Annotated in this window: 51 protein-coding genes and 9 tRNA genes (2 of these 60 cut by a window edge); 14 read left to right on the plus strand and 46 right to left on the minus strand. The window is 39.0% G+C overall.

The genetic code is table 11. The features are described 5' to 3' along the window. The 3 genes in view from phsA to phsC are tightly spaced (at most 14 nt apart) and all read left to right on the plus strand, a layout consistent with a single transcriptional unit that may run on beyond the window. Positions 1 to 1,825: the 3' portion of a thiosulfate reductase PhsA gene (gene phsA / locus AACV00_RS10810; protein WP_004248412.1), read on the plus strand. Its footprint begins 455 nt before the window's first position; 1,825 of the gene's 2,280 nt are visible here — the last part of the coding sequence; its start codon lies off the left edge, out of view; its stop codon occupies positions 1,823 to 1,825. Between the two features lie 14 nt (positions 1,826 to 1,839). After that, positions 1,840 to 2,418, plus strand: coding sequence for a 4Fe-4S dicluster domain-containing protein (locus AACV00_RS10815; protein ID WP_004243779.1), 579 nt, complete (start codon positions 1,840 to 1,842; stop codon positions 2,416 to 2,418). Next, on the plus strand, positions 2,415 to 3,182 hold the full coding sequence (phsC, locus tag AACV00_RS10820) for a thiosulfate reductase cytochrome B subunit (RefSeq protein ID WP_004248413.1): 768 nt from the start codon (positions 2,415 to 2,417) through the stop codon (positions 3,180 to 3,182). The genes AACV00_RS10815 and phsC overlap by 4 nt, the downstream gene beginning before the upstream one ends. A gap of 570 nt (positions 3,183 to 3,752) precedes the next feature. On the opposite strand, the gene AACV00_RS10825 is transcribed toward phsC, so the two are convergent. From AACV00_RS10825 to AACV00_RS10860, 8 genes are all read right to left on the minus strand, one after another. Next, positions 3,753 to 4,055, minus strand: coding sequence for a helix-turn-helix domain-containing protein (locus tag AACV00_RS10825; RefSeq protein ID WP_004243781.1), 303 nt, complete (start codon positions 4,053 to 4,055; stop codon positions 3,753 to 3,755). A 2,011-nt stretch (positions 4,056 to 6,066) separates the two neighbouring features. Further along, positions 6,067 to 6,142 (minus strand) — tRNA-Val (locus AACV00_RS10830). 14 nt (positions 6,143 to 6,156) lie between these two features. Further along, positions 6,157 to 6,232 (minus strand) — tRNA-Lys (locus AACV00_RS10835). 40 nt (positions 6,233 to 6,272) lie between these two features. Then, positions 6,273 to 6,348, minus strand: a tRNA-Lys gene (locus tag AACV00_RS10840). 38 nt (positions 6,349 to 6,386) lie between these two features. Next, positions 6,387 to 6,462: transfer RNA gene (locus AACV00_RS10845), tRNA-Lys, on the minus strand. Between the two features lie 41 nt (positions 6,463 to 6,503). Next, positions 6,504 to 6,579: transfer RNA gene (locus AACV00_RS10850), tRNA-Val, on the minus strand. A gap of 43 nt (positions 6,580 to 6,622) precedes the next feature. After that, positions 6,623 to 6,698, minus strand: a tRNA-Val gene (locus AACV00_RS10855). Between the two features lie 39 nt (positions 6,699 to 6,737). Then, positions 6,738 to 6,813 (minus strand) — tRNA-Val (locus AACV00_RS10860). A gap of 348 nt (positions 6,814 to 7,161) precedes the next feature. Between AACV00_RS10860 and gltX the strand changes: the two genes are divergently transcribed. The 3 genes from gltX (at position 7,162) to AACV00_RS10875 (ending at position 8,916) form a co-directional block, all read left to right on the plus strand. Beyond that, positions 7,162 to 8,580 (plus strand): glutamate--tRNA ligase, encoded by a 1,419-nt coding sequence (gene gltX, locus AACV00_RS10865; protein ID WP_004243784.1) that lies wholly within the window; start codon positions 7,162 to 7,164, stop codon positions 8,578 to 8,580. A gap of 158 nt (positions 8,581 to 8,738) precedes the next feature. Then, positions 8,739 to 8,814: transfer RNA gene (locus AACV00_RS10870), tRNA-Ala, on the plus strand. 26 nt (positions 8,815 to 8,840) lie between these two features. Beyond that, positions 8,841 to 8,916: transfer RNA gene (locus tag AACV00_RS10875), tRNA-Ala, on the plus strand. 94 nt (positions 8,917 to 9,010) lie between these two features. On the opposite strand, the gene AACV00_RS10880 is transcribed toward AACV00_RS10875, so the two are convergent. Further along, on the minus strand, positions 9,011 to 9,763 hold the full coding sequence (locus AACV00_RS10880) for an SDR family NAD(P)-dependent oxidoreductase (protein ID WP_012368117.1): 753 nt from the start codon (positions 9,761 to 9,763) through the stop codon (positions 9,011 to 9,013). A gap of 156 nt (positions 9,764 to 9,919) precedes the next feature. On the opposite strand from AACV00_RS10880, the gene AACV00_RS10885 reads away from it, so the two are divergent. Continuing rightward, positions 9,920 to 10,360: a MarR family winged helix-turn-helix transcriptional regulator gene (locus AACV00_RS10885; RefSeq protein ID WP_004248417.1), complete on the plus strand. Its 441-nt coding sequence runs from the start codon at positions 9,920 to 9,922 to the stop codon at positions 10,358 to 10,360. On the opposite strand, the gene AACV00_RS10890 is transcribed toward AACV00_RS10885, so the two are convergent. From AACV00_RS10890 to zipA, 4 genes are all read right to left on the minus strand, one after another. Further along, a complete protein-coding gene (locus AACV00_RS10890; protein WP_004243788.1) occupies positions 10,357 to 10,578 on the minus strand; it encodes a DUF3820 family protein in 222 nt (73 codons plus the stop codon). The two genes, AACV00_RS10885 and AACV00_RS10890, sit on opposite strands and share 4 nt — an antisense overlap. Before the next feature lie 163 nt (positions 10,579 to 10,741). Continuing rightward, complete coding sequence (locus AACV00_RS10895) at positions 10,742 to 11,926, minus strand: NupC/NupG family nucleoside CNT transporter (RefSeq protein ID WP_004248418.1); 1,185 nt, start codon at positions 11,924 to 11,926, stop codon at positions 10,742 to 10,744. A gap of 228 nt (positions 11,927 to 12,154) precedes the next feature. After that, the gene (gene ligA / locus AACV00_RS10900; protein ID WP_004248419.1) at positions 12,155 to 14,182 is read right to left on the minus strand and encodes an NAD-dependent DNA ligase LigA; all 2,028 of its coding nucleotides are present in this window, start codon (positions 14,180 to 14,182) and stop codon (positions 12,155 to 12,157) included. Between the two features lie 174 nt (positions 14,183 to 14,356). Beyond that, the gene (zipA, locus tag AACV00_RS10905; RefSeq protein ID WP_004248420.1) at positions 14,357 to 15,412 is read right to left on the minus strand and encodes a cell division protein ZipA; all 1,056 of its coding nucleotides are present in this window, start codon (positions 15,410 to 15,412) and stop codon (positions 14,357 to 14,359) included. 222 nt (positions 15,413 to 15,634) lie between these two features. Here zipA and cysZ point away from each other — a divergent pair, with 222 nt between their 5' ends. The 5 genes from cysZ to crr all read left to right on the plus strand — a co-directional run bounded on the left by cysZ (position 15,635) and on the right by crr (position 20,525). Continuing rightward, a complete protein-coding gene (gene cysZ, locus AACV00_RS10910) occupies positions 15,635 to 16,405 on the plus strand; it encodes a sulfate transporter CysZ (protein WP_004248421.1) in 771 nt (256 codons plus the stop codon). A 148-nt stretch (positions 16,406 to 16,553) separates the two neighbouring features. Then, the gene (gene cysK / locus AACV00_RS10915) at positions 16,554 to 17,507 is read left to right on the plus strand and encodes a cysteine synthase A (RefSeq protein WP_004248422.1); all 954 of its coding nucleotides are present in this window, start codon (positions 16,554 to 16,556) and stop codon (positions 17,505 to 17,507) included. Between the two features lie 330 nt (positions 17,508 to 17,837). Further along, entirely contained in the window at positions 17,838 to 18,095 is a 258-nt protein-coding gene (ptsH, locus tag AACV00_RS10920) for a phosphocarrier protein Hpr (RefSeq protein ID WP_004243798.1), read from the plus strand. A gap of 143 nt (positions 18,096 to 18,238) precedes the next feature. Then, complete coding sequence (gene ptsI, locus AACV00_RS10925; protein ID WP_004243799.1) at positions 18,239 to 19,966, plus strand: phosphoenolpyruvate-protein phosphotransferase PtsI; 1,728 nt, start codon at positions 18,239 to 18,241, stop codon at positions 19,964 to 19,966. 49 nt (positions 19,967 to 20,015) lie between these two features. Beyond that, entirely contained in the window at positions 20,016 to 20,525 is a 510-nt protein-coding gene (gene crr / locus AACV00_RS10930; protein WP_004243800.1) for a PTS glucose transporter subunit IIA, read from the plus strand. Positions 20,526 to 20,615: 90 nt separating this feature from the next. Here the strand turns inward: crr and cysM are convergent, their stop codons facing one another. The 8 genes from cysM to AACV00_RS10970 all read right to left on the minus strand — a co-directional run bounded on the left by cysM (position 20,616) and on the right by AACV00_RS10970 (position 28,135). Further along, complete coding sequence (cysM, locus tag AACV00_RS10935) at positions 20,616 to 21,497, minus strand: cysteine synthase CysM (RefSeq protein ID WP_004243801.1); 882 nt, start codon at positions 21,495 to 21,497, stop codon at positions 20,616 to 20,618. 205 nt (positions 21,498 to 21,702) lie between these two features. Further along, the gene (gene cysA, locus AACV00_RS10940; RefSeq protein ID WP_036918699.1) at positions 21,703 to 22,791 is read right to left on the minus strand and encodes a sulfate/thiosulfate ABC transporter ATP-binding protein CysA; all 1,089 of its coding nucleotides are present in this window, start codon (positions 22,789 to 22,791) and stop codon (positions 21,703 to 21,705) included. A gap of 19 nt (positions 22,792 to 22,810) precedes the next feature. Next, positions 22,811 to 23,653: a sulfate/thiosulfate ABC transporter permease CysW gene (gene cysW / locus AACV00_RS10945; RefSeq protein ID WP_004243804.1), complete on the minus strand. Its 843-nt coding sequence runs from the start codon at positions 23,651 to 23,653 to the stop codon at positions 22,811 to 22,813. Continuing rightward, entirely contained in the window at positions 23,653 to 24,486 is an 834-nt protein-coding gene (gene cysT / locus AACV00_RS10950; protein ID WP_036918703.1) for a sulfate/thiosulfate ABC transporter permease CysT, read from the minus strand. Before cysT ends, cysW begins: the two co-directional genes overlap by 1 nt. Further along, positions 24,486 to 25,517, minus strand: a complete 1,032-nt coding sequence (gene cysP, locus AACV00_RS10955; RefSeq protein WP_004248426.1) for a thiosulfate ABC transporter substrate-binding protein CysP — start codon at positions 25,515 to 25,517, stop codon at positions 24,486 to 24,488. The genes cysT and cysP overlap by 1 nt, the downstream gene beginning before the upstream one ends. 251 nt (positions 25,518 to 25,768) lie before the next feature. After that, a complete protein-coding gene (locus tag AACV00_RS10960) occupies positions 25,769 to 26,665 on the minus strand; it encodes a Dyp-type peroxidase (protein ID WP_004243807.1) in 897 nt (298 codons plus the stop codon). Between the two features lie 148 nt (positions 26,666 to 26,813). After that, a complete protein-coding gene (locus AACV00_RS10965) occupies positions 26,814 to 27,404 on the minus strand; it encodes an RpoE-regulated lipoprotein (RefSeq protein WP_004248428.1) in 591 nt (196 codons plus the stop codon). Between the two features lie 293 nt (positions 27,405 to 27,697). After that, entirely contained in the window at positions 27,698 to 28,135 is a 438-nt protein-coding gene (locus AACV00_RS10970; protein WP_004243811.1) for a GNAT family acetyltransferase, read from the minus strand. Between the two features lie 133 nt (positions 28,136 to 28,268). On the opposite strand from AACV00_RS10970, the gene hemF reads away from it, so the two are divergent. Continuing rightward, positions 28,269 to 29,177, plus strand: a complete 909-nt coding sequence (gene hemF, locus AACV00_RS10975) for an oxygen-dependent coproporphyrinogen oxidase (protein ID WP_004248429.1) — start codon at positions 28,269 to 28,271, stop codon at positions 29,175 to 29,177. A gap of 79 nt (positions 29,178 to 29,256) precedes the next feature. Here hemF and AACV00_RS10980 read toward each other — a convergent pair whose 3' ends face one another. From AACV00_RS10980 to trmJ, 23 genes are all read right to left on the minus strand, one after another. Next, on the minus strand, positions 29,257 to 29,616 hold the full coding sequence (locus AACV00_RS10980) for a hypothetical protein (protein WP_004248430.1): 360 nt from the start codon (positions 29,614 to 29,616) through the stop codon (positions 29,257 to 29,259). A 200-nt stretch (positions 29,617 to 29,816) separates the two neighbouring features. Then, on the minus strand, positions 29,817 to 31,307 hold the full coding sequence (gene der, locus AACV00_RS10985; protein WP_004248431.1) for a ribosome biogenesis GTPase Der: 1,491 nt from the start codon (positions 31,305 to 31,307) through the stop codon (positions 29,817 to 29,819). Positions 31,308 to 31,426: 119 nt separating this feature from the next. Further along, positions 31,427 to 32,599, minus strand: a complete 1,173-nt coding sequence (gene bamB, locus AACV00_RS10990; protein ID WP_004243816.1) for an outer membrane protein assembly factor BamB — start codon at positions 32,597 to 32,599, stop codon at positions 31,427 to 31,429. Between the two features lie 14 nt (positions 32,600 to 32,613). Beyond that, positions 32,614 to 33,234: a YfgM family protein gene (locus AACV00_RS10995; RefSeq protein WP_004243818.1), complete on the minus strand. Its 621-nt coding sequence runs from the start codon at positions 33,232 to 33,234 to the stop codon at positions 32,614 to 32,616. Positions 33,235 to 33,244: 10 nt separating this feature from the next. Then, positions 33,245 to 34,528, minus strand: a complete 1,284-nt coding sequence (hisS, locus tag AACV00_RS11000) for a histidine--tRNA ligase (protein ID WP_004243819.1) — start codon at positions 34,526 to 34,528, stop codon at positions 33,245 to 33,247. A 122-nt stretch (positions 34,529 to 34,650) separates the two neighbouring features. Beyond that, positions 34,651 to 35,772 carry a flavodoxin-dependent (E)-4-hydroxy-3-methylbut-2-enyl-diphosphate synthase gene (ispG, locus tag AACV00_RS11005; protein WP_004243820.1) on the minus strand — a complete coding sequence of 374 codons (1,122 nt, stop codon included), beginning with the start codon at positions 35,770 to 35,772 and terminating at the stop codon, positions 34,651 to 34,653. A gap of 47 nt (positions 35,773 to 35,819) precedes the next feature. Continuing rightward, on the minus strand, positions 35,820 to 36,782 hold the full coding sequence (gene rodZ / locus AACV00_RS11010; RefSeq protein WP_004248432.1) for a cytoskeleton protein RodZ: 963 nt from the start codon (positions 36,780 to 36,782) through the stop codon (positions 35,820 to 35,822). Between the two features lie 72 nt (positions 36,783 to 36,854). Next, positions 36,855 to 37,280 (minus strand): lipoprotein, encoded by a 426-nt coding sequence (locus AACV00_RS11015; protein WP_023843598.1) that lies wholly within the window; start codon positions 37,278 to 37,280, stop codon positions 36,855 to 36,857. Positions 37,281 to 37,374: 94 nt separating this feature from the next. Beyond that, complete coding sequence (locus tag AACV00_RS11020; protein ID WP_004243825.1) at positions 37,375 to 38,556, minus strand: bifunctional tRNA (adenosine(37)-C2)-methyltransferase TrmG/ribosomal RNA large subunit methyltransferase RlmN; 1,182 nt, start codon at positions 38,554 to 38,556, stop codon at positions 37,375 to 37,377. Positions 38,557 to 38,697: 141 nt separating this feature from the next. Beyond that, positions 38,698 to 39,123: a nucleoside-diphosphate kinase gene (gene ndk / locus AACV00_RS11025; RefSeq protein WP_004243827.1), complete on the minus strand. Its 426-nt coding sequence runs from the start codon at positions 39,121 to 39,123 to the stop codon at positions 38,698 to 38,700. 235 nt (positions 39,124 to 39,358) lie between these two features. Beyond that, positions 39,359 to 41,680: a peptidoglycan glycosyltransferase PbpC gene (gene pbpC, locus AACV00_RS11030; protein WP_004250636.1), complete on the minus strand. Its 2,322-nt coding sequence runs from the start codon at positions 41,678 to 41,680 to the stop codon at positions 39,359 to 39,361. A 48-nt stretch (positions 41,681 to 41,728) separates the two neighbouring features. Continuing rightward, positions 41,729 to 46,813 (minus strand): alpha-2-macroglobulin family protein, encoded by a 5,085-nt coding sequence (locus AACV00_RS11035; protein ID WP_445260477.1) that lies wholly within the window; start codon positions 46,811 to 46,813, stop codon positions 41,729 to 41,731. A 268-nt stretch (positions 46,814 to 47,081) separates the two neighbouring features. Continuing rightward, a complete protein-coding gene (locus AACV00_RS11040; protein WP_004248435.1) occupies positions 47,082 to 47,507 on the minus strand; it encodes an enhanced serine sensitivity protein SseB C-terminal domain-containing protein in 426 nt (141 codons plus the stop codon). 27 nt (positions 47,508 to 47,534) lie between these two features. Then, positions 47,535 to 48,830 carry an aminopeptidase PepB gene (gene pepB / locus AACV00_RS11045; protein WP_004243837.1) on the minus strand — a complete coding sequence of 432 codons (1,296 nt, stop codon included), beginning with the start codon at positions 48,828 to 48,830 and terminating at the stop codon, positions 47,535 to 47,537. A 280-nt stretch (positions 48,831 to 49,110) separates the two neighbouring features. Beyond that, complete coding sequence (gene iscX, locus AACV00_RS11050) at positions 49,111 to 49,305, minus strand: Fe-S cluster assembly protein IscX (RefSeq protein ID WP_004243841.1); 195 nt, start codon at positions 49,303 to 49,305, stop codon at positions 49,111 to 49,113. Between the two features lie 15 nt (positions 49,306 to 49,320). Next, on the minus strand, positions 49,321 to 49,656 hold the full coding sequence (gene fdx / locus AACV00_RS11055; protein WP_004243842.1) for an ISC system 2Fe-2S type ferredoxin: 336 nt from the start codon (positions 49,654 to 49,656) through the stop codon (positions 49,321 to 49,323). A gap of 2 nt (positions 49,657 to 49,658) precedes the next feature. Next, complete coding sequence (hscA, locus tag AACV00_RS11060; RefSeq protein ID WP_004243843.1) at positions 49,659 to 51,509, minus strand: Fe-S protein assembly chaperone HscA; 1,851 nt, start codon at positions 51,507 to 51,509, stop codon at positions 49,659 to 49,661. Between the two features lie 11 nt (positions 51,510 to 51,520). Then, on the minus strand, positions 51,521 to 52,042 hold the full coding sequence (gene hscB / locus AACV00_RS11065) for a co-chaperone HscB (protein ID WP_004243844.1): 522 nt from the start codon (positions 52,040 to 52,042) through the stop codon (positions 51,521 to 51,523). A 48-nt stretch (positions 52,043 to 52,090) separates the two neighbouring features. Beyond that, complete coding sequence (gene iscA / locus AACV00_RS11070) at positions 52,091 to 52,414, minus strand: iron-sulfur cluster assembly protein IscA (protein ID WP_004243846.1); 324 nt, start codon at positions 52,412 to 52,414, stop codon at positions 52,091 to 52,093. A gap of 90 nt (positions 52,415 to 52,504) precedes the next feature. Next, the gene (gene iscU, locus AACV00_RS11075; RefSeq protein ID WP_004243847.1) at positions 52,505 to 52,891 is read right to left on the minus strand and encodes a Fe-S cluster assembly scaffold IscU; all 387 of its coding nucleotides are present in this window, start codon (positions 52,889 to 52,891) and stop codon (positions 52,505 to 52,507) included. Between the two features lie 24 nt (positions 52,892 to 52,915). Then, positions 52,916 to 54,130 (minus strand): IscS subfamily cysteine desulfurase, encoded by a 1,215-nt coding sequence (locus tag AACV00_RS11080; RefSeq protein WP_004243849.1) that lies wholly within the window; start codon positions 54,128 to 54,130, stop codon positions 52,916 to 52,918. A gap of 67 nt (positions 54,131 to 54,197) precedes the next feature. Next, positions 54,198 to 54,692: a Fe-S cluster assembly transcriptional regulator IscR gene (iscR, locus tag AACV00_RS11085; protein WP_004248437.1), complete on the minus strand. Its 495-nt coding sequence runs from the start codon at positions 54,690 to 54,692 to the stop codon at positions 54,198 to 54,200. Positions 54,693 to 54,821: 129 nt separating this feature from the next. Beyond that, positions 54,822 to 55,550 (minus strand): tRNA (cytosine(32)/uridine(32)-2'-O)-methyltransferase TrmJ, encoded by a 729-nt coding sequence (trmJ, locus tag AACV00_RS11090; RefSeq protein ID WP_004243854.1) that lies wholly within the window; start codon positions 55,548 to 55,550, stop codon positions 54,822 to 54,824. Between the two features lie 124 nt (positions 55,551 to 55,674). Here trmJ and suhB point away from each other — a divergent pair, with 124 nt between their 5' ends. Further along, positions 55,675 to 56,478: an inositol-1-monophosphatase gene (suhB, locus tag AACV00_RS11095; RefSeq protein WP_036918711.1), complete on the plus strand. Its 804-nt coding sequence runs from the start codon at positions 55,675 to 55,677 to the stop codon at positions 56,476 to 56,478. 92 nt (positions 56,479 to 56,570) lie between these two features. Here the strand turns inward: suhB and AACV00_RS11100 are convergent, their stop codons facing one another. Beyond that, entirely contained in the window at positions 56,571 to 57,245 is a 675-nt protein-coding gene (locus tag AACV00_RS11100) for a CerR family C-terminal domain-containing protein (RefSeq protein WP_004248440.1), read from the minus strand. A gap of 25 nt (positions 57,246 to 57,270) precedes the next feature. Next, positions 57,271 to 57,671: the 3' end of a M24 family metallopeptidase gene (locus AACV00_RS11105; RefSeq protein WP_161679885.1), read on the minus strand. 868 nt of this gene lie beyond the right edge of the window; the window shows 401 of its 1,269 coding nt (coding positions 869-1,269); the start codon falls outside the window, past its right edge; it ends in the stop codon at positions 57,271 to 57,273.

Consider the following 57,671-nt stretch of genomic DNA (forward strand, 5'->3'; position numbering starts at 1 on the left):
CTCTCATTTATTTCATTTAGCGGCGGCATTTGGGTCACCAAACACCTTTACGCATGCATCAACTTGTCCTGCGGGCAAAGCCATTGCTGCATCGGTAATGATGGGTGGTGATTTAAAAATGGATCTCGCAAATTCTAAATATATTCTTTCTTTTGGTCATAATCTTTATGAAGGAATTGAAGTTGCAGAAACCTATGAATTAATGACGGCACAAGAGCGTGGTGCAAAATTAGTCAGTTTTGATCCTCGATTGTCTGTTGTTTCCAGTAAAGCAAATGAGTGGTTTGCTATCCGACCAGGTGGCGACTTACCTGTTCTAATGGCCATGTGTCATATTATGGTAAAAGAAAATCTTTATGATAAAGATTTTATAGAAAAATTTACTGTCGGTTTCCCTCAATTAGTGGAAGTATTACAAGATACCACGCCTGAATGGGCACAAGCTCACTCTGATGTTCCCGCAAAAGATATTATTCGCATAACACGCGAAATTGCAGCTAAAGCTCCTCACGCATTAGTCATGCCAGGCCATCGCGCAACCTTTAATAAAGATGAAATTAATATGCGCAGAATGATCTTCACCTTCAACGCCCTACTGGGAAATATTGAACGTGAAGGTGGCATGTATCAAAAGAAAGCTGCTGCAAAATATAATAAATTAGCGGGCATCGACGTTGCGCCTGAATTAGCTAAACCAACCGTTAAAGGAATGCCTAAAATTACGGCAAAACGCGTCGATGCTACAGCGCCTCAATTTAAATATATCAATAAAGGCGGCGGTATTGTTCAATCTATCATTGACTCCACACTCCATGGTGTACCTTACCAAACCAAAGCTTGGATTATGTCACGCCATAATCCATTTCAAACAGTAAGTTGCCGACCTGATCTAGAAAAAACAGCCCAAAAACTCGACTTAATTGTCAGTTGTGATGTGTATTTAAGTGAAAGTGCATCTTATGCAGATTATCTGTTACCAGAAAGCACTTATTTAGAAAGAGATGAAGAGATTTCTGATGTCTCTGGTTTAAATCCAGCTTATGCATTAAGACAGCAAGTTGTCGAACCTATTGGTGATACTAAACCAAGTTGGTTAATTTGGATGGAATTAGGAAAAAAACTGGGATTAGCGAGTTATTTTCCTTGGGAAAACATGGGAGTTCGTCAACTTTATCAAGTTAAAGGGGATGAAAATCTCTATAAAGAGATCCACCAAAAAGGCTATTTATCTTATGGTATTCCGCTACTTTTACGTGAACCATCCTATGTAAAAGCCTTTGTTGCACAATACCCAGATGCTATCAAACATGTTGATAGTAACAATATGATGGAAAAATCTCTTTCTTTTAAATCACCAAGTGGTCTTATTGAGATCTATTCGGAAGAGTTAGAAAGTCTATTAGAGAATTATGGTATTCCTCGTTTCCATAACTTCCCATTAAAACAAAAAGATGAACTCTATTTTATTCAAGGAAAAGTCGCAGTACATACCAATGGCGCGACTCAATATGTACCTTTATTAGCAGAGCTAATGTGGAAAAATCCTGTCTGGTTACATCCTGATACTGCAAAAAGTCATGGAATTAAGCATGGTGATGAGATCATTTTAGAAAATAGCGTAGGCAAAGAGAAAGCCCATGCCTTAATTACCACAGGTATTCGTCCTGACACAGTGTTTGTCTATATGGGTTCAGGCTCTAAGACCGGCGAAAAAACGCCAGCAACCACAAATGGGATCCACTGCAGTAGTTTATTACCTCATGAAATTAGCCCTGTTTCAGGCACTGATGTACATACTTCAGGCGTCAAAATTAGTCTGGCTTAAGGAAAAAAATAACGATGAATAGCAACTCTAAACAATTTGTCATGCTACACGATGAAAAACGTTGCATTGGCTGCCAAGCTTGTACCGTAGCATGTAAAGTCATCAATGATATTCCTGAAGGATACAGCCGACTACAAGTACAAATTCAAGGCCCTCATAATGATGAGGCAGGAGATCCACATTACCAATTTTTCCGAGTTTCCTGTCAACATTGTGAAGATGCGCCTTGCGTTTCTGTCTGCCCTACAGGTGCTTCATTTATTGATGAAAATGGCATTGTACAGGTTAAAAAAGAGCTCTGTATTGGCTGTGATTACTGTGTTGGTGCTTGTCCTTATCACGTTCGATATATCAATCCATTAACACACATTGCTGATAAATGTAATTTCTGTGCTGATACTCGACTAACAGAAGGTGAGTTACCTGCTTGTGTAACGGTATGCCCAACTGATGCATTGGCATTTGGTCGCATTGACTCACCCGAGATCCAAGCTTGGATCAAACAGAAATCCGTTTATCAATACCAATTAGATAATGTCGGAAAACCAAATTTATTCCGCCGTAAAGAGATCCATCAGGGAGATAAAGCATGACAAGTATCTGGGGAGCCGAACTCTATTATACGCCAGATTACTGGCCTGTATGGTTAATTGCAGCAGGTTTGATCATTGTCGCCATGATAGCCATATTGGTGCTACATGGTTTTTTACGTTATGCACTGGCACCTAAGCAAAGTGGTCACTATGAAGAAGAGCGTGTTTACTTATACTCTAAAGCCATTCGTTTTTGGCATTGGGGTAATGCCTTACTGTTCATTCTTCTATTAATCAGTGGATTGTTAGGCCATTTTTCTATCGGTAATGTTCCATCGATGGTACTACTACATAAAATCTGTGGTTTTATTCTCATCGCTTTTTGGATAGGTTTTGTTGTAATTAACCTAACCACAAATAATGGTGTACATTACAAAGTCAGACCGCAAGGATTAATTGGACGCTGTATCAAGCAAGCTCGCTTTTATCTTTATGGTATTATGAAAGGTGAACCACATCCTTTTGCCGCGACTGCAACAGATAAATTTAACCCTCTCCAACAACTTGCTTACTTAGGTGTTATGTTTGGGTTAGTTCCACTACTTCTTATCACAGGAGTACTATGCTTATACCCTGAAGTCCTAGGTTATGGCTATTGGATGTTAAAAGTACACTTTATATTAGGCATCGTTGCACTCATGTTTATTTGTGCGCACTTCTACTTATGTACTTTAGGCGATACCTTTACACAAACATTCCACAGCATGATTGATGGGCATCATCGACATCAAAAACATGGTGAAAGCACAACAACAAAAAATTGATAATTAGCTTTTGATAATTATTAATATCCCCATGCCTGCTTATCGAGCAGGCATTTTTACGTATTGGTATTTTTAGCTAAGATCACTGATACGTAAAAATACAGAATATTCTCCTATTCACTACGATTTTTTTATTTATTATTAACAGAACAAAATTGATATAGCTTAATTTTCTAAAAATTAATCTTTTTATGATGATATTCTACTAAATTAGTATTTTTTTGAACTAGCTAGTTTTTATTTTTACTAAAAATTTTTATATATTAAAAAATATAATTAACCAATCTTTTATATAAAGATTTTTTAGTCATAAATAACAGTAAAAAATAGCGACAAAAAAAATATGTTATAGGTAATGGTCAATATTATTATACTAATGGAATAATTTAGATATTCTTATTACTATTAAAAAATAAAAATGCCCATTAAGGGCATTTTATTTAGATTCAAGGCGTAAATGATAATAAGATAATTCTTATTATTAAATAATTAGATTAACACTCTCATAAGAATCATCTTATTTATCTAATTATTTGTATACTAGCTAACTTTCTAATTAAAAGCTTGCAATCAGAAAATAGAAAGAGCCTTATTGTCGAAATGAGCTGGGATATGTTGTTCATTATTCTCAGGAACATCAACCATACCCCCCATAACATCTTCAAAGAAGTTACCTATATTAATGCCTAACACATCAAGGACTTTAACTAAGCAATCAATGTCGATACGATTAACTCCGCGTTCGTAGCGAAATAATTGCTGTTCACTAATATCGATTTCTTTTGCTAACTGAAATACGGTATAACCTTGAGATTTTCTTAATGATTTTATTTTTTGTCCAACAGCGTAAGCAACTGGATACTTGTTACTCATAATATGTTCTCGCTTTTCACTTTGATTGATATCTAATTTATAATAGTGCGGGCCATCATTAATAATATATGAAAAAATATAATATCATGGGCACCTTTTTTAATTTTATTAAAATAATATTTTGACTTGATAAGAGTATTACAATTCATAACAACACTTATCATATGTAAATAATATACTACGCATTTAAACACTTTCAACCAGTCAAAAAATGACAATAATAACTAACACCTTTACTCTCACTAGTTATTAATACCTAGGAGAAGTCACAAATCCAATATTAATCAATAGGTTATAATATATTAAATATAAATATAGTCTTTTTTTATCTTTAGAATTACTCATGTATTAGATTTATATTCTATCAATGCAATAATTTACGAATAAATATATCAAATTGATAAAAAAATAATCAATAAATTTCAGTCTAATTTATTTAAATTTGTGAATTAACCTCGTTAATAGAACATTTTTTACATTTTTACAAAAAATATTGAGCAATCTCAATAAATTCTAATTAATACAAAATGACACAGATTAAAACCAATAGAAACAATTAGTTACATAATTTTCATAAAGTAATAGAACTCGATCTAATTTTAAACATTTGTTAATTAATTTATATAAGCATAAACACTTAGCGTTAGAGTACTTATTAAATTTAAATAAATTTCCAATTATTATTTACTATAATTTGAATTATAATTTCCTTTATGGATTATTATTTATTTATATTTTTTCTTGTTCTCTTATTAAAGATAATCCAAATAGAAAAAGACCATAAAAAGAAGAATAAATGATAAAAACTATTTTATATCATATGGTTATAATACATTTCTTAATTTATAGAACATCTAATGTTCTACTAAAAACATGCCAGCATAGCTTTTTGCCACCTTCCGCAAACCACATATTTAAACAAAAGAACTTCTTATCAGTTATTGTAACTTAGGGTAAATATTTGCTATATTAAGCTGTTAAATGACCATTTAACAATGATCTCATTTTGTTAAAAATTCAAAATTAGATAATCCTTTAATCCTAAGTGTAAATACTTATTTCTTATAAAGTGTATTTTTGCCTCTCTGCAAACATTAATATTTTTATATAATTTATCTTTCTGCTATATACACAATTTTCTCTTTTTTCGTGTAAAAAAGGAATTTCCCCCTTTAAGACAACATCTAAACAAATGAAAATGTCGTTTATTGGCATAGATCATTTTCTTTTGAATTCATAAGGATAGCGATTTGATAAAAATCAATAATTAAAATAAACGTTTAAAATCAACAAATTAATATAAAAATTTTGTTCAAAAAATAGCACCAAAAAAAACGATATTTCAGAAAAAACACATAATAATTTTTAATTAAAAAGATAATTTGGTTACAAACCACATAAAAATATTAAGGGTGTTTACTGTAAAGGATAATTTTGAATTATTTTTATTTTAACCCATATAAAAACCATAATACGTATAATTAACTAATAATAAAAAAATACTTTTTTTTAAAATTAATTTAAAAATCTTATCTATATCAAGGCGATAAAAAATGAATATCCTTGACGTTGCTATTTTTAAACTATCTTATAAGCAATTAAATAACCTATGTACACTCAATAAAAGTATCATCTTAGCTATTTCTCTCAGTAATTTTGCTAATCCTTTTAAATAATCATTTCATCATCAATCTTTTTAACACTACTAGTAGGGTAAATAAGTCGGTAATCAACCCCTGATAGCACAAAAATAATTCAGACCGATAAATAGGAGAACAGAACAGGGATCACAGCTCGATATAAAACCACCAAGTAGACAGACAGATAGATAGATAGATAGATAGATAGATAGATAGATAATATAGATAAGATAGATAGGTCGATGTAGTCTAGTAACAGACCTGAATACAAAATGAGTGCTATGATAAGGATAAGGATAAGGATAAGGATAAGGATAAGGATAAGGATAAGGAATAATAAAGGAATTTTTATCGAATGATATAAAAAGAAGTGGTGGGCGGTATTGGGCTCGAACCAACGACCTCCTCCTTGTAAGGGAGATGCTCTACCAACTGAGCTAACCGCCCGCTTAATTATTAAATGGTGGGTCGTGGGCGACTCGAACGCCCGACCAATTGATTAAAAGTCAACTGCTCTACCGACTGAGCTAACGACCCATTTAATAATTTTACGTAAAACTTGAGGTAGTATTGTGAATGGTGGGTCGTGGGCGACTCGAACGCCCGACCAATTGATTAAAAGTCAACTGCTCTACCGACTGAGCTAACGACCCGTCACAATGTTCACTACTCTTTGTTGTATATTTAGGAATGGTGGGTCGTGGGCGACTCGAACGCCCGACCAATTGATTAAAAGTCAACTGCTCTACCGACTGAGCTAACGACCCATACCTAACTGTGTGATATTGCGTAAAATAACCGGATGAAGTGGTGGGCGGTATTGGGCTCGAACCAACGACCTCCTCCTTGTAAGGGAGATGCTCTACCAACTGAGCTAACCGCCCACTTCATAATGACTAAATTCTCATTACCACGCTTTAATGTAATTGGTGGGCGGTATTGGGCTCGAACCAACGACCTCCTCCTTGTAAGGGAGATGCTCTACCAACTGAGCTAACCGCCCAATTACATTAAATAATACAACTATCACAACGAATAATAATGGTGGGCGGTATTGGGCTCGAACCAACGACCTCCTCCTTGTAAGGGAGATGCTCTACCAACTGAGCTAACCGCCCGTCGTGATGGGGTGCATTATAGGGATACTGCGCTATGAGTCAACGATTTTTATCGGTTTTTTATCGTAAAAATGATCGTTCGTTTTATTTTTAGTCAAGATGCTTTTTTTAGCACCATAACTGACACAGCAATTAACCAAAATAATCCGTTGTTGTTACTTCGTCAAACAAAAAATAACCTATTTGAAATTTTTCTGCAGGTTAAAAGCTTAATGCCATTGAGGAATTAGCATCCAGTGATAAAATAAAGCAACAATTTCGTTTTTTTGATAATCACGGTTACTTATCTTCTATTTTTGGCTCCTTATATAAGAAAGAATATAAGTAAAACGTACTAAGGCAATCTCAATGAGTAAAATAAAAACCCGTTTTGCACCAAGTCCTACAGGCTATCTACATGTTGGTGGTGCTCGTACTGCACTGTATTCCTGGTTATTTAGCCGTCACAACAAGGGTGAGTTTGTACTGCGTATTGAAGACACCGATTTAGAACGTTCTACTCAACCTGCCATTGATGCAATTATGGACGGTATGAATTGGTTAAATCTAAACTGGGATGAAGGTCCTTACTATCAAACCAAACGCTTTGATCGTTATAATCAAGTTATCGATCAAATGTTAGCAGCTGGTACTGCTTATCGTTGTTATTGTTCTAAAGAACGTTTAGAGAAACTACGTGAAGATCAAATGGCGAAAGGTGAGAAACCTCGCTACGATGGTTGTTGCCGTCACGGTGATCACAACCATACCCCAGATGAACCTCATGTAGTTCGTTTTTTAAATCCTCAAGAAGGATCTGTGATTTTTGATGACAAAATTCGTGGCCCGATTGAGTTTAGTAACCAAGAGCTTGATGACTTAATTATCCGTCGTACTGATGGTTCACCTACCTATAATTTCTGTGTAGTGATTGATGACTGGGATATGGAAATTACACACGTTATTCGTGGTGAAGATCATATCAACAATACCCCACGTCAGATCAATATATTAAAAGCACTTGGTGCTCCAGTACCTGAATATGCACACGTATCCATGATCTTAGGTGATGATGGTAAAAAATTATCTAAACGCTATAACGCAGTAAGTGTAATGCAATATCGTGATGACGGTTATTTACCAGAAGCGTTATTAAACTACTTAGTACGTTTAGGTTGGTCTCATGGCGACCAAGAGATCTTTAGCATCGATGAAATGATTAAAGATTTCACTTTAGAAGCTATTAGTAAATCAGCAAGTGCGTTTAATACTGACAAATTACTTTGGTTAAACCATCACTATATTAATACCTTACCTGCTGAACAAGTAGCCGTACACCTAGATTGGCATATCAAACAACAAAATATTGATACTAGTAATGGCCCATCACTGGTTGAATTGATTAAATTACTCGGCGAGCGTTGCAAAACATTAAAAGAGATGGCGGAAAGTTGTCACTACTTTTATGTCGACTTTGATAGTTTCGAAGAAACCGCGGCGAAAAAACACTTACGTCCTGTCGCTCGTCAACCATTAGAAGTAGTTCGTGATAAATTATCAGCAATTACTGATTGGACAGCGGAAAATGTACATAAAGCAATCCAAGAAACCGCTGAAGAATTAGAAGTTGGTATGGGTAAAGTCGGTATGCCTCTACGTGTTGCTGTCACAGGTGCGGGTCAATCTCCTGCACTAGATGTTACTGTTCATGCTATTGGTAAAGCTCGTAGCATCGCTCGTATTAATAAAGCATTAGATTTTATTACTGACAGAGAAAATCAAGCTTAATTGAGCTGATTATCTTATTTCACAACGAAGAGTCGTCACTTATTTTTAAGCAGCGACTCTTTTTTTGTATTCTTTTTCATCAATCAATAAATAATGTGAGATTAAGTGATTGACAGCATTGTGCTTGTTGCCTATTATCAAGCCCGTTCCAGTATGTTGGGGCTATAGCTCAGCTGGGAGAGCGCTTGCATGGCATGCAAGAGGTCAGCGGTTCGATCCCGCTTAGCTCCACCAATATACTTTTGAACAATCCATTATGTGGGGTTATAGCTCAGTTGGGAGAGCGCTTGCATGGCATGCAAGAGGTCAGCGGTTCGATCCCGCTTAGCTCCACCAGAATCTTAAGATCCTGAAGAGAAATCTTCAGGATTTTTTATTTTCACCAATGTATTCACTTACTTAGTGATTCACACTACCCGCAAAGATAAAACTACTGCGCAGTATATCCCCCATCTACCGCATAAAAAGCGCCTGTTGAAAAACTACTCTCATCTGAAAGTAAAAAAGCCACCATATTAGCCACTTCTTTTCGCGTTGCCATTCTCTTCATCGGATGTGTTGATGCCATCCATTGACGAACTTCATCCGGTAACTGTTGCATTCGCGGTGTGTCTACATACCCAGGCCCTATTGCATTCACACGTATACCTTGCTGTGCAAATTCCAAGGCAGCTGAACGGGTGATCCCTAACACAGCATGTTTGGCTGCAGTATAAGCAGAAATTCCGGCAATACCGACAATACCATTTGTCGAAGATAAATTAACGATACTCCCTCCACCACTTCTTAGTAAGGCCGGAATACCATATTTCAATCCGTAAAATACGCCGTTAATATCGGTATCCATAACCGCTTTCCAATCATCAATATTATAATCAACAATCGATGTATTATGCGGACCTGTAATACCTGCATTATTCACTAATCCATGTAATGCGCCTGTTTGTGCTAATATTGCTTCAAACATGCTTTTAACTTGCTCAGGTGATGTCATATCTGCTTGTAATGCTATGACTTTTTCACCTGTAGGATCGATTGTGTAAGCGGTTTTTTTAACCTGTTCTAATTGTCGTCCACTTATAAAGACTGTTGCACCCGCTTGATATAATCGTTGGGCAACGCCTTCCCCTACTCCTGTTGCAGCCCCAGTCACTAACACCGTTTTGCCTTCAAAATAACTCATATTCACCTCAGTTCACTTAGTTTAAGTAATTAACTTTAGTTAATCATGTTAAATAGGATATTTGATTAACTAAAGTTAATCAATATAAATTTTCTTCAGCTAAAATGAGCTGTTATTATTAACTTCAATTAATTTGATAGAAAAATGTAGGTACTAATGGAGCAACTTGAGCTAGAAAACGCCCTATCGCTTTTACAGTGTACTCTGGTTGCACAACGCACCCGTTATACACCAGAGCAAGTAACTTGGGGACAATATGATATTTTAGAATTATTGCGTTTACGCGGTGATTTAACGCCATCTCAACTTTGTGAAATTTTAGCTATCTCACGCCAAAATTTATCTAAGTTTATGCGAGGATTAAAATCATTAGGTTTTATTGCTCAGGATCGTTCTAAGAAAGATAAACGTGAATTAATTACGCATTTAACAGATGAAGGTAAAGCTTTTTTAGCAAGAGCCGCTTTAGGCCGAAAACAGAACGCACAGAAGCTACAAGCGCAATTAACACCTGCAGAACAAGCTATGTTTATTGAATTGAGTCATAAAGTGATTAACGCACTAATAGCGGATAAGTTACCTACAGAGCCTGATTAACGCGACTGCTTTAATGGTTTTAGTAACCCTTCTAAGCCATCAATTTTAATTGCTAGGGTCATTTCCATTAGTTGCCCTAGCTTTCCTTCAGGGAAGGTGCCTTTCTTGGCAAACCACAATAAATACTCTTCAGGTAAATCCACCAGCATTCGCCCTTTATATTTACCAAATGGCATTTGTGTGTTGGCTATATCAATAAGATGCTGTTTTTCTAGCATGATCTCTATCGCTTTATCGAGAAGGAATGATAAGGATTATAAGGTAATTTAACGATAAAAAAAGCAGTACCGACGGGTACTGCTTGATTTATGTTACATGATAACTAAGTTATCCATCTTACATTGTTATTTATTTCACATGCTATCTGTCTTATCTCAATGATTAAACAAACAGGCCTGTGATAGCAGCAGATAAGAAGCTAACTAGCGTAGAACCAAATAGTAATTTAAGACCAAAACGAGAAACCACATTACCTTGCATTTCGTTCAGACCTTTAATAGCCCCTGCAACAATACCGATAGAAGAGAAGTTAGCAAATGAGACTAAGAAGACAGATAAGATCCCAACAGAGCGTGGTGTTAATTCAGCAGCCAGATCTTGCAAGCTTCCCATCGCGACGAATTCATTAGAGACTAATTTAGTTGCCATCACACTACCTACACGTAATGCATCTTGCTCAGGTATACCAATCACCCATGCTAATGGATAGAAAACATAACCTAAGCAATCTTGGAAACTAATACCGAAAATCATACTAAAGATAGCGTTTACCGCAGCAATTAATGCGATAAAACCAATCAACATTGCCGCAACGATTAAAGCAACTTTGAAACCAGCTAAGATATATTCACCTAACATTTCGAAGAAGCTTTGACCTTCATGCAGATTCCCCATCTGAATATCTTCTTCATTTTCAACAGAATATGGGTTAATCACTGATAGGATAACGAAAGTACTGAACATATTCAGAACCAGTGCAGCAACAACGTATTTAGGATCAAGCATAGTCATATAAGCACCAACAATTGACATTGATACCGTAGACATCGCTGTCGCCGCCATAGTGTACATACGGCGCTGAGACATTTTGCCCAATACATCTTTATAAGCGATAAAGTTCTCAGATTGGCCAAGTACTAAGGAGCTAACCGCATTAAACGATTCTAGTTTCCCCATACCGTTCACTTTGGACAGCACTGTACCGATAATGCGGATCACGAAAGGCAATACTTTGATATGTTGCAAAATACCAATTAATGCAGAAATAAAGATGATGGGACATAATACATTCAAGAAGAAGAATGCTAGACCACCTTTCATCATACCACCGAAGACAAACTCAGTACCTTGTGCGGCATAACCTAATAAGTGATCAAATAGCCCAGCGAAACCACGGACAAAGCCTTCACCAATATCAGAATTGAGGAAGAACCATGCCAATGCGATTTCAATAATTAATAACTGCACAATATAACGCAGACGGATCCCTTTGCGGTTATTACTTGCAATAAATGCTAATGCACCAATAACTGCGAGAGCCAAAACAAAGTGAATGATAGAAGACATGCATGCTCCAAAAATAAAAATAAATCTTGGAGAGCATTTTATGTAACGCGTAACATTACGATGTGATTATTGTCACAATACAGTGAAACCATATACACACTATTTATTAAATAAGATAGGTTGATCACACTTTAGGAGTAACTTAAGTAACACGAAATGTGAATTTAGCTTAAGTTAAAGATGCTACTGAGAACTGCTCTCAATAGCATCTAAGTTTATTGTAAACGATTATTTAGATTGATCAAGCAAGCGGATCATTTCGTCTTCATCAATAACAGTAATACCTAATTCATTTGCTTTGGCTAATTTAGAACCCGCCGCTTCACCAGCAATGACCATATCTGTCTTTTTCGAAACACTACCACTCACTTTTGCACCAAGTGCAACTAATCTATCTTTTGCTTCATCTCGCGTTAATTGAGAAAGAGAGCCTGTCAGCACGACTGTTTTACCAGCAAAAGGATTATCACCTGCTTCATGAGTAGCCACAACCGGTGCCGGCCAAGTAATGCCAATGTCATTAACAAGTTGATCAATCACATTTTTATTATGTTCTTCTTGGAAAAAATTAACCACATGCTTTGCAACAATATCACCCACATCAGGAACTGCCTTTAAGGCTTCAATATTTGCTTCACGTAATGCCTCTAATGAAACAAAATGAGCGGTTAATCCATTGGCCGTTGCTTCTCCTACTTCACGAATACCAAGGGCATAGATAAAACGGGCAAAAGTGGTTGATTTTGCTTTTTCTAATGCATTAAGCAGTTTTTTGGCTGATTTCTCCCCCATACGTTCTAAACCAGATAAGATCTTTTCATCTAAACGGAATAAATCAGCCGGTGTTTTGACATACTCTTTTTCAACCAATTGGTCGATAATTTTATCTCCCATGCCGTCAACATCCATCGCACGACGAGAAACGAAATGTTTAAGCGCCTCTTTACGTTGCGCTGCACAAATTAATCCCCCCGTGCAGCGGGCAACAGCCTCACCTTCTATACGCTCAATATCAGATTGACAAATAGGGCATTGGGTTGGAAAAACAATTTCTTGTGCATTCTCAGGGCGTTTTTCTTCAATCACACTCACAACCTGAGGAATAACATCGCCTGCACGGCGAATAACCACCGTATCACCAATACGTAATCCTAAACGTTCAATTTCATCAGCATTATGAAGTGTGGCATTACTGACTATTACCCCTGCCACTTGTACGGGATCTAAACGAGCGACAGGTGTAATCGCCCCTGTACGCCCCACTTGAAATTCAACATCTTTAATCACCGTCATCTGCTCTTGGGCTTGGAATTTGTAAGCAATCGCCCAACGGGGAGCACGAGACACAAATCCCAACTCTTCTTGTAAAGCTATATCATCTACTTTGATAACCACACCATCAATATCAAAGCCTAGATTAGGGCGAATTTCTGCTACATGATGGTAAAAATCAAGTACAGCTTTAGTTCCGGTACATAATTTAATAGCATCACTAACAGGTAATCCCCATTTTTTAAATTGCTGTAAACGTGCATAATGGCTTGTCGGTAATTCACCGCCTTCAAGCACGCCAACACCATAACAGAAGAAAGTCAAAGGGCGCTTGGCTGTAATACGAGGATCTAACTGACGTAATGAACCCGCTGCTGCATTACGAGGATTAGCAAATACTTTTCCTCCCGTGCGTCGAGCTTCTTCATTTAAATGCTCAAACCCTTTTTCAGTCATAAAGACTTCTCCACGAATTTCAATTCGTGCAGGGATATTATCGCCATATAAACGCAAAGGAATGGCTTTAATGGTTCTGACATTCTCAGTAATATTTTCTCCAGTGGTACCATCACCACGGGTTGCAGCTTGTACTAAGCGACCATTTTCATACAGTAGACTTACCGCAAGTCCATCTAATTTTAATTCACAACAAAAAGTGATCTCTTCATTATTTTTCAGACGTTCACGTAAACGTTTATCAAATGCTAAATAGGTTGTTTCATCAAAAGCATTATCTAAAGAGAGCATTGGAATTTCATGCCTAACTTGCTCAAAAGCCGTTAAAGGTAATGCCCCTACCCGTTGAGTAGGAGAATCTGGGGTAATGAGTTCAGGATGTTCGGCTTCTAATGCTTTTAGCTTATTCATTAAGCGATCGTATTCAGCATCAGGAATTTCAGGTGCGTCCATGACATGATAGAGATATTCATGGTGACGTAGTGTAACGCGAAGTTCATCAATTTGTTGTTGAATATTTTGATTCATGAGGTATCACCAAAGAAAGAAAAGCCCCCGCAAGCGGGGGCTGAGGTTGTTGGCAATGTGAGAAAAACCAAGTTTCCCCACTTTGTATTATCAGCCGAAAATCAAGTCATTAATTTTCCTGATTTCTTTAAATCTATCCAACCTAGCACCGCAAGCGAGCTTTTGATAAAAAGACTATTGATGTAAATCTAGTGTTCTACGAATTCTAGATTTATAAAGTTCAATTTTTTGTGGTGTTAACAGTTTGCGCTCTTCATCAAGCACAACACCGCCCACATCAGAGGCAATACGCTGAGCTGCTTGCAACATCAATTTAAAGTTTTGATTAGCATCACCATAAGATGGCACCATCATAAACATGGATACGCCAGGCGTGGTTAATTCAGCCATCGTATCAATATTGAAAGTACCCGGTTTTACCATATTGGCAAGACTAAACAATACAGGGCCATTACCCGTCGGGTTAAGATGTCGATGGAAAATATTCATCGCACCAAACTGGAAACCCGCTTGAATAATGCTCTGCATTAACACCTCACCGTCAAGCATTTGACCATGATGAGCGCTGACATTTAATACTAATACCAGCTCTTCTTCTGCTTTTGGCTCTTCTGTTCCGGATAAAGCTTGCTCAGCTTGTTTCACATCAGATGAGGTTTCAGCATCCAATGGCCTATCTGTATCAGTGGTATGTATTTCATCACTAGCAACAGAGTTCGACGATACTGGCACTGGCTCTACATCGGCAAGTTTTGTCTCACTAATATCACCTTCTTTTACATCAGCATGGTTTACCTCTACTTCGGGTATCGGTTCTTTTTGCTGAGGCGCAGAGTCATTATTTTGTTCAATAACATCAAAAACACCAAGACTAGGCTCTCGTTGTAATGAAGTATCGTTAGAATGTCCCTGTGCTGGTGTTCCAGACATAAGTGGATCTTTATCTGCAACTGAGGATTGTGGCGCAAGTGTTGGCTCCGATTTAACCGGTGGCACACTTTGAGCCTCCTGCGTTGAAGTTAAAGACGACATCTGATGATTTGCCTCAGTATACTGGGGTTCATCATCGTTCTCATCTGACTGATAATTCTGTTTCTGACGTTTTACTGGGCGATTACGGAAAAGCTTAGAACGCTCTTTTCGACCAATCCATAAGCCGTGTAATAACAAAGCTATGATTAAAATCGCACCAACAACGATTAATATCAGACGCAAATTTTGCTGCATCATTTCTATCTCTGTTGTCTTGAGGTTTAATAGCCACAATGGCGAATATTACTTTTACTAAGAGTATTTGCCAATGCTTATAAGTGCAAGCCAATACTTAATTTTCTTGTCACAAAGATACACTCTTCAATACCTTATGCGCATTTTTTAGACAATTTATCACTAGTAAGGCTGATTATCTCTCTATATGATACTAGCTTGCCCTTATAGGAGAGAATAGGAAGTATGACAAATTTGACAGAATCGACCAAAAATTTAAATGGATTTCACTATTTTGCACTTGGGTGGCGATTAATTACTCGCCCGGGTCTAAAACGTTTTGTTATTTTACCCTTACTTGCCAATATTATTATTCTCGGTAGTGCCTTTTGGTGGTTATATGGCCAGATTGGTGAAATGGTCAATTGGATGATGGAAAAAGTCCCTGATTGGCTACAGTGGTTAAGCTATGTTATCTGGCCACTGTCAGTTATTTTTATTTTGCTGGTCTTTACCTATTTCTTTAGCACCATAGCCAATATTATCGCTTCGCCTTTTAATGGATTATTAGCGGAAAAATTAGAAGGCCAAATAACGGGTATTAATCCTCCGGATACCGGTTTATTAGGTATTACAAAAGATATTCCACGTATTTTAAAACGAGAAATCATCAAGGTCGTTTATTATTTGCCAAGAGCCATTGTATTGTTATTGCTCTATTTTGTTCCCGTTGTTGGACAAACTGTCGCCCCAATTCTTTGGTTTATATTTGGCGCTTGGATGATGGCAATCCAATATAACGATTTTCCATTCGATAACCATAAAGTCTCTTTCGCCAATATGAAATCAACGCTGAAAAAAGACAAATGGAACAATTTACAATTTGGTATGGTAATTAATATCTTCACTATGATCCCAATCTTAAACCTAGTCATTATGCCGGTTGCAATTTGTGGTGCCACTGCCATGTGGTGTGATCGATATCGTCATCAACATGTACAAGCAGGCCAGTGGTAATACCACTGGTTTCATTGTGATTAGAATCTTTTGGAATAAAAAGTAAAAAAAGTTATAAGGATATTCATAAAGCTTATTTCCATCTTTTGCTTGATGGCGTATGGTAATTTCATCTGACCTTATAAAAAATCATGTACCGAGGATAAAAATGAGCAAAATTTTCGAAGATAACTCGCAAACTATTGGCCATACCCCCCTAGTTCGTTTAAAACATTTCGGTAATGGCAATATCTTAGCTAAAGTAGAATCTCGTAATCCAAGCTTTAGTGTAAAATGCCGTATCGGTGCAAATATGATTTGGGATGCAGAAAAAAAAGGTATCCTGAAACCCGGCGTAGAGCTAGTTGAGCCAACCAGTGGTAATACTGGGATTGCCTTGGCTTATGTAGCTGCCGCACGTGGCTACAAACTGACACTGACTATGCCTGATACCATGAGTATTGAGCGCCGTAAGTTATTAAAAGCATTAGGTGCTAACCTTGTGTTAACTGAAGGCGCTAAAGGTATGAAGGGAGCGATTGATAAAGCGAACGAAATTCGTGATAGCGATCCTAGCCGTTACCTTCTACTACAACAATTTAGTAATCCAGCAAACCCAGAAATTCATGAGAAAACCACAGGCCCTGAAATTTGGAATGACACTGATGGCAAAGTTGATGTAGTTATCGCAGGTGTCGGAACGGGTGGTACCATCACGGGTATTGGTCGCTATTTGAAAAATACTCAAGGTAAAGCTGTCACCATGGTTGCGGTAGAACCTAAAGATTCTCCTGTTATTAGCCAAGCATTAGCAGGTGAAGAAATTAAGCCTGGTCCACATAAAATCCAAGGTATTGGTGCAGGTTTTATCCCTGAAAACTTAGAGTTATCACTATTAGATCGCGTGATCCAAATTACTAACGAAGAAGCATTTGAAACAGCTCGTGACGTTATGACCAAAGAAGGTATTTTAGCGGGTATTTCATCCGGTGCGGCAATTGCGGCTGCAGTGAAATTAGCTAAAGAGCCAGAATTTGCTAATAAGGAAATCGTAGTGATTTTACCTTCTTCAGGTGAACGTTATCTCAGCACCCCACTTTTTGCTGATATCTCTGACAGCTAAATCGCGTCACCTAAAATGTAAAATATTTATTAAAAAAGCACCTTCAGGGTGCTTTTTTTGTGGTAGAGATCAAACTTTGTTATCCAGATAGGTGATTTATTCTGTCGAGTTTAGTATTTAATCAAGTAATTATTTCGAAGGTCGAAATTAATCAGAAAATAGGCAAGTGATAAAAACAGCACTGCTTTCAATTTCTGGGGACTATTTTTATCGGATAACGTAACATGGCTTATATTATCTGATATTGCTACGCAAAGCAGGACAATTTCATCTACACTTACTAAGTCCTGACTTAATGTGAATAATTGAGTTATAAAAGGAAAAAATCCTATGTACCAGCAAGAAGTTACTATTACAGCACCAAACGGCTTACATACTCGTCCTGCAGCACAGTTAGTAAAAGAGGCTAAAACTTTCTCTTCTGATATTAGTCTTATTTCTGGTGGTAAATCAGCCAGCGCGAAGAGCTTATTCAAATTACAAACTTTAGGATTAACCCAAGGTACTGTAGTCACTATTTCTGCTGAAGGCGAAGATGAAAAACAAGCAGTAGAACATTTAGTTAAGTTAATGGCTGAGTTAGAGTAATCCAGTTACCTTTCGCTATTCATTAACGTCCTATTTTCCCCTGAAAATCGCTCAGGGGAATTTATAACTCGATGATTTTAAAACAGCAGTGTCTCTTGATCCTATTTTTTTAAAATTATCACCAGCAAGTCGTAGGATAAATTATGATTTCAGGAATTTTAGCTTCACCGGGTATCGCATTTGGTCAAGCTCTTCTACTTAAAGAAGAACCTATTATTATTAGCCAACGTAAAATCCAAAGTGACGAAGTTGACACCCAAATCGAACGTTTTAAAGATGGTCGTAATAAATCAGCGCAACAACTAGAAATCATTAAAGCCCGTGCTGAAAAAAATCTTGGTGCCGATAAAGCTGAGATTTTTGAAGGCCATATTATGTTATTAGAAGATGAGGAACTCGAACAAGAGATCATATCCCTCATCAAAAGTGACAAGAAAACCGCAGAAGCAGCGGTTCAATCTGTTATTGAAGATCAGGCAACCGCATTAGAAGCCTTAGATGATGAGTACTTAAAAGAGCGTGCGGCTGACGTTCGTGATATTGGTAAGCGCTTAATGCGTAATATCTTAGAGATGCCAATTATCGATTTAAGTGCTATTTCTGAAAAAGTGATTTTAGTTGCTACAGATTTAACGCCATCAGAAACAGCGCAGCTTAGCTTAGACAATGTGTTAGGCTTTATCACTGACTTAGGGGGTAGAACATCACACACCTCTATCATGGCACGCTCTTTAGAGATCCCAGCGATTGTTGGCACATCTAATGCAACAGAAACCATTAAAAAAGAAGATTATCTGGTTCTTGATGCGATTAACAATAAAATCATTATTAATCCTTCTGATGAAGAGCTCGAAGCATTAAAGGCTATCAAAGAAGAGTACCTACATGAAAAAGAAGAGCTGGCAAAACTAAAAGATTTACCAGCAATTACCCTTGATGGGCATCAAGTTGAAGTTTGCGCTAATATAGGTACTGTACGTGATGTCGCAGGTGCTGAGCGTAATGGTGCGGAAGGTGTTGGACTCTATCGTACTGAATTCCTATTTATGGATAGAGATTCCTTACCAACAGAAGAAGAGCAATTCCAAGCTTATAAAGCAGTGGCTGAAGCGGTAGGCAGTCCTGCGGTCATTATCCGTACTATGGATATTGGTGGCGATAAAGACTTACCTTACATGAATTTACCGAAAGAAGAGAATCCATTCTTAGGTTGGCGTGCAATTCGTATTTGTCTTGACCGCAAAGAGATCCTTCATCCACAATTACGTGCTATCTTAAGAGCGTCTGCTTTTGGTAAACTACGTATTATGTTTCCAATGATTATCTCTGTTGAAGAGATCCGAGCATTGAAAGCGGAACTTGAAATACTGAAAAGCCAGCTTCGTGAAGAAAATAAGCCTTTTGATGAATCTATCGAAGTCGGTGTTATGGTTGAAACGCCAGCAGCGGCTGTTATGGCTCGCCATATGGCAAAAGAAGTTGACTTTTTCAGTATTGGGACTAACGATCTAACACAATATACTCTGGCTGTAGACCGTGGAAATGAGCTGATATCTCATCTATATAATCCAATGTCACCTGCTGTACTTAATCTGATTAAACAGGTGATTGATGCATCACACGCTGAAGGTAAATGGACTGGAATGTGTGGTGAGCTTGCCGGGGATGAACGGGCAACAATGTTGCTTCTGGGCATGGGATTAGATGAGTTTAGTATGAGTGCTATATCAATTCCTCGCATCAAAAAAATTATTCGTAACGCCAATTTTGATGATGCAAAAGCACTGGCAGAGCAAGCACTTGCTCAGCCGACTGCAAAGGAATTAATGGACTTAGTAGAAACTTTTACTAAAGAAAAAACACTGTGCTAATAACGTTAGCCAGAGCCCGGTCCCAACTAAAATAATTAGGAGAAGATTCATGGGTCTGTTTGATAAATTAAAATCACTGGTTTCAGAGGAAAAGAAAGGCAGTGGCACGATTGATATTGTTGCACCACTTTCTGGTGAAATCGTCAATATCGAAGATGTTCCTGATGTTGTTTTCGCTGAAAAAATTGTAGGTGACGGTATTGCTATCAAACCTGCTGGTCATAAAATTGTTGCACCAGTTGATGGTACTATCGGTAAAATTTTCGAGACTAACCATGCTTTCTCTATTGAGTCTGACAACGGTATCGAATTATTTGTCCACTTCGGTATCGACACAGTTGAACTAAAAGGTGAAGGATTTAAACGTATCGCTGAAGAAGGTCAACAAGTTAAAGTCGGTGATACTGTTTTAGAATTTGATTTAGCTGTTTTAGAAGAAAAAGCAAAATCGGTATTAACACCGGTTGTGATTTCTAATATGGATGAAATCCAAGGTTTAACTAAAATGACAGGCCCAGTAACTGTTGGTGAAACCGTTGTAATGCAGATCAAAAAATAATTTTTAATCTGTTCTCACTTTTAAACCGCCACATTTCCTCTGTGGCGGTTTTTATATGCAAGCGAATAAGCTTTAACGAGGGCAGAAAACTCAACCAAACACCCCAGTTGATAAATAGCGATCGCCTCTATCACAAATAATCGCCACAATCACAGCCCCTGGGTTCTCTTTAGCAACGCGTATTGCACCAGCTACGGCTCCCCCAGAACTAACGCCACAGAATATACCTTCTTTACTCGCTAATAGGCGCATGGTTTGTTCTGCTTCTGTTTGGGACATATCTATAACACTATCAACCAACTCTTTTCGAAAAATACCGGGTAAATAGGCTGGAGACCAACGACGAATACCCGGAATTTGACTTTTTTCTTCCGGTTGTAAACCGACAATTTTTACTGTGTCCGATTGCGTTTTTAGGTAACTCCCCACCCCAGTTATCGTACCTGTTGTTCCCATGCTAGAAACAAAATGGGTAATGCGCCCTTGAGTCTGTTGCCAAATTTCAGGTCCAGTTGAAGTAAAATGCGCTCGAGGGTTATCGGGGTTATTAAACTGATCTAATACCTTCCCTTCACCTTTACGCTCCATTTCTTGCGCTAAATCTCTCGCCCCTTCCATACCAATTTCGCGGCTAACCAAAATAAGCTCGGCGCCATACGCTTGCATGGATGCTTGACGCTCTTTACTCATATTTTCTGGCATTAATAATTTTAGTCGATAACCTTTTACTGCCGCTATCATCGCTAAAGCAATCCCTGTATTACCACTGGTTGCCTCAATTAATGTATCGCCAGGTTTAATTTCACCGCGTAATTCAGCTTGCTCAATCATCGATAACGCGGCTCTATCTTTCACAGAACCCGCCGGATTATTGCCTTCAAGCTTAACCCATATTTCTGCATCTAATCCTTGTGAAAGTCGTTGTAATTTGACCAATGGTGTATTACCAATAAATTGTTCTAAGCCTGCCACAATAAATCCCTGATCATTTATTTGTTTGTATTAATGAAGAAATCATATTTAACTTATTAACGCAATAAAATTAACATTTTTTAATAGATTTTATTCTTTTTCGTGTTATAGCCTGTATAGTCAGTTTTACTCAATAGCCAAAATACCCATGCAAAAAAATCTGCATGGGCAATCATTAACTGTAATAAAAGAATAATGCTATTTTTTAAGCTGTGTATGCCAGTGAAACTGTTGTTAAGGGACGATCTTGTGCATATAACCGCGCTTTTGCACCACCCATATAGTAAATATCACCTTTATGGGGTATTGATGTCATATCATTCCATACCGCGCTAATTGGCGTATTTCCCCACTCAATAGGCTGTAAAACCAATTGCCAATAGTGTCCTTTAGGAGTCACTTCTATTACTTTGACGGGAAGTTTACATAAGCTATCACTATGCGGGTTAAGTGAAATTTCCCAAGGGCGCAAAAAAACATCAACTTTGCCTTGATAGAGCGGCGTAACCGATAAAGGTAAGTGATAGCCAGCAATTTGTAATTGCGCACCATTAATTTCACCTTGGAGATGATTAACATCTCCGAGAAATTCTAAAACAAAGCGACTTTCAGGCGTGTGCCAAACTTGTTGCGGTGTACCCACTTGTTCGATTTTGCCATTTCCCATAATAACGATGCGATCAGCGACTTCCATTGCTTCTTGTTGATCATGGGTGACAAAAACACTGGTAAATTTAAGCTCACTATGTAATTCCCGTAACCAACTGCGTAATTCAGTTCTCACTTTGGCATCTAACGCACCGAAAGGCTCATCGAGTAATAAAATTTGTGGCTCTACAGCCAATGCTCTCGCTAAAGCTACGCGCTGTTTTTGCCCTCCTGAAAGTTGTGCGGGATAACGCTGTGCTAAATGAGGCAGTTGGATCATCTCTAATAATTGCGTGACTTTTTTATCAATCACGGCTTTGTTAGGACGTTCGCGACGTGGTAATACGCTTAAGCCAAAGGCAATATTTTCAAATACCGTCATATGGCGAAACAGCGCATAGTGTTGGAAAACAAACCCAACTTTGCGCTCGCGGGCATGTAAGCGACTGACATCTTGCCCTGCAAAACAGATTTTACCTTCCGTTTGATGCTCAAGTCCTGCAATGATACGTAATAGAGTAGTTTTACCTGAGCCTGATGGCCCCAATAGCGCCATCATCTCACCGGAATTGACCGTTAAATTCACGTCATGCAACACTTCAGTGCGATCAAAATATTTTGTGACATGATTAATTTCAATACTCATATTTTGCCCCTGTTTTGCGTTATTGCTGACGTTCTAAATGCCATTGCAACGCACTTTTAACCATTAATGTAATAATTGCCATCATGGCAAGTAATGCTGCTGCCGTAAAAGCCCCCACAGTGTTGTAGTCTTGGTGCAAAAGTTCGACCTGTAAAGGCAGTGAATAGGTTTCTCCACGAATAGCCCCCGAGACAACAGAGACGGCACCAAATTCCCCTATAGCACGTGCATTTGTTAAAACCACACCGTAGAGCAATGCCCAACGAATATTAGGTAATGTCACTCGCCAAAACATTTTCCAACTACTGGCACCTAATAACACAGCAGCTTCATCCTCTTGGCTTCCTTGGCTCATCATCACCGGGACAAGCTCTCTCACGACAAAAGGACAAGTGACAAATACCGTCACTAATACCATACCGGGCCAAGAGAACATTAACTGAATATCGAATTGTTCCAACCACTGCCCTGCCCAACCATTGCTACCATAAAAAAGTAGATAGAGCAGTCCCGCAACGACAGGAGATACCGCAAATGGGATATCAATCAGCGTCATTAACCACTGACGCCCCGGAAAACGAAAGCGCGTAACAAGCCACGCCATACTAATACCAAACAACATATTTATCGGTACAGTAATTAAAGCGATAAGTAGCGTAAGCCAAACAGCATGTAACATATCGCTATCTAGCAAGTTGTCGGTAAATATTTCTATGCCTTTTGAAAACGCAGTCATAAAGATCCACGCAATAGGCACCACTAAAAATAAAATGGATAACACAACGCCTGTAAGGATCAATCCCCATTTTACCCAATCAATTTGGCGACGATAAAGAGAGCGTTGTTGCGCTATATCCGACATTAATGCCCCCTTAATCGCTTGCCAAAGCGGCTTTGTAATCCATTAATTGAAAACAGTAAGACTAATGAAACCAATAAAATAACAGAAGCGACCGCGCTGGCTGCAGGATAATCAAACTCCTGTAATCGAATAAATATCATCAAAGAAACCACTTCGGTCTGCCATGCAATATTGCCAGCAATAAAAATAACAGCACCAAATTCCCCTAAACTACGCGTAAAAGAGAGCGCCGTACCGGCTAATAACGCCGGAGACAATTCAGGTAACACAACTTTACGGAACGTTTGCCAACGGTTTGCCCCTAATGTTTCAGCCGCCTCTTCATATTCAGGGCCTAACTCTTCTAAAACAGGTTGCACCGTTCTGACCACAAACGGCAAACTAGTAAAAGACATCGCCACAGCAATACCAATCCATGTATTGATCACCTTGATATCAAACTTATCTAACACTAAGCCATACCATCCTTGTGTAGAAAACAACGTTGCTAAGGTTAATCCCGCTACCGCTGTAGGTAAGGCAAAAGGTAAATCCATTAATCCATCAAGAAATTTTCTGCCGGGGAAACGATAGCGCGTAATGATCCACGCTAATAACATGCCAAAAATAGCATTAAAAATACTTGCAACACCGGCTGACAACAAAGTGACTTTATACGCTGCCACAATTTGAGGGTGGGTTATCACCGTCCAATATTGTGCCCAACTCATTTCAGATAACTGCACAACCAGCGCACTCATAGGTAGTAATAAGATCAAACAAGTATAAAAAAGCGTACTACCTAAACTAAGCCCAAATCCGGGTAATACTCGCTTGCTGGCTGTGGCAAACATTATTGGCGTCCTTCTAATAATAATTTATCTAGCGTGCCATCTGTAGCAAAATGCGTTTTCATCACTTGGTTCCAATCACCAAACACATCTTCAATGGTAAATAATGAAGTCGCTGGAAATTGATCTGCTTTTTTGGCCATCACCGCTTTATCATTTACGCGATAGTTAAATTGTGTGATGATCTCCTGCGCTCTCGGGCTATATAAATAATTTAGGTAAGCTTTGGCGAGGTTTTCTGTTTTATTGCGTTGCACATTTTTATCAATCCATGCCACAGGAAACTCCGCTAAAATATCTACAGGAGGGACAATAACTTGATAATCATCTTCACCATATTGCTGGCGAATATTATTTACTTCAGACTCAAAACTAATTAAAACATCACCAAGTCCACGTTCAATAAATGAGGTCGTTGCCCCCCGTCCCCCGGTATCAAATACCGCAACATTTTTGAGTAACTTTGTCATAGCATCTCGGGTTTGCGCTTCATTTCCATAAGCTTTTTCAAACGCTCCCCATGCGGCTAAATAGGTATAACGACCGTTACCTGATGTTTTTGGGTTAGGGAAAACCACTTTGACATCTTCACGGGTCAAATCTTGCCAAGAAGTGATATTTTTAGGATTTCCTTTACGAACCAAATAGGCCATGGTGGAATAATAAGGTGAGCTATTATTAGGTAGACGTTGTTGCCAATCAGCAGGAATAAGCTTGCCTTTATCATGCAAAATTTGTACATCCGTCACCTGGTTATAAGTGACAACATCCGCAGGTAAACCTTGTAATATGGCTAATGCTTGTTTAGAAGAGCCAGCATGCGACTGTTTGATAGTGACTTTGTCATCAGGATGTTGAGCATCCCATTGGGTTTTAAAATCACTATTAAGCTGTGTAAATAACTCGCGAGCAATATCGTAAGAGCTATTAAGTAATTGAGCTGCATTTGCATAACTACTCGCAACCAAAGACAATGCAACGGTTGCCTGTAATGCAAAAGTTCGGATTGTTTTGTTCTTCATTATAGTACCCATCAGCGTAAGTCTTATTCTAATGGTTACTCTATCGGCTTTATTTATAACAGTGTAGTTAGCTTTTGTTATTTGATATAACTAATAGCTATTATAAATGGATAAAGAGTGAGATTGCCCAAATAAATAAGCATCATAATGATTTAACTGAAAATAATTCAACATTGAGATATCGAGAAACGACCTCGTCAAAATAAAAACGCCAGCATAGTAAATGATACTGGCGTGGCAAAATAGTAGTGTAACGCTAAGACTTACAGAGCGGCTAATACTTCATAAGAAGGAGCGAAATAGTAGCTACCTGTCACAGGTTTACTCATACGCAGTAAATCATCGTATTTACCATCAACTTCACCAAACATACTGAGTAATTGCTGTTCAATATTATATAAACGACCACAGTAAGCTAAGAAATAGAGGCCATGTTTACCACTAGCAGTTCCATAAGGTAAGCTATGACGCAAAATCGCTAACTCTTCACCATTTTCTTCAATAGCAACACGGGATACATGAGAGGTAATATTGCGTTCTGATTCATCCAACTCAATGCTCTCTTTTTTAGTACGACCAATCATTTTTTCTTGATCTGATTCACTAAAACGCGCCCATTTTTTTAGGTTATGCTCATAGCGTTGAACTAAAACATAGCTACCACCAGCATCAATACCTTCATTAATTAAAGCAACACCATAGCGCTCGTCACCAACTGGATTTTCTGAGCCGTCAATAAAACCACTAAGATCACGCTCTTCAATCCAGCGGAAACCGTGGATCTCTTCTTCTATTTGGAGCACGTTACCAAAAGCAGCTATTGCAGCTTGCGCTAATGAGAAATTCACATCATGACGCATGGATTGGATATGGATAAGCATATCGCGCTGAGTCGCAGGAGCTAACCCTTTGCCTAATGGACGAAATGGCTTTAACTCTGGCGCACTATTATTATCTGATAATTTTTTCCAAAGATCTGAACCAAAAGCTACCACGGCACCTAATGAAGCATCAGGATACTGTTTTTGTAATTCGCTAAGAGATTGCATAAATTGTTGGCAGCCTTGACGTAGTTGATCAATTTCCCCCACCACCATTGCTTCAATAAATAGACCGAATTTACTATGTGCGACTAAAATACCGCTTTGTGCATGAGACATATTGCTTCCCTAATAAATAATAAAAAACATATAAATTAATGTGGTTTATTATATCCAACATTTATTTTTAGGCTTTGCTATTTAACAAATTTTTGTTAGCAGAAAAGGTAAATATAAAATTATTTTATTAATAACACTTAAAAATAACCTATTTTTGCCAAACAATTTGTGTTACCTGCCAATTTGCTAATGTTTCATCGGGTGGCATTAGACCATCAGGGCCATCCCATTGCCCAGCAAAAACATAGCTCACTGATTTTGCTTGTTCTGATTGGCATTGAATGGTTTTTTGTTTATCGACTTTCGGCCCGTTACTGCACATACCAAATGCTTTTTTATAAATATCTTTAAATGGTGTACCTATTGTCGTTCCCCACGCTGTTTTCGCATTAGGATCAGATACCGTGATTTTATCTACTGTGCTCTTTTCTTGGCCATAAAAAGCCACTTGTACTTTTTCATCTTCAAGTGCTTGCACAATAACCATAATATTGCCTTGTTGCATTTCCATTCCTTGTCGGTAATGGAAACGGCTACCCAGCTCTTTTTCGATCGCTTGCTCTGTCACTGCCGTTGAAGCAGTGATATTACCTAATCCATTTGCAGAAACCGTTAACGTCTCATTTGAGAACCAATTCATTGGATTAAGTGCAGAAAAAGACATTCCCCCCATGGATGAACAGCCACTTAATAGCAAGACACTTGTGCTTAAACACAAGGGTAACCAAAATTTAGGCATTATAAATACTCCATTTCACTTTTTCGTTATAAATTCAATTGATGCTAAGGCAACAAGTTTTTACTCGCGTTAAACTAAAATAACTGAATACTTCAGACTAGTTACGACCATAACTCAGCCAAGTTTGTTCCCTTAAATCGACAATATCAGATTTTATCCAGTAAATAAGCAAGGTTAAGTTCTTTTTTATCGAGGCAACATCATGATAGGAAAGAAAGTACAAAAAAAGAAATCCTCTCTATTAACCGATTAAAATTATCTTAACAGTCAATAAAAGAGGATTTAGCGAAGAATTAAAGATCGAAGTCCTGATCGATAATTAGGCGTTTAGTGTAAGCCGTATTTTCTTGATTTTGATCTTCATAGAGAAGCTTTTCAAACATACAAATAGTGGCATCGTTCTCTTCGGGGATCATTAAAGTAATTTGTGGACACCCTTTTGCAATGAGTTTTTTCTCTAGCCGAGAGATTAGTGCATTGGCAATTCCTCTACCGCGAAACTCAGGATGAACGCCCAAATAGTAAAGCGAGCCACGATGACCATCATAGCCTCCCATTACACTACCGACTATTTCGCCAGCAACCTCTGCGATTAAAAAGAGATCGGGGGAGTGGTTAATCTTTCGTTCAATATCAATTTCAGGATCATTTTCTGGTGAGATCAAGTCGCAACGTTCCCAAAGTGTAATGATTGCCTCAAAATCATCTTGACGGAATACACGTATTTCCATTGTTTTGCCTGTTATCTTTCACAAGTTACTAAATTTATTATCCCTTGTTTACTTTATCAATCAACTTCAAAATGAGAGCATAGGTCATATCGCGTTCCATTTTTAATAAATATGATAAAAACTGTAGGTTATTATGAGTTTACCTGATATTCATCGTGTGCAATCATTTTTTTTGTCGTTGCAAGATAGTATTTGCCATGCTATTGAAAATATAGACCAAAAAGCAACCTTTCAGCAAGATAATTGGCAAAGAGAAGCTGGCGGTGGTGGTCGTACTCGAGTGCTCACCCAAGGTGCTATTTTTGAACAAGCGGGTGTTAATTTTTCCCATGTTTATGGAGATGCCTTACCTGCATCAGCCACGGCTCATCGCCCTGAATTAAGCGGTCGTCGTTTTCAAGCAATGGGCGTTTCATTAGTTATTCACCCTCTTAATCCCTATATTCCTACTTCACATGCAAATGTTCGTTTTTTTATTGCTGAAAAAGAGGGAGAAGATCCTGTATGGTGGTTTGGTGGAGGCTTTGACTTAACACCTTATTATGGATTTGAAGAAGATGTTATCCATTGGCATAAAGTGGCTAAATCTGTGTGTGATCCCTTTAGCCAAGATTATTATGCTCGATATAAAAAATGGTGTGATGACTATTTTTATTTAAAACATCGTAACGAACCGCGTGGTGTTGGTGGTCTATTTTTTGATGACTTAAATACTCCTGATTTCGATCACTGTTTTGAATTTGTACAACGTGTCGGGCAGGGTTATCTGGATGCCTACTTGCCGATTGTCGGAAAACGCAAATCTATACCCTGGGGAGAACGTGAACGCCAATTCCAACTTTATCGCCGTGGCCGTTATGTCGAGTTTAATTTGGTTTGGGATAGAGGCACGCTATTTGGTTTACAAAGTGGCGGACGTACTGAATCCATTTTAATGTCAATGCCACCATTAGTTCGCTTTGCATATGATTATCGCCCTGAACCTAATACTCCCGAAGCTAAGCTGTATACTGATTTTTTAATTCACAAAGAGTGGGTATAGCAGTTACTGATGTATTAAAACTAAAGCCATTTATTTATTATAATTGGCTTTAGTTTGGTAAAAATTACTGCTTTATTAATTAGTCATTAAATAAAAAGGCGAGTAATCCAGTCACTTTATTTTTATTTTCCCACCCCTCTCCTCTCATACAAATATCAAAATACTGTTTACGCTCTGATTCATTGGCATCATAACGAGAATAGGAATGATAATTTGAATTAGGAATAGTAACTTCTTTACCATCTATTGTTATCGTTGAAGAAGAAGGATAGCTATAATTTGGCGTTGAACTCAAATAATGCTCGGGGTAGCGTTGTTTTGCTTCTTGCATGCATAGATTTTTAGCGATATCTAAAGGTGTGGGATTTTTCATATTTACTTGCCATTTTTCTGGCGTAGCACAGCCAGAAAGTAAAAAAATAGCAAAACCCATAGTCATTTTTTTCAAAGTAAAAAACTCATTAATACGAATAGTAATCAGTTACAATTTAACTGTTTTTTGAAAAAAATACTTAATTTTTGCTTAAATTGTTTCGGTTTCTTTTATGAAAGTATGAAGAATTCATCAATAATTAATAAAAAAACTGAGTCCGGTGAAACGAACTCAGTTTTTATTCTACATTTAACTGGCTATTTAATTTATTTTGATTTCTTTAAATGAGCCATTAAACGCTTACGTTTACGTATTTGCGAAGCTGTTAATTTATTTTTCTTATCCGCATAAGGGTTTTCCCCTTCTTTAAATTGAATACGGATAGGAGTTCCCATCACTTGTAGTGTGCGACGGAAATAATTCATTAAATAGCGTTTATAGCTATCAGGTAGATCAGACACTTGGTTACCATGAATAACCACGACAGGTGGATTATATCCCCCAGCATGGGCATATTTCATTTTTACACGGCGTCCACGAATAAGAGGGGGTTGGTGATCATCCTCTGCCATCTTCATTATACGCGTCAACATTGATGTACCAACACGACGTGTCGCGCAAGTATAGGCTTCTTGAATCGACTCAAACAGATTACCAACACCACTACCATGTAATGCCGAGATAAAATGAACGCGGGCAAAATCAACAAAACCTAATTTGAGATCAAGCATATCTTTAACTTGTTCGCGATCTTCTTGGGTCATACCATCCCATTTATTGACAGCAATAACTAAAGAGCGTCCAGAATTAAGAATATAACCTAATAAAGAGAGATCTTGATCTGAAATACCCTCACGAGCATCAATAACAAGTAGTGCAACATTACAATCTTCAATCGCTTGTAATGTTTTGATCACTGAGAATTTTTCTACCGTTTCTTTTACTTTTCCGCGTTTACGAACGCCAGCGGTATCAATAAGGATATACTCCTTACCATCACGCTCCATCGGTATGTAAATACTATCACGAGTAGTGCCTGGCATATCGTAAACTACAACACGCTCTTCACCTAACATACGGTTAGTCAGAGTTGATTTACCTACATTAGGGCGGCCTACAATAGCTAATTTAACAGGAAGTGTTGTCGGATCGAAATCATCCTCTTCTTCCTCTTCTTCTTGCTCTTTCTGCTCTGCTTCTAAAGCAGCCCAATAAGCGGCATTCTCTTCTTCTTCTGTTAATTCTTTCTCTTCTTCGACGACTTTACCCACAATAGGTAACAACGCTTGCTCAATCAGTTGAGAAACACCACGACCATGTGAGGCAGCAATAGGGAATATTTCCCCTAATCCTAAAGAGTAGAAATCAGCCAAAGCGGTATCAATATCGATACCATCTGTTTTATTCGCCACTAAATAGGTTTTTTTCTCAACACCACGCAAGTGTTTAGCAATACCTTGGTCGGCTGGCATTAATCCTGCTCGCGCATCGACTAAAAATAGCACAATATCGGCTTCTTGAATGGCTTGCAGTGATTGTGATGCCATATGGGTTTCTACACCCTCTTCTGCACCATCAATACCACCAGTATCAATGATAATAAACTCTTCACCGTCTAATTCTGCACGACCATATTTACGGTCACGGGTAAGTCCAGGAAAATCCGCAACTAATGCGTCTCTTGTGCGTGTTAGTCGGTTAAATAATGTGGATTTTCCCACATTAGGGCGCCCTACTAAGGCAATAACGGGTATCATTTTTTGATGCCTCATAAAAATACAATCATAAATCTGATGGTATTTTACATGTAAATACTAAAAAGACGAAACGGCTCCTTTAAAGGAGCCGTAAAATAATTATATTTGTCAGTGCTTAATTACCGACGATATAGATAAAGTTTACCGTCACGTGCTTGGATCATCAGTTTATCTTGAACAGCCTGTGGACGGCTTAATAAACCTGAGCTATTTACTTTATTTTGAGCAATAAATTTGCCTGTACTGGTATCAATCCAATGGAGATAGCCTTCTGCATCTCCCACCACTAAATAACCATCAACGATAGCCGGTGCGGTTAAATTACGGTGCAGTAGGTCTTCTTGTGTCCATAATGTCACACCATCAGATTTGCGCACAGCTAAAACTCGGTCATTTTGGTCAACAAGGTATAGATTGTCACCCAAAAGTACCATGTCATTAACTGAACCTAAATCACGTTTCCAGATGATCTGCCCTGAACGCATATCTAGACTGACTAAATTACCGTTGTAAGCCATGGCATAAACAGTATTTTCATCAATAATTGGCGTAATATCGACATCATTTAAGCGACTGATCTCAGTAGAGCCTTTCACTTGTGAAATATTTTGCTGCCAAACTAATTGCCCTTGAGATAACACCACCGCACTAACACGGCCATTATCAGCGCCCACAATCGCTGCACCATAAGCAACAGCAGGTGCTGATTCACCACGTACGGATAATGATGGTGTATCTAAGTTGACAGTCCATGATACTTCACCTGTCAGCAAATCAAGCCCTTGCAACATACCGTTACTGGTATGAATAAGCACTAAACCATCACTAACAACAGGTTTGGAAATCGCTTCTCCGGCAACATCTGTCTCCCAATCAATAGAGCCATCATCTGTATTTAAAGCATACACTTTTGCTTTTTCTGTGCCGACAAAAACACGAGTACCAGAGACGGTTAAACCACCGGAAAGTAATGCTGATTCATTAGAGGAGAAGAAACCTTTTTTAGTTGAGAGATCTTGAGACCAAATCTCTTTACCCGTTTCTAATTCTAATGCTTTAACTACCCCATGGCGATCAGCGACATACACAACTGAACCATCCCATGCTGGTGACAAGTGGGAATAGTATTTTCCAATACCATTGCCAACCGATTTGTCCCACACCACATAAGGGGTAAATTGGCTCTGCACCTCAGGCAATGGAGACATTGTCACATTATCCTGCTCACTAGAACACCCAGCTAATAATGCTGATGCTAGTAGACCGATCAGGAGAGTTTTACGCAGTTGCATGTCTGAAGATCCCTTTAATTGGATAAATTATTGAGTTTAAGTTCAACCAATGAACGAATAGCGCCTGCATTTTCATCATTCAATGCATTACGATAAGCGGCGGCTGCACCTGCGTTATCGCCTTTTTTCGCTAATACATCACCACGGATATAATTTTTCATTCCATCCCATGCTTTACTTTTCACTTGCTCTAATGAAATTAACGCAGCATCAGTTTTATCTAATGCCAGTTGCACACGTGCTAAGCGAAGGTTAAGCATATCTGCAAATGCTTCATTCTTTACCATAGATATTGCTTTAGTAAGGTGTGTTTCACCTTTGGCTAAATCGTTGGCATCAATCGCTAATTGAGCTAACTCTAAAGAGGCTAAAGCACCATAAATATCGTTAGTTTCAGAAACAAATTTTTCGGCTAATGCGATATTTTCAGGCGTTGGTTTCGTTAATGCTTCATTTATTGTTGCAAATTCACCCGCACTTTCTTGTAGACGGTTGGCTTGATGTGATTGCCAATATTTCCAACCCCAAATTCCACCCACGCCAATGACAATAGCGAGAATGATCGTTAAACCATAATTTTTTAAAAACTGTTTAATTGCATCAACTTGTTCGTTTTCGGTGCTATAAACTTCCACAAGTCTCTCCTTAACCTAATAACAGCGTCAATTGTTGGGCCAGTTCGCTACGCGATACAATGGTCTGTTCACCTGAACGTAAATCTTTCACGGCTACTGTGCCAGCGTTAATTTCATCTTCACCTAAAATTAACGCGATTTTAGCACCATGTTTATCAGCACGTCCTAATTGCTTTTTAAAATTGCCTTTACCGTGATTGGTCATTAAGCGCAATGTAGGTAATTGATCACGGATTTCTTCTGCCAGCATTAATGCTGCACTTTGGCTATTATCACCAAAAGACGCAAGGTAAACATCAGCGACATGAGTATCAGCAACAAACTCAGGATTAACCGCTTGAACTAATAAGATCATGCGCTCCATCCCCATGGCAAAACCGACCGCAGGCGTTGGGTGTCCACCTAATTGTTTCACTAATCCATCATAGCGACCACCCGCACATACCGTTCCTTGTGAACCTAATGCACTGGTTACCCATTCAAAAACAGTACGGTTATAATAATCTAAGCCTCGGACTAAACGCTGATTAACACGATAAGTAATACCTACAGCATCAAGTAATGCACATAAACCATCAAAGTGTTCTCTTGATTCGTCATCAAGATAATCGAAAAGTTCAGGCGCATCATTCAATAAAGTCTGAATTTCAGGATTTTTAGAGTCTAAAACACGTAATGGGTTAGAATACATACGACGTTTGCAATCTTCATCTAATTGATCAACGTGTTGCTCTAAAAATGCGACTAATGCTTCACGGTATTTTGCCCGCGCTTCGAGTGAACCAATAGAGTTCAGTTCTAAAGTCACGTGCTCTGCAATACCTAAAGCCTTCCACCAGCGTGCCGTTAACATAATCAGTTCAGCATCAATATCAGGCCCTTGTAGGCCAAATACTTCTGCACCTAATTGGTGAAATTGGCGATAACGACCTTTTTGAGGGCGTTCATAACGGAACATTGGCCCTAAATACCATAAGCGTTGCTCTTGGTTATAAAGTAAACCATGTTCAATTCCTGCGCGGACACAACCTGCGGTATTTTCAGGACGTAAGGTTAAGCTTTGTGCGTCTTCACCTCGATCGGTAAAAGTATACATTTCTTTTTCAACAACATCGGTCACTTCACCAATTGCTCGCTGAAATAGAGGGGTATGCTCTACGATAGGTGTTCTAATTTCACTAAAACCATAACCGGCTAAAATTTGTTTTAGCGTATTTTCGATTTTCTGCCATACCCGCGTATCAGCAGGTAGGTAGTCATTCATACCACGAATGGCTTGGATTTTTTGTGCCACTTTTTTTCTCTAATAGTTATTAATTGATCAATAAACTGATTATAGAAGCGAAAACAATCAGTATTCAATGTGAAATCAATAGTAATACAGGCTCATTAGTTAATGAGCCTGTTAATTGCGTGTTATTTATCCAATTGATTTATATTAATTCGGAGGTTGCCGTCAAGCATTGCCGCTTTTGTACGGATTTTCGCCTCTAATAAATCAATCATATTACTATTATCAAGACGCTCTTTCTGTCTTACACCGTCTTCATAAAAACCACTGCGTGTTTTAGCTCCGGTTACACCTAGTGTAGAAACCTCCGCTTCACCAGGACCATTAACCACACAGCCAATAATAGAAACATCCATTGGTGTAATGATATCTTCAAGACGTTGTTCTAATTCATTAACTGTACCAATAACATCAAACTCTTGACGAGAGCATGTTGGACAAGCAATAAAATTGATACCACGAGAGCGAATACGTAATGATTTTAAGATATCAAAGCCAACTTTTACTTCTTCAACCGGATCTGCGGCTAAAGAGATACGTAAAGTATCACCGATACCTTCTGATAGAAGTATCCCAAGGCCAATAGCTGATTTCACTGATCCAGCTCTTGCACCACCAGCTTCTGTGATCCCTAAATGTAAAGGCTGATCAATTTTTTTCGCTAATAAACGATAAGAATCAACAGCAAGGAAAACGTCAGAAGCTTTTACACTGACTTTAAACTGATCAAAGTTCAATTTATCTAAGATATCAACGTGGCGCATAGCCGATTCAACTAGCGCTTCAGGGGTTGGCTCACCATACTTTTCTTGAATATCTTTCTCTAGTGACCCCCCATTCACACCAATACGAATGGGAATATTACGATCCCGGGCACAATCGACAACTTGACGAATACGCTCTTCATTACCAATATTACCAGGATTAATACGTAAACAATCGACACCATATTCAGCAACTTTAAGTGCAATACGATAATCAAAATGAATATCAGCGACCAAAGGCACTTTCACTTGTTGCTTAATCAGTTTGAATGCTTCAGCCGCATCCATAGTTGGTACAGAAACACGTACAATATCCACCCCAACACGTTCCAGAGACTTAATCTGGTTTACAGTCGCTTCAACGTCTGTTGTTCGTGTGTTCGTCATCGACTGTACCGCGATAGGAGCCCCATCGCCAATAGGTACATTACCAACATAAATTCGCGTCGATTTACGACGAATAATAGGTGATTCTTTATGCATTGATTAATTCTCCCATGCTTCCATGCTTGCTCAAATGTATAGTCAGATTAAGCGCTCGGTACTGTTATTTTTGCTATTTTTCCAGTAAAACGGCTTAAGTCAACAGCTTCACCATTAAACTGTAAACGAGTAACAGAAGGTGCGCCTATTTTTAGTTTATAAGGTTGCTCACCATTAAATTCCAAACGGTCACCGGCTTTCTTAATACCATTAAATAAAACTTTATTTTGAGCATTACGAATTTCTAACCAGCATTCACCATCAAACATCAAGACCAGTTGATTTTCCACAATTGGTGCGGGTGTTGAATTGCCTTCAGCAGAATCAGCACGAGAAGTCGTTGATGTGGTTAATGGTGACACCGGTAATGGAACTGTTTTAACTTCTGCCTCAGGTGTGGCATCTGTTACTGATGGCTCGGCAACCTTATTAGCCTGATTATCTACTAATGGAGAAGCAGGCACTTGTACATTTTCACCCTCAGATGATGGGCTATTATTATCTAAGGTTGATAAAGGAGATTCTATCGTATTGGTGTTTTCTTGCGGACTATTTTGTCCTATGTCTTGCGAAGCCATAGAGACTAATTCTTGTTGATCGGCTTGATGACCCTGCCACCACCATAAACCGACTAAAGCTATCATTGCTATTACAATAACCCAAGTCAATTTCATCAACCAGCCTTCACGCTTTTTATGGTGCTTACCCAATGAGTAATTTTGTGTTGTTGTTACTTTGACTTGTTTTATTGGGGCTTGTTGATCAATTAGACCTAGAATTGCGCTTTCAGGAACACCGACAAGTTTTGCATAAGAGCGCATATAACCACGTAAAAATGTCGGTGCAATACCAGAAGAGATAGTATCAGCTTCAATTTCACATACTGTTGTTAACTTCAAACAAAGTCGATCAGCAACAGTCTGCTGAGTTAGCCCCGCTTTTTCACGTGCCTGACGTAAAAGTTGACCCGCTGTTAATTTCACTTCTTCGGTTTTGTTTTCAGTATTCATTAGCAATCTAGGCACTGTGGCTATTGGATGTTTAACATTGATGAACACGAGAAAATACAGTTTTTAACGTCCTCATCGCGAATTTGGTGATTTTTGGTATTCAGCATGCTGACAAACCAAATAATCTGACGGTATATCCTCAATTAACACATTATTGTTGTTTAATAAATTTTGTTCACAAAGGAAATTACCATAAAACCTTAATACATTAACATTTACTGGCTTCGACTTCATCGCTAATTTGTAATAATCTAGCGCCTGAATAGGATTTCCCAATAACTGGGATGTTAATGCCATTCCTAAATTTGCTTCAGGATGCTCAGGCATCACTGACAGCACTTTTTGAAAATGATATTGGGCTATCTGATATTGTTGCTCAGCCAGATAAGCTTCCCCTAATTGAAGACGAAGAGGCACTGCAACATGTTTTTTATTTGCTGTTGATTGGCAGCCTATTGTCAATAACACCAAGCAGATAGCAACAACCTTTGATGACATCCTTATCATCGTTATCTTCCTTAAATTAATCCATTCTTGCAACTCTCTACTTTGTTTTAAAACCACAACACAAAGCGAAAGTTATCCACCTCTATCAGACTGCTTTTACTGAAATTGGTTCACCTTGCAGACGTTTTTTCAGAGTACGCTTAGTTCGGTCAATCACATCACCAGCAAGCTGACCACAGGCAGCGTCAATATCATCACCACGTGTTTTACGTACAATAGTGGTGAAACCATATTCCATTAACACTTTAGAGAAACGATCAATGCGACTATTAGAACTACGTCCATAAGGTGCGCCTGGGAACGGGTTCCATGGAATTAAGTTGATTTTACAAGGTGTATCTTTTAAGCACTCTGCTAATTGATGTGCTTGTTCAGTGCTGTCATTAATATGATCAAGCATGACATACTCAACAGTAACTCGACCTTGGTTTGCATTAGATTTAGCAATATAACGACGCACGCCATCAAGAAACATTTCAATATTATATTTCTTGTTAATAGGAACAATTTCATCACGAATATCATCTGTTGGTGCATGTAATGAAATCGCTAAAGCAACATCAACCGCATCAGCTAATTTATCTAATGCAGGTACGACACCGGATGTAGACACGGTGACTCGACGTTTAGATAAACCAAAGCCAAAGTCATCCATCATAATTTCAAGAGCAGGAATAACATTGTTAAGGTTAAGTAATGGTTCACCCATTCCCATCATAACAACATTAGTGATTGGACGACGTCCAGTCTCTTTTAAAGCACCAATAATTTTAGCAGCACGCCACACTTGGCCGATAATTTCAGAAACTTTAAGGTTACGGTTAAAACCTTGTTGTGCTGTTGAACAGAATTTACACTCTAACGCGCAACCCACTTGTGATGAAACACATAACGTCGCACGATCATCTTCAGGAATATAGACTGTTTCAACTTGTTGAGAGCCTACTTTAATCGCCCACTTAATAGTGCCATCCGCAGAGCGTTGTTCTTCAGACACTTCAGGTGCCTTGATTTCGGCAATCTCTTTTAACTTCGCACGCAGCACTTTGTTGATATCTGTCATCTGATCAAAATCATCATAGCAATAATGGTATATCCATTTCATGATTTGATCAGCGCGGAAAGGCTTTTCGCCCATAGAGACAAAAAGCTCACGCATCTGTTTACGATTTAAATCTAACAGATTGATTTTTGTTTTTTGATTCACAGTATTTTCTTTAGAAACAGCGACAGAAGCGCTTGGCGCTGGAGTGGTAGATTGGGTCATGACATTGCCTCGTTGTTACACTATGCGGCCTACGTTAATAAAATCTATTAACGGGATACTTATTAATTAATAAAAAGACGCCCCATTAAAGATTAACAGGGCGTCGCATTGTACATTTTTTCGTATACAGATGCTAATAAATTAGCGTGGGCAAATTTCGTTTTCAGTAAAGAAATAAGCAATTTCACGCGCAGCTGAAGCTTCTGAATCTGAACCATGCACTGCATTTTCTGTAAAGCTATCCGCGTAATCAGCACGTAAAGTACCCGCTAAAGCGTTATCAGGATTAGTTGCACCCATTAAGTCACGATGACGTTGGATAGCATTTTCGCCTTCTAATACTTGTACCATGATAGGGCCAGAAGTCATAAACTCAACTAAACCATCAAAGAAAGGACGGCCTTTATGCTCTTCATAAAAACCTTCTGCTTGTTCACGAGTTAAATGCAACATTTTTGCTGCTACGATGCTGAAACCCGCACTTTCAAAGCGGTTATAGATTGCACCAATAACATTTTTTTTCACTGCGTTTGGTTTGATAATAGAAAAAGTGCGCTGAATAGCCATGTATTACCTCAAAATATTGTATTAATAACAACTTATGTTGCCTGTTTTTATCGCAGATCATGGAAAAACAGCTCAAAACCGTATCCCCTGCAAAAATAAGGGATTGATTATAGGGGGATAACAATAAATTGCACAGATGAAATCCCGCTTTTTTTTAAAAAACTGTGGCAAAAAAGTTATAATTTATCGATTTAATCACATTTTTTGCCTTCATTTGATTAAACTCTGCACTTATTTAACGAAAACTGAAATTCACCATATCCGTTTGACCGCTAAGATCAAGCACCGAAAGTTGGTATTTGCCACGTTTTTCTAATAAATAAGAGAACGTTGCCCCATTTTCAGTTTTACCGATTTGTTCACCATTTAAAAACCACCACTGCATACCACTTCCCCCTTGTGTAGAAACCGTTATTTCAAGCTGAGTTTCACCAGGCAATGGACGCAATAAATCCCCTTTTCTTATCCCAGAGATATACAAGGGGATCATATCTTCTTTAATCGGTGGACATGTTAATGAAATTGGTGGTAATCGTTTTGCTCTACGCTCTTTTTCAGGCAACCAAGCATCTAATGCTATCGGCCATAGAGCAATATCCTTTAATTGAGCACCAGGACAATTAGGCCCTGTCCGTTTTCCTTCTTTATCTATCCATACTTTTTCATTGATGCCTAAAATGCCCTCTTGGCTTTCATTCAATAGCGTTGGGGGGATCGTATTATCAAGGATCCAGCTTCGTCGACTAACTCGGCAGTTACTATCTTCTTTAGGCAAAGCTTTTCCCGTTGGCCAACAAATAGCTGCGGCTGAGACACTATTTGGCCTAGGATCAACAGGAGGCCGCTGTTTATTTTGATAAAAATAACTCGTCAATAAATTATTAACTTGATTCATTATCGGTACAGCGGTTGCAAATCCAAACTGCCCCGCAACAGGTGTGCCATCAGGTCTCCCCACCCAAACACCAATGGTATAACGCGCATTAACGCCTATCGACCATGCATCACGATAACCATAACTTGTTCCTGTTTTCCAAGCCAAGGGAACAACCGCTGAAATAGCACTATCAGGACGAGGCCGTGCCTCTCCCGCTAAAATTCGCCGAATGATCCACGCAGCACCGGGTGACATTAACATACGTTCATTGATGGTTTGCTCTGGCGTAAAACGTAACGGCGCGGTCTTTCCATGCCTTGCAAGCGCACTAAAAGTCGCCACTAATTGATCCATTCGTGTTGCTGTTCCTCCTAAAATAAGCGCTAAATTAGGTTCAGAGCCATAAGGAAAACGCATTTCAAGGTGATTATGTCGCAACTTAGCTGCAAATTTTTTTGCGCCATAAGCTTCTATTAATTGAACGGCAGGTAAATTTAATGAACGACTAAGGGCTTCACTCGCACTCACGGCACCGTTAAATCCAGTATCAAAATTACCAGGACGGTAATCTTCAAAACGGCGCGGAACATCTTGTAATAGTGATTCTGCATGGATCAATCCTTCATCCAAAGCAAGACCATAAATAAAAGGCTTTAAGGTTGATCCCGGCGAACGCCATGCACTTATCATATCAACATGCCCAAAGCGTTGATTATCATTAAAGTCCGCCGACCCAACATAGCCTTTAACACTCATATCCGTGTGATCGACCACAAGTATTGCCAGAGAAGTTTTATCGGCTAGCTGATATTTCCACTGTTTGGCTAGCTCTTCTAGTTGTCGCTGAAGATTAATATCAATCGTGGTTGTGATCACCGGCGCTTTTTGCTCGTTATACATACGCCGAGCCAATAATGGCGCGAGTTGTGGCGTTTGTCTTGGTGCAAGTAGCACTTGCTCTTGCTTTATTTCAGCCACTTTCTCTTTGGGCCAAATTTGATATTCCGCTAATCTATCTAATACTTTATCCCGTGCAGCTTGAGCACGCTCTGGATACCGGTCTGGCCTTAAACGACTGGGTGCTTGAGGTAATACCGCCATTAATGTTGCTTCACCTGCTGATAAATCAGCGGGAGATTTACCTAAATAGGCCCAACTTGCAGCGCCAATCCCTTCTAAAGTGCCACCAAAAGGTGCACGGTTAAGATAAATTTCTAAAATCTCATCTTTCGAGTAATACCATTCGAGCTGTAATGTCCGCCATAATTGTTTTAATTTTCCCCCTAAAGTCCGTGAGTGGGGGTCAATCAAACGCGCAACTTGCATTGAAAGCGTACTGCCTCCAGAAACAATTTTTCCCGAGCTTAAGTCTTGCCATGCGGCACGTAAAATAGCTATAGGGTTAACACCGGGGTGCTGATAAAACCAGCGATCTTCATAAGCTATCAAGGCCTGCAAATATTCAGGGGAAACATCAGAAAGGGTAACGTGATAACGCCATATTCCTTCTTTATCAGCAAAACGCCAAAGTGGTGTTCCATCTTCAGCCGTTACTATGGTGGCGATTTGAGGCTCGGGATCTGGCAGTGGCCAGATCTTATCTGCTATCCATAGCAATAATGGTGTTACTAATAGAAAAATAACGCTCGCGGCGATTAACCGCTTATATCCTAGTTTCATTCAATCACTCAAAGGAAAAAGCCCTTTCCGAAGAAAGGGCTGTCTAGCTTAAGGCACAACATCAATTTTATTTTTTGTTGCCCCTACGGCACGCCAATAAGGCACATACATTGACTCAACTTGCGGTGGCGGTACTTGATAACTCCCCGGAGTTACCGCTCTTGCTAAGTAAAGTAATGTCGTAGGACGATATTTATCAACCGCTATTGCAGCAACAAAACGATCATCACGATATTCAAGATGTTTTATATTGGCTTGTCCCATATCATCAATAAACTCCTGCAAATCAGCAGCGCTATCGCTTAAGCTTGCGCTACTTGATGCTAAGTTTTGATTTTCAATTTCAAGCCCCGCAGGTAATAGATCAACCACTAAGGCATCAGGTACATCTCTATTAGCTGAAACCTCTAATTTTACCACCAGCATTTCACCACTTTGTAAGCGATTAGGATCGACTCGATTGCCTTTTAGATCGTAATAACTACGATTGATCTTCAATACATTGCTATAAGGCGCTGGGGCAACTTTTGGATATCCGACAACATTCATTCGAGAGTAAATGGTTGTACCACCTTGGTTGTTTAGCTCTAAACCTTCTTGCAATTGTGTTGCTGTCAATGCTTCATTAACTGCGCGATCACTACTCATTGCTGGCACTTGACGATTAATGGTTACTTCCCAAGGCTTCTCTGCCATATCAATAAAGAAACGACCAGCAAGGTATAGTGAGTTACTCTCTTGTGTAGAGAACCATTCACGCCCTGTTAAGTTATCAGATAATGTAATAACACTGGCATCACGAGTTTGAGTTTCCAAATTGTTTTCACTGAGTAGCGCAATAATCAACGCTTGGTCACGAATAGTACTGCCGTAATCACCTAAACCGTAATTATATTTACGTGGCATGGTGACACCTTCAGCAATTAGGCTTTCAGCACGAGAGTTATCTCCCATCAATTTCAAAGCAACACCTAACTGCACAAGCGCTAAACCACTACCCGCTTGATTACGTTCTAGATATAAACGGCGCAATTCTCCCAAAGGGGCTTTTTGCTGATTAGCCAGAACTAAAGCCGCATATGCTCTTGCTGAGAATCGAGCCGCATCTTGGTTAACCACATACTCTTCATTAACAATATTTTTATCTTGTAAATAACGTAGTAGACGATCATTTGCCCGTTTTAATGCCTCAGTAGGAACTTCATAACCTTGTTGAGACGCTCTAAATAAGAAATCTGTTGCATACGCCGTTAACCAAAACTCTTCACGCCCACCTTGAGCCCACAAGGCAAATCCTCCTTCGGATTTTTGCATTGTTAAGATATGAGCAATCCCTTTTTCTATGGCTTCTTTTCTTTGCATATCTGTTTGTGTTTTGATCCCCAATTGTTTCAACTCTTTCTCTGTTGAATACAAGGATGGATATAATCCACTAACAGTTTGCTCAAGACATCCATAAGGATATGCAAATAACTCTCTAACATAACGCGCTACCTGTAACGGAGGGCGGCTAGTAAGTAATAATTCCCCCTCAAGCGTTGAGCGATTAAATTGATTTAATGCTTCGTTTGGTAGGCGCCAAGACTCACCATCTGCTAATGTATTGGCGTAATGTATTGTCTCAGCAGGATACGCAGGGCGTACACCTATTTTCCAAGTATTTTGATAAGGTTTTATCTCTTCATTAGGTACTTTAATACCATAAATAGACAGGGAAAATTCTCCTTGGCCAAATCCATGTTTTGCCGTAATAGGGATTTGAACTTGAGTTCGTTCACCTTTCGATAATGAAACGGTTTTACTGTCGACACCCGCTAAATCAACTAATCCTGATGCCGTATAATTTAACGTAATAGATTGTGGTGCATCCGTTAAGTTAGTTAAATCTAATGACAGTAACGCATCATCTCCCCCAGCCATAAAGCGTGGTAATGAGAGTTGAGTAACTAATGGCGCGGCAACAACAACTTTACCTTCTTGGCTACCAAATTTATCCGCAGTCCATGCTTGAGCCATAAGGCGGACTTCACCATTAAACTCAGGTATAGGTAAAGAAACCTCACCTTCACCTTGTGCATTTAATTTTACAGGTGTTGATTGTTGAGCAATGATTTGCACATCTGTTAATGGTTTTTTACCACCACGAGATAATGCACTTTCTTCGCTTCCATCACCACCAAAACGTAGGTTGGCTAAACGCCCTTCTCCTTCAATTAACTGACCATAAACATCGTATTGATCAACGCTATAACGCTTACGACCAAAGAAAGCTTCGTACGGATCAGGCGTTTTATAGTCGGTAATATTTAAGACACCTGTATCAACTGCAGACACTAATACATTGATGTTTTCCGGCAATGGCTGGCCTGCAACGGGCTTAGCTTTAATCCGAATTTTTAGATCTTGATTTGGACGAATTTTTTCAGGTGCATCCAGTGCAATATCTATACGGCGATTGTTATCTTGTAGTGGTAAATGCAAAATACCTACTGCACGTTTTACCGTCGCTTGTTTGGATGTATCCCCCGGTCTTACCACCACCGAAGTCAAATATAAATCGTGTCTTGCCCACTCTTTATTAATAGGTACTTCAACATCAAGTCCTTTTTCAGGTACATCAATCTCTTGCCACCATAGTGGCCCATCACTCGATTCTAATAACACATAACCTTTGCCAGGATGAGGGGCTGCAATATTGAGTTTGACTTTTTCACCCGGTAAGTAACTCTCTTTATCTAATTTTAATTTAACTTGATCAGGTCTTACTGCCCCGGTTCCGCCTGTATTATCCATCCAAGAATAGCCCGCCCAAAAACGTAAGCTACTGACAAGTTCTGTTTTAGGATCGACCACTTCTATACGATAAGAGCCCCATTCAACAGGGAAAGCCACTTTTGCGGTACCATCTTTAGCTATTTTGATAGTCTGCTCATCCATTTGCAGATCTTTTTGATTGTAGCCAGACTCCCAACCATTTGAATTAGACCAACGCCAATAATAATCATAACGTTCGTAAATAAATCTTACTTTTAGGTCATCAGCAGGTAATTTTTTACCCTCTTGATCGGTATAAACGATTTCAAACTCCGCCATTGAGTTTTCATCAACACTATAGCCTGATTTATATTTATCATTACGGTAGTCATACACCTCTTTTTTAGCAAAAACAGGGCGAATTCCCGCAAGATGTGTCGCTGGCCATACCGCTTGTTGATAACGGCGAGTAACAGGACGCCCTCCGGCTTCAAGTAAGCTTGCTTGTAAGATAATATTAATCGGTGATTTCACTTCAGCATAACGATCTTTATCAACCGTTAATGCCCCTTCACCATCCGTATCAAGAGTAAGTTCAAATTCATCTAATAAACGACTTAAATTTTCATCTTTTACGGCACCAAATTCATAACCCGGCAGTTGACTGACTGCTTCTCGCGAAGCTTTTAAGAAAACCTGCCCTTGCAAGCGATTATCTGCTGCCGGTGCACCATAAAGATAACGACCTTTAATATCAAAATAAGCATTATTACCACTGAGTAAAATGCCTTTTTTACCGGTGATCTCTAATGCCATACGCTCAGGCATAAAATCTTCAACTTGGAATTGGTAGAAGCGTGGAGTGCCATCGCCTAAATCAAAACGTAATTTCCGAATACCTGTACTCTCATTTTCAGGGATCATCAGTTTCAACTGATAAAAACCATTTTCAGGTTGCCAAACAAAACTACGGGAAACCTGACCATCCGTTTTTAATAAGTCAACTTTAACAGGTTGCTCTTTAATCGGGTTTCCATCACCATCTCGCAATAAACCATTAACGATTAAGGTTTCGCCGGGGCGGTACAGATCGCGTGGACCAAAAACAAAAAATTGTTTGCTATAACCTTGTGGCCCGCCGATATCAAATTCGGATAAATCAAGGGCTGGTTTACGCAAATCAATCATACTGGTTTGCCCATTACGAATAGCGAGTAATAAACGTGCTTTATCACTCTTTTCTAATGTGGCATGCCCTTGATTATCAGTTTTTGTTTTAGATATTAAATTACCTTTTTCATCCAAAAGACGAATTTCAATATTGTCTAATGCTGCGCCATTTTTCAGGGATTGAGTAAAAATATCTAGCGTATTAAGGTAGCTATGTACTGATAAACCGATATCACTAAAAGTAAATACCGTTGCCGGCATGGTATAGGAGTATTTACCTGCCTGCTGCATTACGGCGATATAGACACCCTCTTTTTTCAGGGCTTCAATAGATTTGAGTGGTAATAAGACATTTTCACGGGTGTTTTTTTCTGTATCAAGTTCAAAGCGCCCGCTATACACCAAATCCGCTTGTGACAGAAAATCGTCTGATTCCCAATAGTTAATATTAGAGCGGCTTTCCCATTGAGTTAAAAATTGTGTTAACCGATCATCTTTAACGCGGAAAAAGTTAACATCGACTTGTTCGACATTTAATGCGCTAATTGGCAAACCTTCCGTTGCTTCTAACGGTAATAATGAGCCTTTACTGGTAAAGCCGACCGATGGAAAAATCTCTTCTGTAGTAAATTTTTGGCTAAATGGCTCTACTAATTTACGTTCGTTAATTCCTTTAATTTGAGCATCAATAGTCAGGTTTAACTCTGTTGAAGGTGGCAAATGGCGGAATCGTAACTCCATCAGATTATCAGATAGCTCCCAAGCCCCTTCTAATTTACCTTTTTTAGTATCAACAAGACGGATAACATCATCAAATTTCTGGTCAGGATCGAGTGGTACTGAAAAAGTCACTACCATCGTACTTGCGCCATCGCGTTGTAATTCAGAGGCATCTAATACAGTCACCTCTTTACCTGCATAACGACGAGCAAGTTCATTGCGCACTTCTTGGCTAGTTAATGCAGTTTGATTATTCGTTTTGGTTGTAACTGCGGTTTTATCACCAAGTTGTGTTGTCGTTTGTTGCGATGTGCTTTTTTGTTCCGCAACTTGTGTTGGTTGTGAGTTATCACTCGTCGAAGATTGCTCATCTTCTGTTTTGTTATCATCACAGCCTGTTAAAGCTAATGCTGAAGCCAGTACCACTGCAAGTGTACACCAACGGTACCCTCTTTTTTCCGTGTACTGTCTAAATTGATCTCGATTCATATCCATTTCCTTTAATTCAACCCCTGAATTATATGATGTTTTATGCAGGCTACAATAATACCTAACTCATTAAGTAACCTAATTATTTAATACTACAGCCTTATTTAGACTTTACTAATTATTTATTTGTGCGTTTTTAAGCAAAGTAATAGTAAAACAAAGAGTTACATATAAATGCAAACCATTTGCTATTTTAATCATTTTCTTATTATAGGGTAAAAAAAAGCGATATCTGATGAGATATCGCCTAAACTGCAAAAAAATTAGGTTAGGTATTCAAATTAACGATTGGAATACCCTTACGAAGAAAGCCCCCTAATTTGCGTTGATAAAAAGGGGTTACATGGTGAGTCATAAAATGACTTACACCTTGCTCATCTTTATTCACAAAACAGAAATCCAGAGATTGTCCTTCTTCTAGGTGCTCAAAAGCGGCTTCAGCAGCTTGTGGGAGTATCTGAGCAATAATATTTTCTTCTCCAGTGATTTCTAGCCCAATCAAATAAAATGACTCATCATCACCTTGCTCCAAAGCATTAACAATAAATGCACGACGAATAGGCTTATGTTGACCAAAAAATTCGCTCAATGCTTGTGTTAATTTTTCAGGCTGTGGCTCAAGCACACTCAGTTGTAGAGAAGAACCTTCAACAGCAACAATTTCTTGTACTTCAAATTGTTCAGATACATCCATTACAAACTCCAAATCACATAATGTTTATTATTTTGCTTTTGTTAATAATAAATTAGCGATAGAACGAACACCATATCCTGTTGCCCCAGCAGCCCATTGCTCTACAGATGATTTTCTGTAAGTTGCTGAACAGTCGATATGTACCCAGCCTTTTTTATAATCTTTCACAAAGTGAGAAAGGAAAGCGGCTGCTGTACTTGCGCCTGCGGTATGTGAAGGTGCGGCAATATTATTGAGATCAGCAAAACTTGATGGTAACTGGCTACGATGGAAATCAGCTAATGGTAAGCGCCAGAACAGTTCATTTTCTTGATCTGCACTTGCTAATAATTCATTCGCTAATTTATCATCAAAACTTAATACAGAGTGATAATCATTACCTACGGCCACTTTAGCTGCACCTGTCAATGTTGCCGCATCGATAATCAATTCAGGGGCAAAGTTGCTAGCATCAATTAAACCATCTGCTAAAACTAAACGACCTTCTGCATCCGTATTCATGATTTCAACGGATTTACCATTACGATAACGGATAATGTCTCCTAACTTAAAGGCATTACCGCTAACCATATTATCAGCAATACATAGCAATAGTTTTACGCGTTTATTTAAACCTCGTGTAATAGCTAAAGCCAAAGCACCAGCTAAGGTTGCAGCACCGCCCATATCCGCTTTCATAGAATTCATGGAAGAAGAAGGTTTGATGCTATATCCGCCTGAATCAAAGGTGATCCCTTTACCAACAAGGCAGGCAAAGATAGGGGCTTCGGCATCTTTAGTTGGATTAAAATCTAATGCTAAATAGACGGGATCACGTGAAGAGCCTCGACCTACAGTATAAATTCCCGCATAGTTCTGATCTCGGAGATCAGCCCCTTTGGTGATTTTATAGCTGATATCTTCTTTATCTAAACCACAGAACAGATCAACAGTACGCTGAGCCAGTTGTTCAGGCCCTAACTCTTCTGCTGGGGTATTTATTGTGTCACGCACCCAATCAACAATACGGATACGCGACTCTAATTCTTTTTTGTCCGCTTCACTTAATTGTGGCCATTCGATTGAACGTGCGCCTTTAGGTGCTCTAAAACCTAACCAAAACGCCCAACTACGTTCTAAATCCCAGCCGTCACCAACTAGAGCAACATTACGAATACCTTGACCATCAATTTTGCGTCCACCACGCTGAATGGCCCCTAAGCGGTTTTCTTCCGTTAAGTGAACGGTCATGCCAGTTTCGTTAGTGCTAATTAGTGCTTTTTCTCCCCAACATGCTGCTGCAGGTTCATTAGACAGCATGATAGGCATAATTTGTTTATTCATTTATTATCTCACTTATTATTACTGATGGCAGTTAACCTATTCAGACTACCAGATATTTACCTTTTAGCGTGATCAATTTACTGCAAAAAATCAGTCACGACCATTCTCATTAAAGCCTTTTAGCTAATTGCATGTTACTTTACGAGCAATATCCCATAAACACACGCTGGTTACTCAGTCTTTTGAGGTATTTATTCCTCTTTTAAAGTTAAATCATACTGAGCAATAAAAACAAAAAGACTGGCAATTAACCAGTCTTTCGCATTAATCATTTACTCGATTATTCAAATTCATCAAGCCAAACTAATAAAATTGCTTCAAGAATTTTTTCATTCGATTTTTGTGGATCATCATCAAAATCGTCTAATTGGCAAATCCACTGATGCATATCGGTAAAACGAACGGTTTTTGGATCTGTATCGGGGTAGAGATCATAAAGCGCTTCCCCTATTTCACGTGTATCACTCCATTTCATTTTAAACTCCTAAAATCAGTGTTCTCTCGCATGGTTGATAGAATATTTAGGTATTTCAACGACTAAATCTTCATCAGTTACCTTCGCTTGGCAACTTAAACGACTTTCTGGCTCTAATCCCCACGCTTTATCTAACATATCGTCTTCCAGCTCTGTACTTTCATCAAGAGAGTCAAAACCTTCACGAACGATACAGTGACAAGTGGTACACGCACACGACATTTCACACGCATGTTCAATCTCAATGCCATTACGTAATGCAACATCAAGAATAGACTCACCTTCAGTGGCATCAACAACAGCACCTTCCGGGCAAAGTGTGCTATGGGGTAAAAATACAATTTTAGGCATAGTTATATCTCATCCACAGAATGACCTGCCAACGCTTGACGAATGGAAGTATCCATACGACGCGCAGCAAATTCCTGAGTTTGCTTATCCAGTTGTTTAATGGCGTTTTCAATGGCAACAGGATCTGTTCCCTCAACGCTTTCTATTAAAGTATCTACAACATTATCGATAGCCGTTTTCTCATCTTCAGTTAAGAGATGAGCATCTTCTTGTAATGCTGCGGTTAAACTTTCTAACACGCGAGCGGCTTCGACTTTTTGCTCGGCAAGACGACGAGCTTGTAAATCTTCTTTGGCATTTTCCATTGAAGATTGGATCATATTAGCGATTTCTGTATCACTAAGACCATAAGAAGGTTTTACCTGTACTGAGGCTTCAACACCAGTGGATTTTTCCATCGCACTAACGCTTAATAAACCATCAGCATCCACTTGGAAGGTAACACGTATATGTGCTCCCCCCGCCGCCATTGGTGGAATACCCCGCAAAGTAAAACGGGCTAATGAGCGACAATCACTCACCATTTCACGTTCACCCTGTACCACATGAACACTCATGGCAGTTTGACCATCTTTAAAAGTGGTAAATTCTTGTGCTCTCGCAACAGGGATAGTGGTATTTCGTGGGATCACTTTTTCAACCAGCCCGCCCATGGTTTCTAAACCTAATGAAAGCGGAATAACATCCAACAAGAGCATTTCGCTATCAGGTTTATTACCCACCAGAATATCTGCTTGAATAGAGGCACCAATAGCAACAACTTTATCAGGGTCAATCGAAGTTAATGGTTCACGTTTAAAATAATCGCCTACCATTTGGCGCACCAGTGGCACGCGAGTTGATCCGCCCACCATAACCACTTCGAGCACTTCATCCACGTCAACATCAGCATCTTTTAATGCTCGACGAACGGATAACAACGTACGTTTAACTAAAGGTTGAATTAATGATTCAAATTCAGCGCGGGTAATTTCCCCTTTCCAACCATTGATATTGATATCAGCCACATCATTATCACTTAAAGCGATTTTAGTTTCTGAGGCAATATCAAGTAATTGACGTTGTAAAATAACATCATTTTGATAACCAAATCCCGCACGCTCTCTGATCCAGTCGGCTAACATCATATCAAAGTCATCACCGCCTAACGCAGTATCACCACCTGTTGCTAAGACTTCAAACACCCCTTTAGTTAAACGTAAGACAGAGATATCAAAAGTTCCGCCCCCTAAGTCGTAAACGACAATAGTGCCTTCTTTTCCGGAATCTAATCCATAAGCAATCGCGGCAGCAGTAGGTTCATTTAATAAACGTAATACATGTAAACCTGCACGACGTGCTGCTTCTTTAGTGCCTTGACGCTGTGCATCATCAAAATAAGCAGGTACAGTGACAACCACACCATCAAGTTCACCACCTAATGATTGTATTGCACGCTCTGCTAAGGCTTTTAAAATATCCGCAGAAACTTGAATAGGATCGACAATGCCAGCAGGTGTTTTAATTAATGGCAGTCCACTATCATTGTCATGAAAATGGTAAGGGAGGTTAGGATAACGACTGGTTATATCATTTAGCGAGCGCCCCAGCATTCGTTTTATTGAGCTGATAGTATTGGCGGGATCTTTTTCGGCTTCTTGTTTCGCCTGCCAGCCAACATTAATATTATCAACTTGATACTGCACAACAGATGGCAATAAATAGCGACCTTCACTATCTGAAAGCGCTTCGGCTTGCCCACTACGTACAGTGGCAACAAGTGAGTGTGTTGTTCCTAAGTCAATACCCGCAGCTAATCGACGCTGATGTGGCGCAGGTGTTTGTCCTGGCTCGCTAATTTGTAATAATGACATAACAATTTTCCTTAAAAACCATCAAACAAGCGTTCTTCAAGATGCTCGACTTGCTCTTTTAATTTCGCGAGAAAACGTAATTTTCTCACATTGTCTGCGGCAATGTCCCAAGTCTGACTGTCCAGTGTTTTCACCATTTCATCATAACGTACAGTGTACATTTTCTCTAAGCGCGCAGAAAAATCAGCCAGTAAATTTTCAGCATCAGTACTATGCTCTATATCATCCAGCTCTTCACGAAGCGTAAGCTGCTCCATAAGAAAAGCCGTATCGTGCATCGTTTGTTGCTCATTAGCAATATCGATGCCCTGTAAAGAGAGCATATATTCAGCTCTTGAAAGTGGATTTTTTAAGGTTTGATAAGCCTGATTGATAGTCGAAGCAAACGAAATTGCTTGTACTTGCTCTTTGTCAGATTTACCCGCAAAACGATCGGGGTGATATTGACGTTGCATCTCTTGATAACGAGAAGCAAGCTGTTGTTTATCAATATCAAAACGATTAGGCATGCCTAATAGGGTGAAATAGTCCATACTTCTGCTCTTGGATTAATTGATATTAATACCGTGTATAAATATTGATTACACGGTAAAGCTTTCTCCACAACCACATTCGTTAGCCACGTTTGGGTTGTTAAACTTAAAGCCCTCGTTTAATCCTTCTTTAACGAAATCAAGCTCTGTTCCATCTAAATAGACCATGCTTTTACCGTCAATAATAACTTTCACACCTTTATCTTCAAAAACGGTATCTTCGTCATTGATGACATCAGCAAACTCAAGAACATAAGCCATCCCAGAACAGCCTGATGTTCTTACGCCTAAACGCAAACCTTCGCCTTTGCCACGATTAGCAAGAAAAGAGCGAACACGGTTAGCAGCGGCTTCTGTAAGGGAAATTGACATGGCACACCTCACTCATAAAGAACGAAAGCGGACACTGAAACATAACCTTCAGCATCCGCCAATATTTTATTTTTTTATTATAACAGGCAATTATTTGCCTTGGCGTTTGCTTTTATAGTCTGCAATCGCGGCTTTTATTGCATCTTCAGCCAGAATTGAACAGTGAATTTTCACTGGTGGTAATTCTAACTCTTCAGCAATTGCGGTATTTTTAATCGCTTCTGCTTCATCTAAGGTTTTACCTTTCATCCATTCGGTAACCAAAGAGCTTGATGCAATCGCTGAGCCACAACCATAAGTTTTAAAACGTGCATCTTCAATTACACCGTTATCATCAACTTTGATTTGTAGCTTCATGACGTCACCACAAGCTGGTGCGCCTACCATACCGCTCCCCACTGTAGGGTCGTTGTTATCAAATGAACCCACATTCCGAGGATTTTCATAATGATCAATTACTTTATCGCTATAAGCCATGATTTAACTCCTGAAAACGTCTGATTAATGGTGAGACCATTCGATACTGTTGATATCAACGCCTTGTTTATGCATTTCCCAAAGTGGAGAAAGATCACGTAAGCGACCAATTGCACTGTGAATTTGTTCAATTGCATAATCGATTTCTTCTTCAGTGGTGAAACGACCTAAAGAGAAACGAATAGAACTATGTGCTAATTCATCAGTTAATCCTAAAGCACGTAGTACATAAGAAGGCTCTAAACTTGCTGATGTACAGGCTGAACCTGAAGATACAGCAAGATCTTTCAGTGCCATCATTAATGATTCACCTTCAACATAGTTGAAGCTGACATTAAGAATATTTGGCGCTGTATGTTCTAAAGAACCATTGATATACACTTCTTCAATATCTTTGATGCCATTCCATAAACGTAAACGTAATTCATTTAAACGTTTAGTTTCATCAGCCATTTCTTCTTTCAATATACGGTAAGCTTCACCCATACCCACAATTTGGTGAACGGCTAATGTACCTGAACGCATACCACGCTCATGCCCACCACCATGCATTTGTGCCTCTAAGCGAATGCGTGGTTTACGGCGAACATAAAGCGCACCAATACCCATAGGTCCGTAAACTTTATGTGCAGAAAGAGAAAGTAAATCGACTTTTAATTTGGAGAGATCGATTGGTAATTTACCGACGCTTTGCGTTGCGTCAACGTGGTAAATAATGCCTTTGCTACGGCATAATTCACCAATAGCAGCAATATCTTGCACCACACCAATTTCATTATTCACGTGCATGATAGAAACTAAAATAGTGTCATCACGCATAGCGGCTTCGAGTTCTTTCAAATCAATTAAGCCATCGCTTTTTGGTGCTAAGTAGGTCACTTCAAAACCTTCACGCTCAAGCTGACGACAAGTATCTAAAATCGCTTTATGCTCAGTTTTTGATGTGATGATGTGCTTACCTTTTTTCTGATAAAAGTTTGCAACACCTTTTAGTGCCAAGTTATCTGCTTCAGTTGCCCCTGAGGTGAAAACAATTTCACGAGGATCAGCACCAATAAGATCAGCAATCTGATTACGAGCGATATCGATCGCTTCTTCAGCTTGCCATCCAAAACGGTGCGAACGAGAGGCTGGGTTACCAAAAATGCCGTCAATAGTCAGGCATTGCATCATTTTTTCAGCAACTCGAGGATCAACGGGTGTGGTTGCTGAATAATCTAGATAAATGGGTAATTTCATTGCTCACTAACTCCAAAGACGACAGATCTTCTTTAATAATTTTGTTTTGTTTGCCTAGAGATCGCCGTTAAACTCGCATATTAACAATGGTTTCTTGTAAACGACCATTGATAGCATGACGTTTTTCATTGTCTTGACGATCAGCGACATCCATAACCTCTTCGTTATTAACTAACTCTTCAAGGCTAATGCTGCTAAGGAAACTGGTAATACGATCACTTAAATCACGCCACAAAGTATGAGTCAGGCAACGATCGCCACCTTGACATCCTTCTTTATTACCCTGACAACGGGTAGCATCAACAGATTCATCAACTGCTGAAATGACTTGAGCAACAAAAATTTGCCCCGCTTCACGACCGAGTAAATAACCACCACCCGGGCCACGCACACTTGCGACTAATTCATTTTTACGTAAACGTGAAAAAAGCTGCTCAAGGTAAGAAAGGGAAATCCCTTGACGCTCAGAAATATCAGCGAGGGGGACAGGGCCTTGCTGCGAATGCAATGCAACATCAAGCATAGCAGTAACTGCATAACGCCCTTTTGATGTCAGTCTCATAACAAATACTCCGTGGTGAACAATAGTCAAATTGTGTCATTCCTGAGTAATTTAGTCAACTATTTATCTGAGTGTTTTAGTCAGGTATTAAGCTCAGCAACAATGACGCATGTTAATCAACTTAATCCTTTATTTCTTAGCCCATTTTTCAACGGATGTTAAAATACCACGTAAGATATGAAGCTCTTGTGTTTCTGGACGTGCGCGCGTAAACAAGCGGCGTAAACGACTCATCACTTGTCCTGGATGTTTAGGACGAATAAAACCAGACTCATTAAGTACCTGCTCTAAGTGAACATAAAAGCGTTCAATATCTTCAGCGGGTGGATAATCAATCTCTGATGAAGCATTTTCCTCTTGTTTTTCCTGTTGAGCAAGTGCAGCCATGCGAATTTCATAACAAACAAGTTGCACCGCCATCGCTAAGTTTAAAGAGCCATATTCAGGGTTGGTAGGAATATAGAGGTGGTAATCACATTTTTGTAATTCTTCATTAGTTAAGCCTGTGCGTTCACGGCCAAAGATCACCGCAACGGGCTTATTTGCTGCCTCTTTTACGCAACGTTCACCACATTCACGAGGTGCTAGCATTGGCCAAGAGAGCGTACGATTACGCGCACTTGTTCCAATCACTAACCCACAGCCTTCAATGGCATCATCAATAGTATCAACAATATGAGCATTGCCAATAACATCGCTTGCCCCTGCTGATAAGGCTATAGAGTGAGAGTCGGGTTTTTCTTTAGGATTAACAAAATAAAGATTCGTTAATCCCATGGTTTTCATAGCACGAGCTGTCGAGCCCATATTGCCTGTATGTGAAGTTTCGACAAGGATAATGCGAATATTTTCTAACATTGATTTCTAACTAATTGTTTTATGATCCATCTATTTTATCACAAATGTAGCCAAAAACGCGAACGCCTGTTATACTTCGCCTCGTTTTTTATCCCCGTTCTTTAACATCTTGTGGAAGATAACCATGCATCCGATGCTGAATATTGCCATACGTGCTGCACGTAAGGCTGGTAATTTAATCGCCAAAAATTACGAAAATCCTGAATCTGTAGAAACGAGCCAGAAAGGTAGCAATGATTTTGTCACTAATGTTGATCGCGAAGCGGAACAGGCAATCATTGAAATCATTCGTAAATCTTATCCAAAACACACCATTATTACGGAAGAAAGTGGCGAGTTACTCGGTGAAGATCACGATATCCAATGGGTTATAGATCCACTTGATGGCACCACTAACTTTATTAAACGCCTACCACATTTTTCTGTTTCTATCGCTGTACGTATCAAAGGTCGCACAGAAGTTGCTGTGGTTTACGATCCTATGCGTAACGAACTTTTCTCAGCTGTTCGTGGTCAAGGTGCACAATTAAATGGTTACCGCCTCCGTGGCTCTAATGCACGTGATTTAGATGGTGCTATTTTAGCAACTGGTTTCCCATTCAAAGCAAAACAACATTCAGCAGCTTATATGAATATGCTGACTAAACTGTTTGTACCATGCGCTGATTTTCGTCGCACAGGTTCAGCAGCATTAGATTTAGCTTATGTTGCCGCGGGTCGTGTGGATGGCTTCTTTGAAATTGGTTTAAAACCTTGGGATTTCTTAGCAGGTGAACTTATTGCTCGTGAAGCGGGTGCAATTGTATCTGACTTTACTGGTAATCACGGCTATCTACAAACTGGTAATATTGTTGCGGGTAATCCTCGAGTTGTCCGAGCATTATTGGCAGAAATTCGTAGCGAATTAACTGATGCTTTAAAACGTTAATTGATACGAATAACAATAAAATATAAAAAAACTATCTTATAAAATGATCCCCAGTAGTTGGACAGCCAATTACTGGGGGTCTTTTTTATTGCCTATGCGTTTTCAATTAAAAGGGCATTTACTGAAAGTTGGCTAATTTCTTGTGCAATCTTATCTAATAGTTGTGATGTTATCTCTTGCTTATTAACACGTAATAGAAAAGCTTTTCTTGCAATGACAAACCCTAATATCTGACCAATAAGAGCATGAGCACGAATAGTGATTGTTACTTCATCACTCTTTGTATCCATTAATCCAACTAAGCGAGAAAGGCGAAGATGAAAAGGCTCTATCAGATTACTATAAATAAGATCGTAATTTTCCGTCGGTTCTAACTGTTCACGTAGGATCAACTGACTGTAATAATGGCGTTTTGGTGATAATAATGCACGAGTTAAACCTGTGACTAGTAATAGAACTAATTCAGCCACTTTTTCATTTTTATAAGGTCGGTTTTCTTTCAATAAAAACTGAAGCTTATTATCAAATTGGTCAAACTGAATTTCAGAGGCTAATTCTGTAGCAATATATCGGATCACTGCTGTATAAACCCCTAATTTTCCGCCAAAGTGGTAAGGTATTGCTGATTGATTAACACCAGCATCTTGCGCAAGTTGTCGCGTTCTCAATCCACTGATCCCATATAGTGCAAAAAGCCTAATACCTTCTTGCACTAATTTCTCTTGAGTTTGTTCTGTACTTACTGCAGTTTTACTGGTGTTTTTCATTATAATCAACTGGTTACTATTAGGACTATATATCTGCCCGCATTAATTGTGTTGAGTTAGAATTTAACTCAATCCCTTTGCTTTTGCCAACCACAACAGTGCCACCTAAATTACATAAGTGGTGGCCGAAGCCACAATTAGGTTCAAAAGCAAATGTCATACCTTCTTGTAATACTAATTCTCTCCCTGGATTAGGTAATCGCTCAATTTGTTTATAACGATGAGCAAGAGGTAATGATTCAATACCTGGCGCTGTGCCAAAGCCGATTGGGCCATAAGGATTAATACTGTGAATAAGTGGATGAACATGCCATCCCTCTGATTCTAATAGTGGTTTTTCCATTAAATCAACGACTTCACCAAAGGTTATCCCTGCTTTTAAATGTTCAACGCCAATTTCATAGCATTCACGTGCAACTAATGCTG

This window comes from Proteus sp. G3927 (assembly GCF_963894685.1).
GTDB lineage: Bacteria > Pseudomonadota > Gammaproteobacteria > Enterobacterales > Enterobacteriaceae > Proteus > Proteus mirabilis.

What these genes read in the sequence shown, in the direction of transcription:
- cysZ (WP_004248421.1), top strand. Translation starts at nt 15,635, where the DNA reads ATGACAAATTTGACAGAATCGACCAAAAATTTAAATGGATTTCACTAT.
- rodZ (WP_004248432.1), bottom strand. Translation starts at nt 36,782, where the DNA reads ATGAATACTGAAAACAAAACCGAAGAAGTGAAATTAACAGCGGGTCAA.
- bamB (WP_004243816.1), bottom strand. Translation starts at nt 32,599, where the DNA reads ATGCAACTGCGTAAAACTCTCCTGATCGGTCTACTAGCATCAGCATTA.
- AACV00_RS10965 (WP_004248428.1), bottom strand. Translation starts at nt 27,404, where the DNA reads ATGCCTAAATTTTGGTTACCCTTGTGTTTAAGCACAAGTGTCTTGCTA.
- trmJ (WP_004243854.1), bottom strand. Translation starts at nt 55,550, where the DNA reads ATGTTAGAAAATATTCGCATTATCCTTGTCGAAACTTCACATACAGGC.
- AACV00_RS10880 (WP_012368117.1), bottom strand. Translation starts at nt 9,763, where the DNA reads ATGAGTTATTTTGAAGGCAAAACGGTGTTAGTGACTGGGGCTGCAACA.
- AACV00_RS10980 (WP_004248430.1), bottom strand. Translation starts at nt 29,616, where the DNA reads ATGACTATGGGTTTTGCTATTTTTTTACTTTCTGGCTGTGCTACGCCA.
- AACV00_RS10885 (WP_004248417.1), top strand. Translation starts at nt 9,920, where the DNA reads ATGGAGCAACTTGAGCTAGAAAACGCCCTATCGCTTTTACAGTGTACT.
- der (WP_004248431.1), bottom strand. Translation starts at nt 31,307, where the DNA reads ATGATACCCGTTATTGCCTTAGTAGGGCGCCCTAATGTGGGAAAATCC.
- crr (WP_004243800.1), top strand. Translation starts at nt 20,016, where the DNA reads ATGGGTCTGTTTGATAAATTAAAATCACTGGTTTCAGAGGAAAAGAAA.
- pbpC (WP_004250636.1), bottom strand. Translation starts at nt 41,680, where the DNA reads ATGAAACTAGGATATAAGCGGTTAATCGCCGCGAGCGTTATTTTTCTA.
- AACV00_RS10815 (WP_004243779.1), top strand. Translation starts at nt 1,840, where the DNA reads ATGAATAGCAACTCTAAACAATTTGTCATGCTACACGATGAAAAACGT.
- AACV00_RS10890 (WP_004243788.1), bottom strand. Translation starts at nt 10,578, where the DNA reads ATGCTAGAAAAACAGCATCTTATTGATATAGCCAACACACAAATGCCA.
- ligA (WP_004248419.1), bottom strand. Translation starts at nt 14,182, where the DNA reads ATGAATCAAAATATTCAACAACAAATTGATGAACTTCGCGTTACACTA.
- AACV00_RS11035 (WP_445260477.1), bottom strand. Translation starts at nt 46,813, where the DNA reads ATGAATCGAGATCAATTTAGACAGTACACGGAAAAAAGAGGGTACCGT.
- hemF (WP_004248429.1), top strand. Translation starts at nt 28,269, where the DNA reads ATGAGTTTACCTGATATTCATCGTGTGCAATCATTTTTTTTGTCGTTG.
- cysP (WP_004248426.1), bottom strand. Translation starts at nt 25,517, where the DNA reads ATGGGTACTATAATGAAGAACAAAACAATCCGAACTTTTGCATTACAG.
- iscX (WP_004243841.1), bottom strand. Translation starts at nt 49,305, where the DNA reads ATGAAATGGAGTGATACACGTGAAATAGGGGAAGCGCTTTATGATCTC.
- AACV00_RS11015 (WP_023843598.1), bottom strand. Translation starts at nt 37,280, where the DNA reads ATGTCATCAAAGGTTGTTGCTATCTGCTTGGTGTTATTGACAATAGGC.
- AACV00_RS11020 (WP_004243825.1), bottom strand. Translation starts at nt 38,556, where the DNA reads ATGACCCAATCTACCACTCCAGCGCCAAGCGCTTCTGTCGCTGTTTCT.
- AACV00_RS10825 (WP_004243781.1), bottom strand. Translation starts at nt 4,055, where the DNA reads ATGAGTAACAAGTATCCAGTTGCTTACGCTGTTGGACAAAAAATAAAA.
- AACV00_RS10895 (WP_004248418.1), bottom strand. Translation starts at nt 11,926, where the DNA reads ATGTCTTCTATCATTCACTTTGTTTTGGCTCTCGCAGTTATTGGTGCA.
- cysW (WP_004243804.1), bottom strand. Translation starts at nt 23,653, where the DNA reads ATGTCGGATATAGCGCAACAACGCTCTCTTTATCGTCGCCAAATTGAT.
- hscB (WP_004243844.1), bottom strand. Translation starts at nt 52,042, where the DNA reads ATGGACTATTTCACCCTATTAGGCATGCCTAATCGTTTTGATATTGAT.
- AACV00_RS11100 (WP_004248440.1), bottom strand. Translation starts at nt 57,245, where the DNA reads ATGAAAAACACCAGTAAAACTGCAGTAAGTACAGAACAAACTCAAGAG.
- ispG (WP_004243820.1), bottom strand. Translation starts at nt 35,772, where the DNA reads ATGCATAAAGAATCACCTATTATTCGTCGTAAATCGACGCGAATTTAT.
- cysK (WP_004248422.1), top strand. Translation starts at nt 16,554, where the DNA reads ATGAGCAAAATTTTCGAAGATAACTCGCAAACTATTGGCCATACCCCC.
- ndk (WP_004243827.1), bottom strand. Translation starts at nt 39,123, where the DNA reads ATGGCTATTCAGCGCACTTTTTCTATTATCAAACCAAACGCAGTGAAA.
- cysA (WP_036918699.1), bottom strand. Translation starts at nt 22,791, where the DNA reads ATGAGTATTGAAATTAATCATGTCACAAAATATTTTGATCGCACTGAA.
- fdx (WP_004243842.1), bottom strand. Translation starts at nt 49,656, where the DNA reads ATGCCTAAAATTGTATTTTTACCCCATAGCACACTTTGCCCGGAAGGT.
- ptsI (WP_004243799.1), top strand. Translation starts at nt 18,239, where the DNA reads ATGATTTCAGGAATTTTAGCTTCACCGGGTATCGCATTTGGTCAAGCT.
- iscR (WP_004248437.1), bottom strand. Translation starts at nt 54,692, where the DNA reads ATGAGACTGACATCAAAAGGGCGTTATGCAGTTACTGCTATGCTTGAT.
- AACV00_RS10960 (WP_004243807.1), bottom strand. Translation starts at nt 26,665, where the DNA reads ATGTCTCATGCACAAAGCGGTATTTTAGTCGCACATAGTAAATTCGGT.
- iscU (WP_004243847.1), bottom strand. Translation starts at nt 52,891, where the DNA reads ATGGCTTATAGCGATAAAGTAATTGATCATTATGAAAATCCTCGGAAT.
- hscA (WP_004243843.1), bottom strand. Translation starts at nt 51,509, where the DNA reads ATGTCATTATTACAAATTAGCGAGCCAGGACAAACACCTGCGCCACAT.
- zipA (WP_004248420.1), bottom strand. Translation starts at nt 15,412, where the DNA reads ATGATGCAGCAAAATTTGCGTCTGATATTAATCGTTGTTGGTGCGATT.
- iscA (WP_004243846.1), bottom strand. Translation starts at nt 52,414, where the DNA reads ATGTCAATTTCCCTTACAGAAGCCGCTGCTAACCGTGTTCGCTCTTTT.
- pepB (WP_004243837.1), bottom strand. Translation starts at nt 48,830, where the DNA reads ATGAATAAACAAATTATGCCTATCATGCTGTCTAATGAACCTGCAGCA.
- ptsH (WP_004243798.1), top strand. Translation starts at nt 17,838, where the DNA reads ATGTACCAGCAAGAAGTTACTATTACAGCACCAAACGGCTTACATACT.
- AACV00_RS10970 (WP_004243811.1), bottom strand. Translation starts at nt 28,135, where the DNA reads ATGGAAATACGTGTATTCCGTCAAGATGATTTTGAGGCAATCATTACA.
- cysT (WP_036918703.1), bottom strand. Translation starts at nt 24,486, where the DNA reads ATGTTTGCCACAGCCAGCAAGCGAGTATTACCCGGATTTGGGCTTAGT.
- phsC (WP_004248413.1), top strand. Translation starts at nt 2,415, where the DNA reads ATGACAAGTATCTGGGGAGCCGAACTCTATTATACGCCAGATTACTGG.
- gltX (WP_004243784.1), top strand. Translation starts at nt 7,162, where the DNA reads ATGAGTAAAATAAAAACCCGTTTTGCACCAAGTCCTACAGGCTATCTA.
- suhB (WP_036918711.1), top strand. Translation starts at nt 55,675, where the DNA reads ATGCATCCGATGCTGAATATTGCCATACGTGCTGCACGTAAGGCTGGT.
- AACV00_RS11080 (WP_004243849.1), bottom strand. Translation starts at nt 54,130, where the DNA reads ATGAAATTACCCATTTATCTAGATTATTCAGCAACCACACCCGTTGAT.
- AACV00_RS11040 (WP_004248435.1), bottom strand. Translation starts at nt 47,507, where the DNA reads ATGGATGTATCTGAACAATTTGAAGTACAAGAAATTGTTGCTGTTGAA.